This is a genomic window from Rhizobium sp. BK399 (assembly GCF_014194695.1).
GTDB lineage: Bacteria > Pseudomonadota > Alphaproteobacteria > Rhizobiales > Rhizobiaceae > Rhizobium.
In genome coordinates this window covers 1-56,049 of sequence record NZ_JACIAH010000013.1, presented here as the reverse complement: position 1 = coordinate 56,049, position 56,049 = coordinate 1, and the positions used below count along the sequence as shown (strand labels likewise).

Here is a 56,049-nt window from a genome sequence, read left to right as displayed (position 1 = left end):
GCTCGATCCCGGATGTCCCCTTCCTCTGCGGGTCCCCATTTCACAAATTCGCGATGACCGTTGGAGAAATTGTCGAAAACGACCGGTTTGAAGCCCTTGTTCGCAAGATCGAGACACGTGTGCGAGCCAATATACCCAGCGCCGCCCACGACCAGAACCGTTTCACCTGCCATGCACCACCTTTAATTCTCGTTTCGATGGAGAGGAGACTTAGGACAGGTCGATGGCAAGAAAAAGAAAGAAACGACCGGCGAGCGGCGAGGGCATCATTTTGTCAGCGATGGCATTAGCAAATTGATTGATCGAAGCTTTTCGGCCGGATTGACTGTCCGCCGGCTTAGTGGCGGCGCGGATTTCTCAATAGTTCTCTGCATCAAAACTTCAGATGCTTAAGCAACCTGATGCATCTCTAAAGACATATGCCGCTCCAGCTTAAATAGAATTGACTTATGTTCCTTTCTTCTGCGAAACATTGTCTCTCTCGGGGGGGCTGTTGATGCATCGGAAGGCGCGGTGCCATGAATTCATCGGTCAGAAAATTCATATTCCATGATCTTCAAGCGATTGAAGGATACATTGATCCGCCGGACGCGCTGGTCTTTCTTGCTATTTTGCGCTCCCAGCAATCAGCTTCCCTGCAAGGCGGCTTGGCCGAGATAGGTGTTTACTACGGCCGATCCTACTTCCTCCTGCGAAAGATCTGCGGAGACAGAGAGAAGATCGTGGCTATCGATCCGTTCGACATCGTCAAACCGGATCATAGTCTTACGCAGTATGAACGTTTTGCGGCGGGTGGCCGCCAACTCGGGCTTTCCGTAGATGAAGAGCGTGTCATCAAGAGCGATAGCACGCTGCTTCGGCCTGCGGACGTGATCGAGCGGGCCGGCCTGATTCGCTTCTTCAGCATCGATGGTGGCCACATGCTGCCCCATGTCGAGGCTGATAGCCGCCTGGCCGCCGCGTCGCTTGCCGAGCATGGCATCATCGTTTTCGACGACACGTTCAATCCGGCCTGGCCCGAGGTTACTGCTGGCGTGACCGACTTCCTGCGTGAAGAGGCCGGTCGCTATTCCGTCTTCTGCCTGACGAAATACAAGACTTACGTTTGCCGTCGGCCGTTCCATGAATTTTACGCGCAGACGATCAAGACTTCGCCCGAGCTAAAGACGTTCGATCACATTGAAACCGAGTTTCTGGGTTCTACGGCAATCCGACTGCACAATCCGATGCGCCGCCGCATCGCCTACGAAGTGATGGTGGGGCTCGGTATGCGAGCGTGGTCTGAGCGCGCGTACCGATGAACCGACTTAGGCCGGCGGCGGATCGGCTTCTTTCAACCTGTATCCGACACCGGTTTCCGTCGTGATGTATTGTGGCTGATCAGGGCTCTGTTCGATCTTCTGGCGCAGCTGGCGAACGTAGACGCGCAGATACTGGACATCGGCGGCGGGCCCCCAGATCTGCTTCAGCAGGAACTGGTGCGTCAGGACCTTTCCGGCATGCTGGGCAAGGACCCTCAGGATGTCGTATTCCTTCGGCGAGAGTTTGATTTCCCGGCCGTCGATCTTGACGATGCGCTTGACGAGATCGATGGACAGGCCGCCGGCCTGGAAGATCGCCCGCTCACCCTGCTGTTGTAGACGGTGGCGCAAGGCGACGCGTAGCCGGGCGCCGAGTTCGTTCATGCCAAACGGCTTCGTCAGATAATCATCTGCACCCGCTTCGAGGGCATTGACGATGCCGGTTTCATCTGTGCGGCTGGAAAGGATGACGATTGGCAGGGTGAGGCCCGCGTCTCGCCATTCCTGCAATAGTTCGTGGCCCGATTTGTCTGGCAGACCAAGGTCGAGCACAATCAGATCCGGCGGATCGTCTTTTGCCGATTGCAGGGCCGTCGCGCCGTTCGGCGCCTCGTTCACTTCGTAACCCTGTGCGGTTAAACCGACGCGAAGCAGCTTGCGGATCGGGGGTTCGTCGTCGACGACGAGAATTTTTACGGCTGAACCGGTCATTTGAGCTCATCCAATTTCGGAATTTCAGTTGGTCTCGGAAGACGGATTGTGAAGACGGCGCCAGAGCGATCGTTCCGGTTTCCGGCCGTTATCGTGCCGCCCATGGCCTCGACAAAACCTCGACAGATGGACAAGCCGAGGCCGGTTCCGGCGCGAACCTGGTCGCCTTTGCGCACGCGATAGAAAGTATCGAAGACCCGATCCACGTCTGCCGGCGGAATACCCGGCCCCTCGTCCAAGACCTGAATCATGACACTGTATGCGTCGGCCCAGGCTTCAATGCGGATCGATGACCCTTCCGGGGCATATTTGGCAGCATTGTCGAACAGGTTGAAAAGTACCTGCTCGAACAGCACGGGATCAACGCGGACCATAGGCAGGTCGGCGGGTATTCTTATCGCCGTCTGGTGGTGTGCGAGAATTTTCTCGGCACGGCGCAGGGCGCTTCCGGCAATGTCGCCGGGATAGTGCAGCGCGTAGTTCGGTTCCATTGCGCCGGATTCGATTTTCGTCATGTCGAGGAGGTTGGCGATAAAGCGGTTCAGCCGTTCCGATTCATCGATGACGGTCGACAGAAGATCGACACGATCTTCCGGAGGCATGGAATCGAGATAATCACGCAACGTGCCTGCCGCGCCAAGGATCGCGGCCAGCGGTGTCTTCAGGTCGTGTGAGATCGACGTCAGGAGGGCCGAGCGCAAGCGATCGGCTTCGGCGGCGAGTTTTGCGCGATCAACGTCTGCCACGAGTTGAATGCGTTCAATCGCAAGAGCGGCCTGGTCCGCCAGCGCGTCGAGAAGACGCTGTTGCTCAGGTGTCAGCAACGGCCCGTCTCGCCGGTCATTGTCCAGGCCGATCACGCCGACGGCCGCGCGTCCGGTTCGCAGCGGCACGTAGAGACGCTTGGCACCGGGCAGAGTGTCTGCACCGCGGCCGGCGGCGTGGTTGTGCTCCCACGCCCACCGGGCGGCGGCAATATCTGCCTCATCGAGGGTGTCGTCCGGCGGGTAGCCGGCTTTGACGGCAATGGTGCCTCCTTCCGGCAGCAGCAGAACGACTCGGACCTTGAGCATCGAGGCGAGCTGGAATGCCGTGGCCCAGAGAACGTCGTCCAGTGTGCCGGTGCCGGCCAGCTTCTTCGAGAAGAGGTAGAGGTCTTCCGTCGTTCTGGCGCGCTGTCGGGCAGCCGCGGCCTGGCGTTGAACCGTTGCCGTCAGATTGCTCGCGATAACGGCAACGCCCAGGAAGAAGAACAACGCCAGCACGCTTTCCGGATCATTGATCGTCAGCGTATAACGGGGCGGCAGGAAGAAGAAATTGAAGGATAGCGCGCTGAGGACGCAGGTGTAGAGCGCCGGACGTAGCCCGTGAATGACGGCCGCGGTGAGGACTGCCATCAGGAACACGAGGGCAAGGTTGCGGACGTCAAGAACCTGATCAAGCACAACGCCTGCGATGAGCGCGATCGCCACATAGGCTGTGGCGGAGACGTATGGCTGGATATTGAAGGCAGGGGACGACGGAGCGGCTTTCACACCGCGTGCAGACGTTCCATCCTTCTCGCTGCCGGAAATGACGTGGACGCTGATGTTGCCCGATGTTCGGATCAGATCGTCGGCAATGGAGCGGTGAAGCCAGTCCCGCCAGGTCGGCTTGCTTGGAGCGCCGATGACGATGTGAGTCACATTGTTGGCGGCGGCGTGACGGACCAGCTCTTCCGACACCTCGCGACCGGGAATGGTGAGGGCCTCGCCGCCGAGCTGTTCGGCTAGGCGCAGCGTTGCCGCAATCGTGTCGCGGTCGGCCTCGGTCAGGCTGATCGATTGATTGGTCTCGATATAGACGGCCGCCCACGGTGCGCGCAGCCGGGAGGCCATTCGGGACGCGTAGCGTACCAGCGAAGCTGAGCGCGCATGCTGATCGATGGATACAAGCACCCTTTCGCCGGCGGCCCAAGGGCCAGCGATGGCGTGTGCCTGCATGTGGGTCAGAAGCTGGTCGTCCACGCGCTGTGCGGTTTTGCGCAACGCGAGTTCGCGGAGCGCGGTGAGGTTTCCGGCGGTGAAATAATTCGTGAGGGCTTTTTCGGCGGTCTTTGGGACATAGACCTTGCCGTCGTGCAGCCGCTTGATCAGGTCTTCCGGCGTGAGATCGATGATCTCGACGTCATCGGCCATATCGATGACAGAGTCTGGCACTGTCTCGCGTACGCGGATGCGCGTGATCTGCGAGACGACGTCATTCAGGCTTTCAACGTGTTGGATGTTCAGCGTCGTATAGACGTCGATGCCGCGATCGAGCAGCTCCTTGACGTCGAGATAGCGTTTCGGATGCCGACTGCCTTCGGCGTTGGTATGGGCGAGTTCGTCGACCAGAACAAGAGAGGGTCTGCGCGCAAGAATAGCATCGATATCCATTTCCTCGAGAGGACGCCCCTTGTAGTCAATCTTGACGCGGGGAATGACTTCGAAGCCGTTGACGAGCGCCTGCGTTTCCTTGCGTCCGTGAGTCTCGACGATGCCGATGACCACGTCGACGCCATCGGACATCTTGGCGCGGCCCGATTCCAGCATCTCATAAGTCTTGCCTACGCCGGGCGCGGCGCCGAGGAAGATCTTCAGTCGGCCGCGGGTCTCCTGACGCGCTTTCTCGAGCAGCGCATCGGGCGAGGGCCTTCCAACCGTGTCGCGGTTGTCTTCCGGCATGCGTTTTATCTTTCCTTGACGAGCAAGCCCCGGGTGCACATAGGCGCCCGGGGCTTTTGACCTTACTCAGACATAGAAGCATCAAGGGACTGGTTCAATGCCAGCACATTGACGGTCGCTTCGCCGAGAATCCCTAGTTCAGGGTGCTCGACGGCGGCATCGACAATCGTCTTGAGCTTGCTCTCATCGATCCCACGTGCCTTGGCGACGCGTGGTATCTGGAAGTAGGCGGCTTCCGGCGAGATGTGCGGATCGAGGCCGCTGCCGGAGGCGGTCACGAGATCGATCGGAACCTCCGCATTCGGGTTGGTCGCTTTTGCCGCCTCGTAGTCAGTCTTTACGCGATCAAGCAGCTTCTGGCTCGTCGGGCCAAGGTTCGAGCCCGAAGACGCGGCGGCGTTGTATCCATCGCCTGCGGCCGAGGGACGGCCGTGGAAATATTTGTCGCTGGTGAACGCCTGGCCGATCAGTGTTGATCCGATCACCTTGCCGTCCTTTTCGATCAGGCTGCCATTTGCTTGCGCCGGGAAGAGTGCCTGCGCGGCGCCGGTCATGGCGAGCGGGTAAAGCAGGCCAGTGATTGCTGTGGTGGCAATGATCATGACGATTGCCGGACGAAGTTCTTTCAACATGATGTCAACTCCTTAGGCGAGACCGATGGCCGTAATGACCATGTCGATCGCCTTGATGCCGATGAAGGGGACGATGATGCCGCCGACACCGTAGATAAGCAGGTTGCGGGACAACAGCGCGCCGGCGCCGATCGCGCGATATTTCACGCCTTTGAGCGAGAGCGGGATCAGCGCGACGATGATCAGCGCGTTGAAGATGATCGCCGACAGGATGGCGCTTTGCGGCGTGGCGAGGCCCATGATGTTCAGCACACCAAGCTGCGGGTAGAAGGCCAGGAACATCGCCGGAATGATTGCGAAGTACTTGGCGATGTCGTTGGCGATGGAGAAGGTCGTCAGCGCACCGCGCGTCATCAGCAGCTGTTTGCCGATTTCGACGATTTCGATGAGCTTGGTCGGATCGCTGTCGAGGTCGACCATGTTGCCGGCTTCGCGGGCCGCGACCGTGCCGGTGTTCATGGCAACGCCGACGTCGGCCTGGGCAAGGGCAGGGGCATCGTTCGTGCCATCGCCGCACATTGCGACCAGCTTGCCCTTGGCCTGCTCCTCGCGGATCAGCGACAGCTTGTTCTCAGGCGTGGCTTGGGCAAGGAAGTCGTCGACGCCTGCCTCCGCGGCAATAGCGGCAGCAGTCATGGGATTGTCACCGGTGATCATCACCGTGCGGATGCCCATCCGCCGCAATTCGGTGAAGCGCTCGCGAATCCCGCCCTTGACGATGTCCTTCAGCTGGACGATGCCGAGAAGGCGTCCGTCGCGAGCAACAGCCAGCGGGGTGCCGCCTTGCTTGGCGATCTCATCGGCGATTGCCTGCAGTTCCCGCACGACCTCGGGGTTGCTGCGAATGGCGACGGCCGCATTGCCGGAAACCGGCGCTGGTGCGGCGCCCACGTAGGCAAGCACGGCATCCACCGCGCCTTTGCGGATGGACGAGCCCTCGACATCGACGCCGCTCATGCGCGTCTGGGCAGTAAAGGGCACGAAGGTCGCCTTCAGGCTCGTCATATCGCGACCGCGGATACCGTACTTTTCCTTGGCGAGCACGACGATCGAGCGGCCTTCCGGTGTTTCGTCGGCCAGCGAAGCAAGCTGCGCCGCATCGGCGAGGTCCTGTTCGGTGACGCCGCGGACCGGGCGGAATGTTGTCGCCTGGCGGTTGCCGAGAGTGATCGTTCCGGTCTTGTCAAGCAGCAGTGTGTCGACGTCACCGGCTGCTTCGACGGCACGGCCGGACATGGCAAGTACGTTGAAGCGCACGAGACGGTCCATGCCGGCAATGCCGATCGCCGAGAGAAGGGCGCCGATTGTGGTCGGGATCAGGGTCACGAAGAGAGCGACGAGGATGATGATCGGAATAGAGCCGCCAGCGTAGCTTGCAAAGCTCGGGATCGTGGCGGTGGCCAGAACGAAGATCAGCGTCATGCCCGCGAGCAAAATGTTGAGCGCGATCTCATTGGGGGTTTTCTGACGTTCCGCGCCTTCGACGAGCGAAATCATGCGATCGAGGAAGGTATGGCCCGCCGCAGCGCTGATACGGACACGAATCCAATCCGACAACACCTGTGTGCCACCGGTAACGGCCGAACGGTCGCCGCCGGACTCGCGAATGACCGGAGCCGATTCGCCGGTGATGGCAGCTTCGTTGACGGATGCGACACCCTCGATGACTTCGCCATCAGAGGGAATGATATCGCCAGCCTCGACGAGGACGAGGTCGCCCACCTTCAGGCTCGTGCCCGGGACCAGGCGATAGCCGGTGCCGTTATTGGCCGTCAGGAGCTTTGCCTGGGTTTCGGTGCGGGCCTTGCGCAGAGAGTCCGCCTGTGCCTTACCGCGGCCCTCGGCGACGGCTTCGGCGAAGTTGGCAAAAAGCACGGTGAACCAGAGCCAGAGGTTGATCTGGAACGAGAAGCCGAGATTTCCGCCGCCGCTGACGAGATCGCGGACGAACAGGATCGTCGTTAGCGCCGAAACCGTCGCCACGACGAACATCACGGGATTTTTGGCAAGGGTGCGTGGGTTCAGCTTCTTGAAGGCGGCGCCCACGGCCGGAATGAGAATGCGAGAATCCATGATGCTCGCTGATTTTGCCTGGCTCATAAGAGACTCCAGCTTGAAAGAGTAAGGCGACCGTTGTGGCGATCAGCCGTGTAGGATCCGAAAAACCGCGACGATGACGAGGAGCCCGGCGAGCATCACCAGAATGATGTCGGAGGCGCGGGTCATGCGCTGGCTGTCACGTCCCGGCGAACCGGGACGTGCGTTGAAGGATTTGCGAAGCTTGTGACGAAGGATCATTGCGTCCACCTCAGAAGGTCTGGCCGGCGATCATGACCAGGTGCTCGACGACCGGGCCAAGCGCCAGCGCCGGGAAGAAGGTCAGGCCGCCGACGATCAGGATCGTGCCGGTCAGAAGGCCCACGAAGAGCAAGCCATCTGTCGGAAACGTGCCTGCCGAGGCGGGGACGGTCTTCTTGGCGACCAGGGAGCCGGCGATTGCGAGCGCCGGGACGATTACAAGGAAGCGGCCCATCAGCATGCCGAGGCCGAGCGTGATGTTGTACCAAGGTGTGTTGCCGGTCAGCCCGCCGAAGGCCGAGCCGTTGTTGGCGGCGGCCGAGGTATAGGCATACAGAATCTCCGAGAAGCCGTGCGGACCTGCCGTGCCGATCGAGGCAACGGCCGACGGCAAAACGCTCGATATCGCGGTGAAGACAAGCATGGCGAGCGGCAGGCAAAGGATGGCAAGCACCGCCATCTTCATCTCCTTGGCTTCGATCTTCTTGCCAAGATATTCCGGCGTACGGCCGACCATCAGGCCAGCCACGAAGATCGCGATGATGATGAAGAGCAGGATGCCGTAGAAGCCAGCCCCAACGCCGCCGACGATGACTTCGCCAAGCTGCATGTTGATGAGCGGGATCAAGCCGCCGAGCGCAGTGAAGCTGCCGTGCATCGCGTTAACCGCACCGCATGAGGCAGCCGTCGTTATGACCGCGAAGAGCGAGGATATGGCGACGCCGAAGCGAACTTCCTTGCCTTCCATGTTGCCGCCTTGCAGGCCAAAGGCATGCATCAGCGGATTGCCGGCGGCTTCTGCCCAGTAGGTAACAGCCACGCCGGCGATGAACAGGATGCCCATGGTGGCGAGGATCGCCCAGCCCTGGCGCTGGTTGCCGACCATGCGGCCGAAGACGTTGGTGAAGGCGGCGCCGATTGCGAAGATCGATACCATCTGGATCATGTTCGAGATGTTGTCGGGGTTCTCGAACGGATGCGCCGAGTTGACGTTGAAGAAGCCGCCGCCGTTGGTGCCGAGCATCTTGATGGCAAGCTGCGAGGCGACAGGGCCGAGAGCGATCGTCTGCTTGGCGCCCTCGAGGGTCATCGCGTCGACATAGGGACCGAGGGTTTGCGGCACGCCAAGATAGACATAGACCAGCGTCAGCACGATGCAGATCGGCAGGAGGACGTAGAGTGTGCTACGTACCATGTCGACCCAGAAATTGCCGATTACCTTGCCGGATGCGCGCGAAAATGCGCGGATCAGGCCGATGGCGATCGCCATGCCGGTGGCCGCAGATACGAAGTTCTGCACGGTCAGGCCCGCCATTTGCGTGAGATAGGACATCGTGCTTTCGCCGCCGTAGTTCTGCCAGTTGGTATTGGCGACGAAGCTTGTTGCAGTGTTGAAAGAGAGTTCGGGGCCGACGGCAGCCATTCCAGCTGGATTCAGCGGCAAGACGTCCTGCATGCGCAGCAGCGCATAGAGGACGAGCGTGCCGAGCAGGTTGAACATCAGCATGGCGAAGGCGTACGACGTCCAATGCTGTTCTTCGCGTTCGCTGGTGCCGGCCAGCGCGTAAAGTCCCCGCTCTATTGGAACGAGGACCGGTGAGAGAAACGTGCGTTCGCCATTGAAGACGCGCGTCATGTAACCGCCGAGCGGTTTGACGAGCACGATGAGGATTCCGCAGAACAGCAGAATCTGAAGCCATCCGTTGAGGGTCATGGGAGGTAACTTTCAATACCCGATTGGTTCCACCTGTTGCGCGCTGGGAGAGGCACGCGATGCTAGAAGCGTTCGGGGCGAATGAGAGCGTAGGTGAGGTATACCGTGAGGAACACGGTGACGGCACCGCTGAGAATATAGTCGAGGATCATGGCGCTTCCTCCGGTCAGAGCCGGTCGCAGGCTTTGGTGTAGGCAAAGCACAGAGCGAAAAATACGATTGCTGTGGCGAGTAGAACTATGTCCATCATCGATCTTGACTCCTGTTGTTCTTCTGGAGTCAGACAAGACAAAGGGCGCCACCCACCGGATGGCACCTTTCATGCTTTCTGGCGTGGAGATGATCCCTTGGATCTCTCGGACATTAATATGCGGCTGAAGCGCATAAGCGTTCGAGATTGGCGGCGGGCCGCGGATATAAAAATCTTATAAATACGGGAAAGAAAAATGCCTCGCCGAAGCGAGGCTAGTCCTAGGCCGCTTCGGGGAAAAGAAGAAGCGGCGCCGTTGTTCTATTGCCCGGCCGCACGGCTGCAAAGCGCACTTTCCGGCTTTTCGGTACGCTTGAAGACGAATGAGCAGATCTCATCAGCGACCAGCCTTCAGGCTTCGAACGATATTTCTGCCTCGCCGCAATGCTGTGAAGGCGGCGCCGATCGCGATCAGCCAGAGGCCTGCCTGCAAGACTTGATTGTGCCCGTTCCACAGCGGCTCGAGGATAGAGAGAACCGCCGCGGCCGTAATCGTCGCCATTCGGTGCTGCTTTGCCATCGGGCCTGAGAAGTCGCTCGGCGTCCCCGTTGCTCGTCCGAGCTCGCGAACATAGGCGGTCAACACCGCAAAGGCGGCTGCTGCCCAACCGAGGCCAGGGGATCCAACGCCATACCCCACGCCGACCAGGATCATGATATCGGCGATGCGGTCCGGGAATTCGTTCCAGAATGGTCCGTCAGAAGCGCCTTTGCCGCCTTCGACGGCAACCATGCCATCGAAGAGGTTGCACAGCAGCCGTAATTGGCAGAAGGCGGCCGCGAGAACGAGGACGACGACCCGGATCCATCCGATCTCAAATCCGGCAAGGCAAAAGGAGCCGCCGGCCAGCGCCGCCGCGATCATGCTCGCCTGCGAAATCTGGTTCGGCATGATCGACCGTGACGCTAGCCACTGCGCAATGCGCTTTGCCCATTGCGTGTCTCTGCTTGCCAGCGGCCGCCGATCGCCCGTTTCCGTCATGCCCCAATCCCCTTTTGGTAGAGAAAGTAGTTGTAGATGGCCGCATAGCTCGTCGAAACGGCCAGTGGCACCGCTATGGTCTTCAGGATTTCCGGCGTGCCGCTCAAGGCATGGATCGAGATCAGCACGCCAGTCGAGGCGAGGCATGCAATCAATGGCGGCGCCCAGAGCCTGGCGCGCCCCTTAAACTGCTTCGAGAGCCACTCGATCACGGTCTTGAGAAACAAGGTAAGACAGGCTGAGAGTCCGCCTTGTACAAAGCCGGCCAGCAGGGCCTGTTGCAGCGGATGGTTACCGTTGGCGAGGACCGCCCAGCCGCCCATGGCGACGAATGCGAAGAGTACGTGAGTCACACTGCTTTGGGCCAGGCGACGTGCCAACGCCATCATGTGGTCGACCACCAGTAGCGAACGATGTGAAAGAAGATCGGTGCGGAAAAGACCACGGAGTCGAGCCGGTCGATCAATCCGCCATGACCTTCGATCAGGTGGCCCCAATCCTTGACGCCGCGATCTCGCTTGATGGCTGACATGACGAGGCCGCCGAAGAACCCCATCATCGTGATAACGAAAGCCATGACCCCGGCTTGAAATGGCGTAAATGGCGTAATCCACCACAAGGCAGCACCGATCAATGTGGCGCTGGCCACGCCGCCGACAAAGCCTTCCACGGTCTTCGAAGGGGACAGGCTTGGCGCGATCTTCGTTCGGCCGAACAGCTTGCCCCAGACATATTGCAGGACATCGCTGAGCTGCACGATGATCACCAGGAAGGCGATCAGAAGAACGTTGCGCCCTTCGTAGCCCGGGATCGTCAAGGTCAGCAGCGCCGGAACGTGGGAGGCGCAGAAAACGCAGATCATCAACGCCCATTGAACTTCGGCGATGCGGATGAGGAAGCGTTCGGTATCGCCACGCAGGACGGAGATGATCGGCATCAAAAGGAATGCGTAGACCGGGATGAAGATCGAGAAGATGCCGTATTGTCTCTCCCACAACAGCCAATACTGAAGCGGTAGGACGATGAAGAAAGCGGCCGCGAGGGCCCAGTGGTCGGCGCGCTTGGTGTCGGTCAGGGTGATGAACTCGCGTAGCGCCGCGAAAGAGCAAAAGCCAAACAGCAGCAGCACGCCAATCCTACCGGCAAGAAAGGCGAGGCCTATCAGGATGACCATGATCCACCACGCCTTGATGCGTGCATTCAGATTCTCGATCGCGGCATTCGACTGACCGGCCGGCAGTCGCCGCTGCAACAGGTAGCCGATGGTCGAGGAAACGATGAGGAGCGTGAAAATGCCGAGGACGAGCGTCCACAGATCGGAGTTCGCTGCGTTCATTCTTTGCCGCCTGGGTGCGTTGGTGACAGATCGAGCAGTGCCGTACGCGCCCTGCCCAGGAAGGTCTCTTTATTCTCGCCGGCTTCAAGTTGTATGGCGTTGCCGAAGGTCACCGTGCAGATCAAGGGGATCGGGACAATCTCACCCTTGGGCATGACGCGATTGAGATTGTTGATCCAGACCGGCACGAGCTGAATGTCCGGTCGGGCCGAGGCAAGATGGAAAAGACCGCTTTTGAACGGCAATAGCTGCGCATCCGTCTGGTTGCGTGTGCCTTCGGGAAAGAGAATCAACGACGCGCCGGAATCAATGACCTCCGCCATGACTTCAATCGGATCACGTGTGCGCCTCTCGCGATCCCGCTCGATAAGCACAGCGTCAAAGACATCGCGGCCGATGAAGCGGTTGAACGACGACTTTAGCCAATACTCCGCGCCGGCAACGGGGCGTGTTCGCCGCCGCAAGCTTGGCGGCAGGACGGTCCAGACAAGAATGAAATCGCCATGACTGGAGTGGTTGGCGAAATAAACACACTGTCCGTCGGGAATACCGTCATTCGACCAGATGGCGCGTACGGCCGTTATTGCACGCGCGAATACCACGATGGCCGCCGCGACAGGCTTCGCGATTATCCTCCTCACCGATTTCCAGCCCCCCGCTGCACCGACAAAGCAGTCTGCAAAACCTAGCGACATTTTTGGCTATCCGGAAGTCCTGCCTATGGCGGAAGTGATTGGGGGCTTAATACTCCCATATCCACCCTTCAACTGGAGCTGGCATGATGTGCGACGAACCGAACGGGTGACTTTGTCGAGTATGAAAAGGAAAGCGTTAACCATGGTCAGCTAGGAATGAGTCGGACGCAACGGAATGAGTCGATGACAGTACAGTCAAACAAAACTCTGCAAGCAATGACGACGAGCGAGATCGTGCTTTTCCCGGTCGCTTCGCGCGCCGGTGACATCGAACGGTGCGCGGCCGAACTGGATCGCCGCCATGGCGAGGAAGCAGTCACCTTCTGGAAGACCGAGTGCCGCCGGCTCGCCGCTGAGCTGACGTCGTTTGGCTGCTCCGACGACGAGGTCCGTAACCAGGTCATGACATTCCAAGCCGAGGTCCAGGCTGAGCTGGTTCGCCGGCATCAAGTGCGGGCAATTGCCGAAAGCCGCAGTGGCCGCGCCATCAAGCGCTGACCGCATCACGATCGGTTCCAGCCGCATTTGGGCTGCCGCTTTGTCGGACAACCCTTGCGGTTGAACGCGTCGTCCCGACGACAAAATCTTTCCAAATTATGCGCGAGATGAACCGTCTTGGTTCAGAAATTCCGCGCGCCCGGTGCTAGCATCCCTTCGTTCTCGCGCGAATCTGTACAGATCCTGCGCGTATTCAGGTCGTTGCCTATCTCGGGAGGAAGGGCATATGCCGGCGGCAGATCTATCGGATATTCGCGGGAGCAAGCTGGCGGTCAGAATTGTCTGGCCGATCGGAAATGCTTGCCATTTTTGCGTTCTTCAACGAAATTTATAGGGCCGACCGGCAGTGGAGGAGCTGCCGACCAGATACGCGCGTGAAAACAATGACGGGAAAATAACGACACACGCATGCCGGACGCTGCGGTAACCGCGCGCCGGACTTGGGAGGGAAGGCATGTATTCCGGTGGTTTGAGATTTGGTCTGGCGGACGAGATCGAGGCGCTCCGCGACAGCGTTCGGCGTTTCGCGACGGAGCGCATCGCGCCGCTGGCAGCCGAGACTGACAGCAGCAACAGTTTCCCAGCGCCGCTCTGGCGCGAGATGGGCAACATGGGACTGCTTGGGATTACGGCCGAAGAGGCTTATGGCGGCGCCGGCTTAGGATACTTGGCCCATTGCGTTGCGATGGAGGAAATCAGCCGCGCTTCAGCTTCGGTTGGGCTCAGCTACGGCGCGCACTCCAATCTCTGCGTTAACCAGATCAGCCGCAATGGAACGGAAGCGCAGAAGTCAAACTATCTGCCGAAGCTTATTTCCGGCGAGCATGTCGGTGCGCTTGCCATGTCGGAGCCGGGTGCCGGGTCGGACGTCGTTTCGATGAAGCTTCGAGCGGAGAAGCGCGGCGACAGCTACGTTCTCAATGGCAACAAGATGTGGATCACCAACGGCCCGGATGCGGATGTGCTGGTTGTCTATGCGAAGACAGACCCCGATGCGGGACCGCGCGGCATCACCGCTTTCCTCGTCGAGAAGGCCTTCAAGGGCTTTTCAACCGGCCCGAAGCTCGACAAGCTCGGCATGCGCGGTTCCAATACCTGCGAATTGATCTTCGAGGAGTGTGAGGTTCCCGAGGCAAATGTCCTTGGTGCTCTCGGTGGCGGGGCACGCGTTCTGATGTCGGGGCTCGACTATGAGCGCGTCGTCCTTTCCGCTGGGCCGATCGGCATCATGGCGGCGTGCATGGATGTCGTCGTGCCCTATCTTCATGAGCGAAAGCAATTCGGCCAGGCGATCGGCGAATTCCAGCTGATGCAGGGCAAGCTCGCCGACATGTACGTCACCATGAACACGGCACGCGCCTATGTCTATGCGGTGGCGTCCGCTTGCGATCGCGGCGAGACGACACGCAAGGATGCTGCCGGCTGCATCCTCTATGCCGCGGAGAAGGCAACGCTTCTGGCCCTCGAAACGATCCAGGCACTTGGCGGCAATGGCTATACGAACGACTATCCTGCCGCCCGCCTGCTTCGCGATGCCAAACTCTATGAGATCGGTGCCGGAACCTCTGAAATCAGACGCATGCTGATCGGCCGCGAGCTCTTTGCCGAAACAGCCTGATCCGAACGTTCATCCGACAACCATGCTGGTGACCAATGACGGTTTTGAAGTCGCAGATTTCGACGAATTCGGAGAGCTTCAGGACAAATCGCGCGGCAATGGCCGAAGCGATCCGCGCTATCGAAGAGGCGGCCGTGAGCGCCGCAAATGGCGGCGGACCTGCAGCGCGCGAGCGCCATGTCGCCCGCGGCAAGATGCTACCGCGCGATCGGATCGCAGCCCTGCTCGATCCGGCTACACCGTTTCTCGAGATCGGGTTGACCGCAGCGCACGGCATGTACGGCAACGAGGCTCCCGGTGCCGGCCTGATTACCGGCATCGGCCGGGTTTCAGGGCGCGATTGCATGATCGTCTGCAACGATGCGACGGTCAAAGGCGGCACCTACTTTCCGATGACGGTGAAGAAGCACCTGCGTGCGCAGGAAGTTGCAGCTCAGAACAATCTGCCTTGCATCTACCTGGTGGATTCCGGCGGCGCGAACCTGCCGAACCAGGACGAGGTGTTCCCTGATCGCGATCATTTCGGCCGGATATTCTACAATCAGGCCAATATGTCGGCGGCAGGAGTTCCGCAGATTGCCGTCGTCATGGGCTCGTGTACGGCAGGCGGTGCCTATGTACCGGCCATGTCCGACGAGGCGATCATCGTCGAGGGGCAGGGAACGATTTTTCTTGCCGGCCCGCCACTGGTCAAGGCAGCAACCGGTGAAGTCGTCTCGGCCGAGGATCTCGGTGGCGGCGATGTGCACACAAGGCTCTCCGGTGTAGCGGACCATCTTGCGCGCGATGACGGACATGCGCTGGCGCTGGCGAGGCGTGCTGTCTCCAACCTCAATCGATCCAAGGCGGGTGGCGTCGAGCGCCAAGCGGTCGAGGCGCCATTGTTCGATCCCGCGGAAATCGCAGGGATCGTTCCGGCCGACTTGCGCGTGCCCTATGACGTGCGCGAGGTCATTGCCCGTATCGTCGACGGCTCGCGCTTCGATGAATTCAAGGCACGTTATGGGACGACGTTGGTCTGCGGCTTCGCCCATGTCCACGGTATCCCGGTGGGCATTGTCGCCAATAACGGGGTGCTGTTTTCGGAATCGGCCCTGAAGGGCGCTCATTTCGTTGAACTCTGCTCGCAGCGCAGGATACCGCTGGTCTTCCTGCAGAACATCACGGGCTTCATGGTGGGCCGCAAATACGAAACCGAAGGCATTGCGAAGAATGGCGCGAAGCTCGTTACCGCCGTCGCAACAACAGGTGTGCCGAAGGTAACGATGCTGGTTGGCGGTTCCTTTGGGGCGGGCAATTACGGCATGGCGGGTCGCGCCTTCTCGCCGCGCTTTCTCTGGACATGGCCGAACAGCCGCATCTCGGTCATGGGTGGAGAGCAGGCGGCAGGCGTGCTCGCGACTGTGCGGGGAGAGGCGCTTTCCCGCGCCGGCACGCCCTGGTCGCCAGAGGAGGAGAGCAGTTTCAAGCAGCCGGTGCTCGATCTCTTCGAACGGCAGAGCCATCCGCTCTACGCGTCGGCGCGGCTCTGGGACGACGGGGTGATCGATCCGGCAAAGAGCCGCGATGTGCTCGGTCTCTCGCTGTCTGCGGCGCTGAATGCGCCGATTGAAGAGACGCGCTTCGGCCTGTTCCGGATGTGAGGTAGCGATGTTCCAGAAAATTCTCATCGCAAACCGTGGCGAGATTGCCTGCCGGGTGATCCGGACCGCCAGACGCATGGGGATCGCCACCGTGGCGGTCTATTCGGATGCCGATGTTGGGGCACTGCATGTCGAGATGGCGGACGAGGCGGTTCGCCTTGGGCCGGCCAGTGCACAGGAAAGCTATCTCTCGATCGAACGGATCCTTTCCGCAGCGGAGCGGACCGGCGCCGAAGCCATTCACCCCGGTTATGGGTTTCTGTCCGAGAATGCCGACTTTGCGGCAGCCGTGGAGGCCGCGGGGATGGTCTTCATTGGACCGCAGCCGTCCTCCATCCGTGCCATGGGACTGAAGGACGCGGCAAAGGCGCTGATGGACCAGTCCGGCGTGCCCGTGGTTCCCGGCTATCATGGCGAGGAGCAGAATGACGGCTTTCTGGCCGATCAGGCGACCCTGATCGGTTACCCCGTGCTCATCAAGGCCCGGGCCGGCGGTGGCGGCAAGGGCATGCGCCGCGTCGATAGTGAAGAGGATTTTCCCGAGGCACTCGCGGCCGCACGGCGGGAGGCGAAATCAGCCTTCGGCGACGATGCCGTATTGATCGAGCGGTATCTCATTCGCCCACGCCACATCGAAGTTCAGATCTTCGGCGATCGTCATGGAAACGTCGTGCATCTTTTCGAGCGCGATTGCTCGCTACAGCGTCGCCACCAGAAGGTGATCGAAGAAGCGCCGGCACCGGGGATGACGCCGGAGATGCGGCGCGCGATGGGCGACGCCGCCGTACGTGCGGCGCGTGCCATTTCCTACCGTGGGGCCGGCACCGTGGAATTCATCGCGGACGTATCGAACGGCCTCTGGCCGGATCGCTTCTACTTCATGGAGATGAATACCCGCCTTCAGGTCGAGCATGCTGTCACCGAAGCGATCACCGGCGTCGACCTGGTCGAGTGGCAATTGCATGTCGCTGCCGGCGAGCCCCTACCGAAGAAGCAGTCGGAGCTTGAGATCTACGGTTGGGCCTTCGAGGCCCGGATCTACGCAGAGGATGCCGCCAAGGGGTTCCTGCCCGCGACGGGAACGATCAGGCATTTGGACTTTCCGGATGTTACGGCGCGGATCGATGCCGGAGTCCGTCCGGGCGATACGGTCTCCGCCCATTACGATCCGCTGATCGCCAAGATGATTGTGCATGGACCAAACCGCAATGTCGCTCTGTCGCGGTTAACCCATGCGTTACAGAGTTCACATGTCGTTGGCGTCACCACCAATTTGGACTTTCTGGCCAGGTTGAGTGCGCAGGCGGAATTCGTCGCCGGCCATCCCGATACCGGCCTGATCGATCGCGATCTTCAATTGCTGACGGCAATCGAGTCGCCTGCAGACACGGTTGTTGCTCTTGCAGCGGTGCTGTCGCTGGGTGCGCTTAGGCAATCATCGGATGGCGATCCATGGCTGACGCTTGGGCACTGGCAGCTTTGGAGCGAAATGCAGCGCATCGTCGCGCTGACCTACGAAGGGGGGCATTCAACGCTACGGGTTGCCGCAAAGGGGTTTGATTTCTTTGCGGTACACGACGGCCGGCGCGTCATTCCGGTGAAAATCGTCAGTCGGCAGGAGGACGGATGCCGGGCTGAGATCGACGGCCGGCAAGTCCAGGTCAAGGCGAGCCTGGCGGCGCATCACTTGGTGGTCAGCGTCGATCACAGAACCCATATGTTCCACCTCGGAAACCCGCTCGATTTCAGTGCGAGCGATGTGGCGGATGGCAACAGGCTGATCGCCCCGATGCCGGGCTTTGTGAAAATCGTGCGCACGAGTTCGGGAGCCGCGGTCTCCAAGGGCGATGCGCTTGTCGTCATGGAAGCGATGAAAATGGAACTCACACTCGTTGCGGCCCGCGACGGAACGGTGGAAGCAGTCGAGGTGAGTGAAGGCCAGCAGGTCGATGAAGGCGCGGTGCTTCTGACGCTTCGGGTAGAGGAGACGTGATTGTGCAGCCCGGAGAATCGTCATTGCTGCCGCGGGATGTCTCGATCGTCGAGATGGCACCACGCGATGGGTTGCAGAACGAGAAGGATTTAATCCCGACCGCCACGAAAATTGCTCTGATCGACATGATCTCGGAATGTGGTTTCGAGCGGATCGAGGCGACAAGCTTCGTCAGCCCGAAGTGGGTGCCGCAACTTGCTGATGCGGCCGAAGTCATGGCCGGCATTAAGCGGAGACCAGGTGTTCGCTACGCAGTTCTGACGCCGAATATGAAAGGGTTCGACGCGGCAATCGCGGCGGGCGCGGACGAGGTCGCGATCTTCGCGTCCGCCTCGGAAAGCTTCTCGCAAAAGAACATCAACTGTTCCATCGCCGAGAGCATCGAGCGCTTCAAGCCGGTTGCCGAAGCAAGCCATGCGCGCGGCGTCCCGATGCGCGGCTATGTCAGCTGCGTCGTCGAGTGTCCCTATGAGGGTACGGTTTCGCCCGATGCGGCGGCGCGCGTCGTCGAGAGCCTGCATTCTTTAGGCTGCTACGAGATCAGCCTCGGTGATACGATCGGCAGAGGACGGCCGGAAGAGGTCGATCAGATGCTGGTCACGGTCCTCTCGTCTGCACCGGCGACGATGCTTGCCGGTCATTTCCACGACACCGATGGCTGGGCCCTCGACAATATCGAGGTTTCGTTGAAGCACGGGCTGCGGGTTTTCGACGCCTCAGTCGGCGGCTTGGGCGGTTGCCCCTACGCACCGGGCGCAAAGGGCAATGTCGATACATTGGAAGTCGCCCAGTTCCTTGCTCGCAAGGGTTATCGAACCGGGCTCTCGCCGCAAAAGCTGGAAGAGGCTGCGCGCTTTGCCCAGAGCCTCAGGAGTGCAGGGTAATGCCGGAAACGCTGATGATTTCGATCGACGAACACGGTGTTGCTCGGCTTACGCTGGCCCGCGAAGACAAACATAATGCCATGTCCGCCGGAATGATCGACGAACTGACGGAAGCGGCAAACGCTCTCGGATCGGATAGGAATGTACGCGTCATCGTACTTGCAGGGGCGGGTAAGAGCTTCTGTGCAGGCGGTGATCTGGAGTGGATGAGTGCCCAGTTCCAAGCAAGCCGGGCGGAGAGAATCGCCGAAGCCCGGCGGCTAGCGATGATGTTCAAGGTGCTGAACGAGGTTCCGAAGCCACTCGTTGGCTGCGTCCACGGGAGTGCCTTTGGCGGCGGGATCGGATTGATCAGCGTCTGCGATGCCGTGGTTGCTTCAGAAACCGCTCGTTTTGGCCTGACGGAAGTTCGGCTTGGCCTGATTCCAGCAACGATCAGCCCCTATGTCGTGGCGCGAATTGGCAGTTCTGCGGCGCGGTCCCTCTTTGCTTCCGGCCGAACGTTCGACGCGTCCCATGCCAAATCGATCGGTCTTGTTGCCTCCGTCGTGCCGCCAGGTGATCTCGAATGGGCCATCAATCAGGAAGTCGTCGAATTCCTCGCAGCTTCGCCGCAGGCCGCAGCGCGCGCCAAGGCCCTTGCACGTTCGCTTGCCACGCCAATCACAGACGAGATCATCGACAACGTGATTACCCAACTTGCCGACACGTGGGAAACAGAAGAGGCGCAAGCCGGCATTGCCGCCTTCTTCGAAAAACGCCGATAGAATTCCAGCGGGCGTCGACTGCCGGGGAAGACTGACTCAAGCCGGGTGTGGGATTTATGGCGGAGAGGGTGGGATTTGAACCCACGATACCCTTGCAGGTATGCCGCATTTCGAGTGCGGTGCATTCGACCACTCTGCCACCTCTCCGCGGTTTGGTCGGCGCTCGTTCGGCGCGGTGGGCTACATAGCGAGAGAATGACGGGCTGGCAAGACGAAATCTCAAAGCTTTTCATCCTTTTGCCTTGACAGTGTTTTTGGCCTCGCGTATCTCGGCTTCGCAATAGGTGTGGATAAGTCTGCGCCTTACCAGTCTCGCGTTCGCGCGGGGTGGATCACCGGCAGCGAGAGTTCTGGGCTAAGGCCTCTGAAATCCCTGCTTAACCTCGACTGATAAAAAGACGGCCACCTGCTTGTTGGGCGGGTATGAGCCGGAACGAACATGAAAGGATAAAAAATGTTCGCAGTCATCAAGACCGGCGGTAAGCAGTACCGTGTGGCGGCAAACGACGTGCTGACCATCGAGAAGCTTGAAGCAACCGCTGGCGACGCAATTGAATTCACCGAAGTCCTCGTAATCGGCGAAGGCGCCGACGCTGCGATTGGTGCTCCCTTCGTTAAGGGCGCTTCCGTCAAGGCCGAAGTGGTCGAGCACAACCGCGGCAAGAAGGTCATCGCCTTCAAGAAGCGCCGTCGTCAGAACTCGAAGCGTTCGCGCGGCCATCGCCAGCATCACACCGTTGTCCGCATCACGGACATCGTGGCTGCCAAGTAAGATCACGGGACTTAAGGTTTAAAGGAGAACACCAATGGCACACAAAAAAGCTGGCGGTTCATCGCGCAACGGTCGTGATTCCGAATCCAAGCGCCTTGGCGTGAAGAAGTTCGGTGGCGAAACCGTCATCGCAGGCAACATCATCGTGCGTCAGCGCGGTACGCAGTGGCATCCGGGCGCCAATGTCGGCCTCGGCAAGGACCACACCATTTTTGCGCTTACGGCCGGCAATGTGAACTACCGTACGAAGGCCAATGGCCGCGTGTACGTGTCTGTAATGCCGAAAGCGGAAGCAGCGGAATAAGCCGGTAGCGCTCTAAAACAGCCGGCGTCTCATCGACCCGGCTGAGCGTATCAGGTTCAGTCCAGAAAACAGGGGAGATGGGGCGCCATCTCCCCTTTTTTCTTGTCCAACGAAGGAGGACTGAACATGCAAGGCGAATTGTTGAGGGAAGGCCAATCGCGGTCTTTCAGGGAAGGCCAGCGGTCTCCCAAGGAACGGCTGAGGCCGGAGCCGTTAAGGACCGATTGCCCTGTCTTACTGTCGGAGCGGCTCGTCATGCGCGCGCCGCACGAAGAAGACATCGACGCCCTTGCCCATCTTGCCAACAACGCCAAAGTCGCCACCATGGTGTCGCGTATGCCGCACCCGTATACGGCCAATGATGCCGCCGACTTCGTGCGACGCACGAAAAACGGCGAGATTGGCAAGTGCGTCTATGCGATCACGAAAGCCGAAAATGGCGCCTTCATGGGGTGCTGCGGAGTTGAGCCGCATCTTGACGGGCGGACCGTCGAGATCGGTTACTGGCTAGGAGAACCTTACTGGAATCAAGGCTTTATGACTGAGGCGTGCCACGCCCTGGTCGATATGGTCTTTCGTACGAGGCAGGATGTCGATCAGATCGATGCTCGTTGCCGGGTGATGAACGTCGCTTCGCGGCGGGTCATCCAGAAGTGCGGCTTCCAGTTCCAGGGATCGGGCCTTGCGGCATCGCTGGCGCTCGGCAGTAACGTGCCGGTCGAGTGGTACAGGCTTGACCGCAAGACCTGGATGTCGCTGAGAAGCTGGGGGAGCGTCTTATGAACGCGATCAGTCTTCAAAGGCCCAGGAGCCAGTCGATGGCGCCCGGCTCGATGCCTGTCATTGCGACCGACCGGCTGGTTCTCCGGCCGCACCGGCTGAGCGATGCCGATGCGATCGCGGACACGTTGTCCGACTTCGCGGTGACCCGCATGCTCGCGCGTGTTCCTGCTCCTTACGACAAGCAGGACGCGCTCGACTGGCTGGTACCGGTGATGGCTGGCGGTATGCCCGACTGGCAGTTTGCGATCACGACTGGCGACGACGCCCATATCGGCGTCGTCGCGATCGAGCTTCGCCATGGTCTATGGCACCTCGGTTACTGGCTGAACCGTTTCTACTGGCGGCGCGGCTACATGAGCGAGGCGGTATCAGCTGTGTTGGAGCGTTTTTCGCGCCGCATGCCCGAGACCACGCTTCATTCCGGCGTGTTCGCCGACAACCCGGCCTCGCTGAAGCTGCAGGAGAAGCTCGGCTTCCGCATGACCGGTTGCAGCGAGATCTACAGCTTCGCACGCAACACCATGGTCACGCACGTCGAGACGATGCTGAAGCCGGGCGCGTTGCAACAGGCGAGGATTGCTTGAAGAAAGGAGAGGCGTCCCGAGGTGTTCGGGACGCCTGCCTATTCACCGTCGATCTCGACCCAGACGGGGAAGTGGTCGGAGCCGACCGAGTCGGTATCGATCTTTGCCGATTTCAAGCGGCCCACGAGGCCGCAGCTGACAAAGATGTAATCGAGATGCATGCGTTTGCCATGATCCTTGGGATCCATCCAGCTATAGCTGCCGGGCGGGTAAGCCTCCAACGTCGCAAGCGCGTCGACAGGCGTGCCGATGCGCGGGACGCGGCCGTAGTAGCCGTCCTTGGCGCCGGCAAGAATGCAGTATTCCGGCGACTCCGGCGTCATGTTGAAGTCGCCCATGATGAGGTAGTCCTCGGGCAACGGCGGATCATCGACGTCGACCTCTGCAGCGCCAGTGACGGAGCCGCCCTCGGAAACGAAGGCGTTGATGCGTTCGTTGAGGTGGGCGAGCTGGCGACTGCGCTCGTCGATGGAGACGTGATCGAGATGCACGGAGTAGACACGCAGCGCCCCCGCCGGCGTTTCGATCACGGCTTCAGTTGCGCCGCGCTGGAGATTGACCTTGGAGATCGTTCGGCTGCGCGGCAGAAGCAGCGTTCGGGTCGCGAGGATCGGCCAGCGCGAGAGTACCATGTTGCCGAATTGGAAGCGCGTTCCGCGTGGCGGCCAGCCATCGGAACCCTCTTCGATATGCAGGTCACAAGCCGGTCCATAGACCCAGAAATGGTTGGGAAAAAGCTCTGCAAGGTCGGCAACCATGTCGGCATAGTCGTTCCTGGCGAAGCCGCGAGTGACCTCCTGGAGCGCGATGATGTCAGCACCCTCGAGGCTCGCGGCGATTCGGTCGAGGTCGTAGATGCCATCAAGACCGAAGCCGTACTGTATGTTATAGCTCGCAAACTTCACGATAATCCTTTGACCTCCGATTGAACCGCCTATATCGAAAGCGGCAAGAGGGGCGATGAACAGCCACCGGACATGGAAGTAAAATGAAATTTCTCGACGAAGCAAAGGTCTATATCAAGTCTGGAGACGGCGGCGCGGGCAGCGTCTCGTTCCGACGCGAGAAATTCCTCGAATTCGGCGGCCCGGATGGCGGTGACGGCGGACGCGGCGGCGACGTCTGGGTCGAGGCAGTAAATGGCCTCAACACGCTGATCGATTTCCGCTACCAACAGCACTTCAAGGCCAAGGTCGGCACGCACGGGATGGGCAGGGACCGCACCGGCGCCAATGGCGACCACGTGACGCTGAAGGTGCCAGTCGGTACGCAGGTTTTCGAGGAAGACCAGGAAACACTGATCTGCGACCTCACCGAGGAAGGCCAACGCTTCCGGCTCGCTACCGGCGGCAACGGGGGCTTCGGAAACGCGCACTTCAAATCCTCGGTCAACCAGGCACCGGACTGGGCCAATCCCGGTCTTCCCGGTGAGGAAAAGACGATCTGGCTGCATCTGAAACTGATTGCAGATGCCGGTCTCGTCGGATTGCCGAATGCCGGCAAGTCTACGTTCCTTGCGGCTGTCACTCGCGCCCGGCCGAAGATCGCTAATTATCCCTTCACGACATTGCACCCGAACCTCGGCGTAGCGACGGTTGATGGCCAGGAGTTCATCCTTGCCGACATTCCGGGGTTGATTGAAGGCGCGCATGAAGGCGTCGGGATTGGGGACCGGTTCCTTGGTCACGTCGAGCGTACGCGTGTGCTGCTGCATCTTGTCTCCTCGCAGGAGGAGAAGGTTGGCAAGGCGTACACGACCGTGCGCCGTGAACTCGAGGCATACGGCGGTGATCTTGGCGACAAGCTGGAGATCGTTGCGCTTTCGCAGATCGATGTGCTTGATGATGCTACGCTGAAGAAGAAGACCAAGGAACTTGCCAAGGCCTGCGGCAGGACGCCGTTCCAGATTTCCGCAGCCACAGGCACGGGCATGACGGAAGTGCTGCGCGCCTTGCGGGACATCATCGTCGAGGCGAATGCCGGTACGGCCGAAAAACTCGCCAAGGCACCGAAGCTCCGCCACCGCGATATGGTGTCGGACGATGAAGGCGAGGCCAATGACGACGCGTAAGTCGCTCGAGCGCTATCGCCGCGCCGTCATCAAGATCGGCTCGGCCCTCCTCGTCGATCGCAAGACGGGCCTGAAGAAGGCGTGGCTCGACGCGATGTGCCGCGATATCGCAGCGCTGAAGGCCAAGGGCGTTGATGTCCTCGTCGTTTCCTCCGGTGCTATTGCACTCGGTCGCTCCGTCCTCGACCTGCCTTCGGGCGCCTTGAAGCTGGAGGAAAGCCAGGCGTCGGCGGCCGTCGGCCAGATCGCCTTGGCCCGCGCCTGGTCGGAAAGCCTGTCGCGGGACGAGATCGTTGCCGGTCAGATTCTTCTGACGCTCGGCGATACCGAAGAGCGCCGCCGCTATCTCAACGCGCGCGCCACTATCAACCAGCTTCTGAAGATTGGCGCGGTGCCGATCATCAATGAGAACGATACTGTTGCCACCAGCGAAATCCGCTACGGCGACAATGATCGCCTGGCCGCGCGTGTCGCGACGATGACCGGCGCTGATCTGCTCATTTTGCTGTCCGATATCGACGGGCTCTACACGGCACCGCCGCACCTTGATCCGCAGGCCGAGTTTCTCGCTACGATCGCTGAGATCACGCCTGAGATCGAAGCCATGGCTGGGGGCGCGGCATCCGAACTGTCGCGCGGCGGGATGCGCACCAAGATCGATGCCGGCAAGATCGCGACGACGGCTGGCTGTGCCATGATCATTGCGTCAGGCAAGACGGACAGCCCGCTTTCGGCAATCGAGAACGGGGCGCGGTCCTCTTGGTTTGCGCCCTCTGGGACGCCCGTAACAGCGCGAAAGACCTGGATTGCTGGTCAATTGCAGCCGGCGGGCGAACTTCACGTCGACGAGGGCGCCGTTGCGGCGCTCGGCGCCGGCAAGAGCCTGCTGCCAGCCGGCGTGCGCAAAGTGGTCGGGCTTTTCAGCCGCGGCGATACGGTGGCAATCGTTGGCCCGCACGGGCGCGAGATCGCGCGCGGGCTTGCCGGCTACGATGCCGAAGAGGCGCGGCAGATAACCGGTCGTAAGTCGGCGGAGATCGAGGCAATTCTCGGCTACGCGGGGCGAGCGGCAATGATCCATCGCGACGACATGGTGATGACGTCGCAGATCAGTTCGAAATCGGAAAGGCAGAAGAAGGACACAAGCTATGCTTGATACCGTTGCGCAGAGCCCTGACATTGACGCGCTGATGAATGACATCGGCCGCAAAGCCAAGGCCGCCGCGCGACCGTTGGGCTTTGCGTCCACTGAAGCCAAAAACAAGGCGCTGAACGCCATGGCGGATGCGATCCTCGCCAACAAGGATCATATCCTCGCCGAGAATGCCAAGGATCTGAAGGATGTCGCCGGTACGGATATGCTGGCCTCATTCGTTGACCGCCTGACGTTGACCGACAAGCGCATTGCCGAAATGGCCGACGGGATCCGCGCGATTGCGGCCCTCAAGGATCCGGTCGGCGAAGTGATCGCGGCCTGGGATCGGCCGAATGGTCTGAAGATCGAGCGCGTCCGCACGCCGCTCGGCGTCATCGGCGTGATTTTCGAGAGCCGCCCGAATGTGACTGCGGATGCTGGCGCCCTGTGCCTGAAGGCCGGCAACGCTGTCATTTTGCGGTGTGGTTCTGATTCCCGGCGTTCCTCGCAGGCAATCCATAGCTGCCTTGTGCAAGGCCTGAAGGTCGCAGGGCTTCCGGAGCATGCAATTCAGCTTGTGCCGGTAAGCGACCGGGCTGCCGTCGGCGCGATGTTACGCGGACTGGGTGGCGCGATCGACGTGATCGTTCCGCGCGGCGGCAAGAGCCTTGTTGCACGCGTTCAGAACGAGGCGAGAGTGCCGGTCTTCGCGCACCTTGAAGGGCTTTGCCATATCTACGTGGATGCCTCGGCCGACCTCGGCATGGCGAAGGAGATCGTCGTCAACGCAAAAATGCGGCGCACGGGTATTTGCGGTGCGGTGGAAACGATCCTCGTCGACAGCGCTGCGGCCAGTACCCATCTCCGCCCGCTGTTGGAGGCCCTCGCAGGCGCCACTTGCGAGATTCGCGGTTCTACTGCCGTCGTTCAAGCGATGCCCGGTGTGAGGGCCGCCACCGAGGAAGATTGGTCGACGGAATATCTGGATGCCATCGTTTCGGTTGCCGTTGTCGACGGCATCTCCGGTGCGATCCAGCATATCCAGACCTACTCCTCCAATCACACCGAGGCTGTTATTGCCGAGGATCCGGATGTGGTTGAGCGATTCTTCACCGAGGTTGATTCCGCAATCCTGCTGCACAATGCATCCACCCAGTTTGCCGATGGCGGCGAGTTCGGGATGGGGGCAGAGATCGGAATCGCCACGGGCAAGATGCATGCCCGCGGCCCCGTCGGCGTCGAGCAATTGACATCCTTCAAGTATCGGGTGCGCGGCACCGGACAAACCCGGCGCTGACGTGATCAACGACGAAATCGACCGACCTTATCTTCGCATGCCGCATACGGAGCGCGGCATGGTCGTCGGTCTTTTCGGCGGCTCCTTCAATCCGCCGCATGACGGCCATGCGCTGGTTGCCGAAATCGCGATCAAGCGGCTCGGCCTCGATCAGTTGTGGTGGATCGTTACACCGGGCAATCCCCTCAAGGACCGGCGCCAGTTGCTGCCGCTTTCCGAGCGGATTGCTTTGAGTGAGCGGCTTGCTCGGCATCCTTCGATCAAGATCACCGCATTCGAGCGTGATTTCGCGACGAGCTTCACGGCCAACACGTTGGCGCGCGTCAAGGCGCGAAATCCGCATGTCCATTTCATCTGGATCATGGGGGCTGATAGCCTGAAGACGTTCCATCTGTGGCAGCGCTGGCAGGACATCGTCAACACGTTTCCAATTGCCGTCATCGACCGGCCGGGTTCCACGCTGTCGTTCCTCTCGTCGAAGATGGCGCGGACGTTCGATTTCGCTCGTATTGACGAGGACGATTCTCAAGCCCTCTGGAAACGGCGCGCACCTGCCTGGACCTTCATACACGGTCCGCGCTCGGGCCTCAGCTCGACCGCTATCCGCGACGCCTTGAAATAGTTGGTTTTTTCGGGATCGAACAAACGAAAAGCCCGACGGGGGAGGAGATCCGTCGGGCTTCGTAAACTTGATCGACAACTGGGAGGAGGAGTGTTGCCGATCCATATCAAACGACTTTGGGAGGAGGAGGTCGTCGTTTGATGAGTGTGTTGTACCACATTTTCCGTGTTTTTAAAGCTAGTGTATTGCATTGCAGCAATGCGTAGAAGGCATATCTCTCGATCGAAGCCGCTTCTGTGATGCTCATTTCTTTTGCATTCTCAAGGATTTCGGCCAAGCCTCCGCGTTTTTGGCGCGCCCTCATGCGGAATTCCAGCTCTTTTAGTGGACGGTGGTGCCCAGCCATGCACTTCACGAATGTGTGAAGTGCTGCGATCAAGCAGAATGGTTATGCCCTGGAAAATATAACGGTAGCCAAGGCGCGGGCGACGTTATATTTCTCCGGATATTGCGAAACTCGGGGAGAGATCATGTACAGTCGCCGCCAATGGATCAACGTTGCCGCCGCTGCCATTTCGGCAGTTCTTTTGGGTGTTGCAGCAACGCCGGCAATCGCCGCGGAAAAGGTTACCGTTTTCGCGGCAGCCAGCCTGAAGAACGCCCTTGATGCGGCGAATGCCGCCTGGGCGAAGGAAGGCGGCAAGGAAGCGGTTGCGTCCTATGCTGCGAGTTCGGCGCTTGCCAAGCAGATTGAAGGCGGTGCGCCTGCCGACATCTTCATGTCGGCAGATCTGGACTGGATGGACTATCTCGCAAAGAAGAACCTGATCAAGGCTGACACTCGGTCAAATCTCCTCGGCAACAAGATTGTACTCGTCGCACCCAAGGACCATGCCAAACCGGTCGACATCAAGAAGGGCTTCGACCTTTCTGCTCTGCTCGGTGATGGCAAGCTCGCGATGGGCGAGGTCAAGTCCGTGCCTGCCGGCAAATACGGCAAAGCGGCGCTTGAGGCGCTCGGCGTGTGGCCTTCCGTTGAAGGCAAGGTAGCCGGGGCCGAGAGTGTTCGGGCGGCACTTGCTCTGGTCTCGCGCGGTGAGGCACCGTACGGCATTGTCTATCAGACCGACGCATCTGCGGATCCGGGCGTTGCGGTTGTTGGAACCTTCCCGGCGGATTCGCACCCGCCGATCATCTATCCGGTTGCTGTTCTCTCCGAGAGCAAGAACCCGGATGCCGCTGCTTACCTGGAATTCCTGAAGTCGGAAAAGGCAGCTCATTTCTTTACCGATCAAGGTTTCACCATCTTGAAATGATTGCGAATTTTCGCACGAGGACTTAGCGTGAGAAGGCCCGCCGAACGGGCCTTCTGTTTTTGGAGAAATGGCTTGAACGCACTCGGCCTGAGCGACGACGAATGGACGGCAATCTTGCTCAGCCTGCGCGTGTCAGTGGTCGCGATGCTGGCGAGCCTGCCATTCGGCATCGGAGTGGCCCTGTTGCTCGCGCGCGGGCGGTTCTGGGGCAAATCTGTTCTCAACGGTGTCGTTCATCTGCCGCTGATCCTGCCGCCGGTGGTCACGGGTTTCATCCTGCTGATCCTCTTCGGGCGACGCGGACCGATTGGCAGCGTCCTCGATCAATATTTCGGCATCGTCTTTTCGTTTCGTTGGACGGGTGCGGCACTTGCCTGCGCAGTCATGGCCTTTCCCCTGATGGTGCGCAGCATCCGGCTTTCTATCGAAGCGGTGGATCGAAAGCTGGAGGAGGCGGCCGGCACACTGGGCGCCAGCCCGTTCTGGGTCTTTTTGACCATAACGTTGCCGTTAACGCTGCCCGGAATCATTGCCGGAATGATCCTTTCCTTTGCCAAGGCAATGGGGGAATTCGGGGCAACAATCACCTTCGTTTCCAATATCCCGGGGGAAACACAGACGCTTTCAGCTGCGATCTATTCCTTCACGCAGGTTCCTGGCGGTGATGTCGGTGCTCTACGGCTGACACTTGTCGCAGTCGCCATCTCCATGGTCGCTTTGCTCGCGTCGGAGTTTCTATCGCGTATCGCCGGTCGGAGGATCGATCCGGAATGACGCTCGTTGTCAACGCAAAGCAGCGTCTTGGCACCTTTTCGCTCGATGCCGCTTTTACCTCGGAACGCGGGATCACCGCGCTGTTCGGCCGGTCCGGTTCCGGCAAGACGTCGATGATCCGCATCATCGCCGGGTTGGCACGGCCCGACAGAGGACAGGTCATCCTCGACGGGCAGACGATGACGGACACCGACCGGCGGATCTTCGTGGCGAAGCACCGCCGAAGGTTCGGGTATGTCTTTCAGGAAGCACGACTGTTTCCGCATCTCAATGTTCGTCACAATTTATCCTATGGCAAATGGTTCGCCCAAGCTGCCGGCTCGCCGGAGGACCTGGACCGCATTGTTGCGTTGCTCGGTATCGAAAGCCTGCTCGATCGCCGACCCGAAAAGCTTTCAGGTGGCGAAAAGCAGCGCGTGGCGATTGGCCGGGCTCTGCTCTCGGCTCCCCGTTTGCTGTTGATGGACGAGCCGCTGGCGGCGTTGGATGATGCCCGAAAGGCTGAGGTGATGCCCTATCTCGAGCGGTTGCGCGACGAGATGGACATTCCGATCGTCTATGTCAGCCATTCGATCGCCGAGGTAGCACGCCTCGCCAACCAGGTCGTGGTCATGCGGGACGGCAAGGTCGAGGCGGTCGGCTCAGCGGCAGATGTCCTTAGCCATCCGCCGGCCTCGTTCGAGCGGCGTGAGGCGGGTGCGCTTCTTGAGGGAAAGGTGGAGAGCGTTGACGAACGGCATCGCATTGCGACGATTGCCCTGAAATCGGCAAGACTTCACATCCCTGGAGCAATGCTGGTGCCGGGCAAGACCGTTCGGGTGCGAATCCCCGCGCGCGATGTGATGCTCGCAATGAAAAGGCCCGAAGCCTTGAGCGCGCTCAACGTGCTTGAAGGTCACGTTCAGGCCATGACCCAAGCCGACGACGCGACAATCGACGTGCTCGTTGATTGCGGCGGAGATCCCATCCTTTCCCGGATTACCAGCTTTTCGGCAGAGCGGCTGGGCCTGCGTGTCGGGGCGCCGGTTTTCGCTGTCATAAAGACGGTTGCTCTAGAGCCGTGATCAGCGGCTGTTTTGGGTGGATCGGTTGGCCTCCAGCCATGCCAGGTCATCCGCGAGGGTCGCCTTCATGACTTGTTCCATCTTTCGAAAGCGGGCAAGCAGTTCATCGCCAAATGGTGTCAGCGCCGCCCCGCCTCCCTTTTGCCCTCCCCTTTGCGATTCGACCACGGGCTCGAGGAACATCCTGTTCATGTCGCTCACCAATAGCCAGGCGCGACGATAAGACATGTCCATCGCCCTGCCGGCTGCGGAAATCGATCCTGTTTCCCTGATGTGCTCGAGCAATTCCATTTTGCCGCGCCCGAGCCGGTCTTCGTGGGGAAAGCTGATACGGAGGACTGGAGTAAGCGTGTTTATTGCGGAGCTTTTCATGGCAAGGGTCTTTGCGATCGGAAACGGACTTACTTTACGTATGGTCGGAAGCACTGTACACAGCCGGCCATATACAGTCTTCCATCCAAGGATGAGTTGTCGCGCCAAAGCGGATATTCACGCTTTGTGATTGTGCGCGTCTTGAAACATTAATGGTTTGGTGCCTATCTTAACTATGATTTGGTTGTCCAAATCAGTGATGTGCATGTTTTGTCATTCCGAGAAAGGGAAAGCACTGACAACAGTACACGCCAAGGGAAAAACGCTTGCCGTTGTCCCGAAGAGCCCGGAACGTGGCGCCGATGCTGCCGCCCGCGCCCTACACGCCGTCCTCACAAGCCTTGAGGACTCTAAAGCTGAAGATATCGTCACCATCGACATCGCTGGAAAATCGGCACTGGGAGACTTCATGGTCGTCGTCTCCGGGCGCTCGAGCAGGCATGTCATGGCGATCTCCGACCACTTGCTGACCGATCTGAAAGACGAGGGCCTTGGAAGCGCCCGCGTCGAGGGTCAGGAAGGCGGTGATTGGATCCTGATCGACACCGGCGATGTCATCGTCCATGTCTTCCGTCCAGAGATACGCGAGTTCTACAACATCGAAAAGATGTGGGCCGCGCCCGACATGGACGAAGAAACGGTGCACTAACAGGCTGCCTGGACGCTGCGTCTGGTGCCGGATAGACGGCAAGCAATTTAGGCCGGATGATTGGATCCGGCCAGGTGGCATATGTGCGCCGCCCTTTGCCGAATTGCAGGAGCGGATAATGCGTGTTGGTCTTTTTGCAGTGGGGCGGCTGAAGTCCGGCCCCGAGAAGGATCTTGCGGCCCGCTATTTCGATCGTTTTGCCAAGGCCGGTCCTGCTGTCGGCCTCGAATTCTCCCGCGTCGCCGAAGTTGCTGAAAGCCGCGCGTCGAATGCCGATACGCGCAAGCGTGACGAAGCGGCAATGCTGCAGAAGTCGCTGGCGGATGGGAGTATCCTCATCCTGTTGGACGAGCGGGGCAAGGCGCTGGACAGCGAAGGCTTTGCCAATCTCCTTGGAAACTATCGCGACCGGGGCAAACGTGACCTGATGATCGCCATCGGCGGTGCTGACGGTCTCGATCCGTCGCTGTATGATCTTGCCGATGCCACGCTTTGCCTCGGCAAGATGACCTGGCCGCATCAGCTGGTTCGTACTCTGATTGCTGAGCAGTTATATCGAGCCGTCACGATCCTTTCCGGCCATCCCTATCATCGCGTTTGATGGGTTCCGTTGCTCACGCGAGCGTGTCCATCCTGGGGCGCGCAAACCCTCAATCGATCTGGCAAAGAATGTCAAATCAGCTTAATCTCCGCGCGATTTGAAAGGGATCTCGAAGTTCATATGCCGACGCGTGTGTTCAAGCCAAAATACGTCATTTTGTCGGCCCTGGCCGCAGGCTTGAGCATGTCTCTGGCGGCAGTTGTAAGCCGCCCTTTCGCCGCCAGCGCCTTCGCACAAGATGCGCCGGAAGTTGCAGGGATGTCGCCGGGCGAGGCGCCTACTGTGGCAGGTGCAGCCGTTGCCCAGCCGCCACCGGATCCGGCGGCCGACCTCGCGAAGAAACGAGACGAGACGCGAGCCGAGCTTGATGCCTTGTCGAAGACGATAGGCCTCTCATCCGGCAAGGTTGCCGAGTTGGAGAAGAGCATCGCGGATCTGGACAAGAGCAGCGGCAGTGTTCGTCAGGCGCTGATCGATTCAGCGACGCGGCGCAAGGCGCTCGAGAAGCAGATTTTGGAGAGTGAGAAGAAGCTTGCCGATCTGGGCTTGAAGGAAGATACGGTTCGGCGTTCCCTGTATGAACGACGCGGCTTGCTGGCGGAGGTGCTAGGGGCCTTGCAGCGGATGGGTCGCAATCCGCCACCTGCCCTGCTCGTCACACCCGACGACGCGCTCGCCTCAGTGCGCAGCGCGATCCTGCTCGGCGCCGTGGTTCCCGGAATTCGAAAGGAGACAGACAAGCTCGCTGGCGATCTTGCTAACCTTTCTGCATTGCAAGCAGCAAGTGCTGCGGAAAAGTCAGCGCTCACCACGACGATGACGAACAACATCGAAGAAGAGCGCCGCATGGATCTGCTTCTTGCCGAAAACGAGAAGCTGAGCCGCAGCAGCGCCGCAGAACTGAACGCGGAGAAGAAGCACTCGGAAGATCTTGCCAGCAAGGCGACAAGCTTGGAGGGTCTGGTGGCGTCGATGGAAACCGAGATTGCATCGGTTCGGGAAGCGGCGGCTGCAGCTCGCCAGGCCGAGGAGAACCGCAAGCTCTTGACCGAGGAGCAGCGTGCCCAAGCCAAGGCGCTCGCGGAGAGCGGTGTGCCTGATAAAAACCGCATTGCGCCCGCATATCCCTTCGGAGAATTGAAGGCGAAGCTGGAATTGCCTGTGGCAGGCGATGCGCTCCGCCAGTTCGGCGATGCCGACGGAACCGGCCATGAGGCATTGGGAGTGACGCTTGCCACCAATCCGGAAACGGTGGTTACCGCTCCCGCAGATGGCCTTGTTGTCTATGCGGGCGCATTTCGCAGCTACGGCCAAATGATCATCCTAGACGTCGGCGACGGCTACCATCTCGTCCTCTCCGGCATGGAGACGATCAGCACGCGCCAGGGCAAATTCGTCTTCGCTGGCGAACCGCTTGCCGCAATGGGTGCAAAAAGAGTGGCGAGCGCGACTGCATTGGCGCTGGAAACCAACCGTCCAACGCTTTACATTGAATTTCGAAAAGATGGAAAACCGGTCGATTCCCGGCCTTGGTGGACCGCTAAAGACACTGGAAAGGCACGCAATGATTCGTAGGGCTTCTCTTGTTCTGGTCGGCGCATTGATGGGTGCGACCGCGATGAGCGTCATCTATTCGGCGGGCGTGCCTGCGGAAGCAGCTGGAGCCTCCACCTATAAGGAGCTTTCCGTTTTTGGTGACGTCTTTGAGCGCGTGCGCGCACAGTATGTGACGCCGCCGGCCGAGGACAAACTCATCGAAAATGCCATCAATGGCATGCTTTCCTCGCTGGATCCGCATTCGAGCTACATGAATGCCAAGGATGCGGCCGACATGCAGACCCAGACGAAGGGTGAATTCGGCGGCCTCGGCATCGAGGTCACGATGGAAGACGAGCTTGTCAAGGTCATCACCCCGATCGACGACACGCCTGCGGCAAAGGCCGGCGTTCTTGCTGGAGACTACATCTCCGAGATCGACGGTCAGTCGGTTCGTGGCCTGAAGCTGGAAGACGCTGTCGAAAAGATGCGCGGTCCGGTCAATACGCCGATCAAGCTGACGTTGATCCGCAAGGGTGCCGACAAGCCGATTGAACTGACGATCGTCCGAGACGTTGTCGCGGTTCAGGCCGTCAAGTCGCGCGTCGAGGATGATGTCGGTTATCTGCGCGTCATCTCCTTCACGGAAAAGACCTATCCCGACCTCGAGAAGGCTATCGAGAAGATCAAGAAGACGGTCCCGGCCGACAAGCTGAAGGGCTATGTGCTCGACCTTCGCCTGAACCCCGGCGGTCTGCTCGATCAGGCGATCCAGGTATCGGATGCGCTGCTGCAGCGTGGCGAGGTGGTGTCGACCCGCGGCCGCAATCCGGACGAAACCCGCCGCTTCAACGCTGGCCCGGGCGATCTGACGGACGGCAAGCCGGTGATCGTGCTCATCAACGGTGGTTCGGCGTCTGCTTCGGAAATCGTTGCGGGTGCGCTGCAGGACCTGCGTCGTGCGACGGTTCTCGGCACGCGTTCGTTCGGAAAGGGCTCGGTCCAGACGATCATCCCGCTCGGTGAAAACGGCGCGCTGCGCCTGACGACTGCGCTCTACTACACGCCGTCGGGCCGCTCCATCCAGGGCACCGGTATCACGCCTGATATCAAGGTCGAGGAGCCGCTGCCCGATGATCTGAAGGGCAAGATGGTCACCGAAGGCGAGTCCAGCCTGCGCGGGCACATCAAGGGTCAGAGCGAGACGGACGAAGGCTCCGGTTCGGTTGCCTATATTCCGCCGGATCCGAAGGACGACGTCCAGCTCAACTACGCGCTTGACCTGCTTCGCGGCAAGAAGACCGATCCGGCCTTCCCGCCGAATCCGGACAAGGCCGTCAGCGCCAAGTGATTGCAATTTGAGGCGTCAGGCTGGATGGTGTGTCCGGCCTGACGCCTTTTTGCTGTCCTGACTCTGAAGCGGAAAAGAAGTTTGAATACCGATCTGCACGCCCCTCTGGGACAGAACCGAAAGGCCAAGCGCCAGCGGCCGGGTATTCTGCGCACCGGGCGCGTTGTCGCCGGGATTTGTCTCGTGCTGATCGGGGCTTCATCGCTCTACACTGCGTTTCGCGGTGACGGATTGAAACGAGAAAAGCCGCCGGCGCAAAACCAGACGACTGCCCCACCTTCTGACACAGTTCAAAATCAGGTGCCGCCGCAGCCCCCATCCGCAGCCGCTCCTGGCATGGCGCCATCCGGCCCTAGGTCGGGCGCGAATGTGGAGCAGATGGTCACCGGCGACGGATCGGTGGTCACGAAATACTCCCCAAGACAACGCGATGGAAATGGTCCAGTGCTGGTCGATGCCTCGCAGATCGGACAGGATCCACGGGTGGCGGCCTTGCCGAACGACGCGCTTCTGGAGGAGACGCCATTTGGGCGACTGCCGATCGTTGGGCCGGACGGACGGCGCCCGATGGACCAGTATGCACGGCCATGGTCGGGCGCTCACGGAACACGCATCGCGATCGTTGTCAGCGGTCTCGGGCTTAGCCAGACGGGCACGCAGCGGGCCATTCAACAGTTGCCTGAGGAGGTCACGCTCGCCTTTGCCGCCAGCGGCAACAGCTTGCAGCGCTGGATGCAGGAGGCGCGCCGTGGTGGCCACGAAATCCTGTTGCAGGTTCCGTTCGAGCCTTTTGATTATCCGGCAAACGATCCTGGACCGGATACGCTCCTGACCTCGACATCGGCTGCGAAAAATATTGAAAACCTGCACCGGGCGATGGGCGAGATCACCAACTATACCGGCGTCATGAACTATCAGGGCGGGCGCTTCCTTTCCGACCCCAATGCCATGGAGCCGGTTTTGCGGGACATCGAAAAGCGCGGGCTGTTGTTCCTTGATGACGGAACGTCAGCGCAGTCCAAGACCGCCGCGATCGCCAAAGGAACAGAAACGCCCTACGCCTTCGCAGATGTGCAGTTGGACAAGCAGCTTGACGTGAAAGCCATCATCCAGAAACTGGACGAGCTGGAGCGCGTTGCAAAGCGCAACGGCCAGGCGATCGGCGTCGCTGCCGCCTTCGATGAGAGCATTGACGCGATCGCGCAATGGACACAGGAAGCGGCGATGCGAGGCATTGAAGTCGTGGGTGTCGCAGCACTGACCAATGATCTCAAAAGACCTTGAATAGAGAGAGCCGATGAGCAAGCCGATCGTCAAAGCCGAGGACCTGCCGTACCGCCCCTGTGTCGGTGTCATGATCCTCAACCGTCAGGGCCTGGTGTGGGCGGGGCGACGGATTCCGGAAGAGAATTCCGAGTATGATGGATCGCCGCAGCTTTGGCAGATGCCGCAGGGCGGCATCGACAAGGGCGAGGATCCGCTTGAGGCGGCCTACCGCGAGCTTTACGAGGAAACAGGCATTCGTACCGTGACGCTGCTCGCGGAGGCGCGGAACTGGATCAATTATGACTTGCCGCCGCAGCTGATCGGCATCGGATTGAAAGGCAAGTTCCGCGGTCAGACGCAGCGCTGGTTCGCGTTCCGCTTCGATGGCGATGAGAGCGAGGTCGCAATCAATCCGCCGCCAGGCGGGCATGCGCCTGAGTTCGATGCCTGGGAGTGGAAGCCGATGGAGAGCCTGCCCGGTCTTATCGTACCCTTCAAGCGGGCTGTCTATGAGCAGGTCGTCGACGAGTTCAGGCACTTGGTTGGTCTAAGCGCCGCAGAGTGAATGACCGGCGGCCGGAGCTGCCGGTCACTACGAGGATTACTCGGCCTCGTTGGCAGAGTCGGCGTTGAGTTGGCCGTATTTCGATTCGCCGATCTTGCCGAGCAGATCAAGCTGCGTCTCGAGGAAGTCGATGTGGCCTTCCTCGTCCGCGAGGAGCTCTTCGAAAAGCTTCATCGAGACGTAGTCGCCGGCCTCATGACAGATGTCGCGTGATTTCTTGTAGGCCGTGCGCGCATCGTATTCGCCGGCAAGGTCGGCTTCCAGAACTTCCTTGACGTTCTGGCCGATGCGAAGAGGAGCGAGGGTCTGGAGATTGGGATGGCCTTCGAGGAAGATGATACGTGCAACCAGGCGATCGGCGTGGTGCATTTCCTCGATGGATTCCGCCCGCTCCTTCTTGGCTAGCTTGGTGTAGCCCCAATCTTCAAGAAGTCGGTAGTGGACCCAGTACTGGTTTACGGCGCCGAGTTCGAGAAAGAGGGCCTCGTTAAGCCGCTCGATGACTTTTTTGTCGCCTTTCAATGTCCGCTCTCCTGTTTTCTTCGTGGAATTCTCTGAGGCGGGACATGAAATCAAATATTTCGGCGTCCGTCGAGTCGTGACGGGCGTGATATTCTTCGGTTGTCTGGATGATGATATCGACCACATTCGGGAAGCAGCCGCAGCAGCGGCCCCGTTTTTCCATGGCGTGGTAGACCTTTGCTGGAACAATGAGCTGCCAACAGTCCTGATCGAGAAGCTCATTGATGACTTCCCGGATTTCGTGATCAGTTATGTAGTTGCAGCTGCAGACAAGCACGGCATCATTCCAAACATGACATTCACTATCCCCTTTTCTGCAAAAGAAGATGATATGTGTCAAGAAAAAATCGAGTCGCGGGGGGTAGTTCATTGGTCGCAGACCGTGTGGCGCTCGGAACAAGCTTTCAGGTGCATTGCGAATCCACCAGATCGCGATCTCAATGAAAATTGCGGCCCCTTGGCATAATGTTAGCTGTTTCTCTCGCTTCGGAATGGCTTGAAGTCAGCCTCTTCTCCATGGCAGCCTTTTCAAGTGAGTTTGCGAGTTTCCTTTGTCGCGGGTCCATCGTCGGATTGAGCGCTTCGTCCGAACGATCGCTCACGCCGAAGCGACGGGCTTCCTTCTGGAGGATGCCAAGCGCAGGGGTCATATCCTCGATATGGTCGACGACAGTGTGGATCACGCCGCTCTGGCTCTGAAGCTTGCCATATATTTTCACGAGCCGCGCACCCATGACGATCGGGCGATACTTCTCGAAGACCTTCTTCCAGACAATCGCATTGGCAACGCCCGTCTCGTCCTCGAGTGTCATGAAGATGACGCCCTTGGCTGAGCCGGGACGCTGACGCACCAAAACCAGGCCAGCGATCGTTACTCTTCTTCCGTTCGGGACGGTCAGAAGATCGACATTCCGCACCACCCCGGCCTTGCGGAACTCGTTACGAAGGAATGAGACGGGGTGGCCTTTCAAAGATAGCGAAAGGTAGCGATAGTCTTCAACCACCTGTTCACCAGCCAGCATTTCCGGCAGACGCGTCTCAGGCTCGAGCTGTAGATCGATGTGACTCACTTGGTCGAACAGAGGGAGTTTTTCAGCGGCGCTTTTCGCATCGAGCGCCCGCACGGCCCAGAGCGCTTCGCGTCGTGATAGTCTTATGGAATGAAAGGTATCCGCATCGGCGAGCCGTTCTATATCCGCTTTATGCAGGCCTGAGCGCAGCCAGAGATCGCGAATCGAGGAATAGCCCTTGCCTCTATTTGCGACGAGTTGCTGCATGCTCGCTTCCGAAAGGCCTTTTATCTGCCTGAAGCCAAGCCGAACGGCTCGCTTCGTCTGGATGATTTCCCGCATGGCGGCATGCCGGAAATCAACGGTCCGTCTGTTGAATTCGGCCTCCTCAAGCAAGCAATCCCAATTCGATTCATTGATGTCGACCGGCCGAATCTCAACGCCATGCTCCCGGGCGTCCCGGACGAGTTGAGCTGGGGCATAGAAGCCCATGGGCTGTGAATTCAGCATCGCTGCACAGAAGACGTCGGGGTAATAAGCCTTTACCCAGGACGAGGCATAGACCAGCAAAGCGAAAGAGGCGGCGTGGCTTTCCGGGAAACCATATTCGCCAAATCCCTTGATCTGGTTGAAACATTGCTGGGCAAAATCACGAGCGTAACCCTTCGCGACCATGCCTTCCATGAACCGCGTTTCGAAATTGCCGATGGTGCCTGTCCGCTTGAAGGTCGCCATGGCTCGCCTCAGTTGATCCGCTTCGGCTGGCCGAAAACCCGCTGCCGTGATGGCGATCTGCATGGCTTGCTCCTGAAAGAGTGGCACGCCAAGTGTTCGCTCCAAAACCCCCTTCAGTTCCTCGCTCGGGTAAGTCGCTGGGATGCCACGTGCCTCGGCTTCTCTGCGCTTCAGGTATGGGTGAACCATGTCACCCTGGATGGGGCCGGGTCTGACGATGGCGACCTCGATGACAAGGTCGTAGAACTCCTTCGGTTTCAGACGTGGCAACATGCTCATCTGCGCCCGACTCTCGATCTGGAAGACGCCAAGCGTGTCGGCTCGACACATCATCGCATAGACAGGCTTCTCGTCTTCATGCGTAGCGTTGCCGAGATCGGCAAGCGTCTTTTTGACGTCGTAGTGCAGGAGAAGCAGATCGAATGCCCGCTTCAATGCGGTCAGCATTCCGAGCGCCAGAATGTCGACCTTGAGGATTTTCAGATTGTCGAGATCATCCTTATCCCATTCGACCATATAGCGCCCGGGCATTGCCGTCTTCATGATCGGAACGACTTCATCCAGCCTGTCCCTTGTGATGACGAAACCTCCGACATGCTGGGTGAGGTGCCGGGGAAAACTGAGAAGCTCGGATGCATATTTCAGCACGTTCTTTGTCATGGGATCGGAGGTTTCGAGCCCGGCGGCCCTTGCTTCGCGCTCGGACAACTTCTCTTCCGACCAGCCCCAGACCAGGCTGCCGATTGCCGACTGGACGTCCTCCGAGAGGCCGAAAGCCTTAGAGACCTCGCGCCCGGCGAACCGGGTACGGTAGGTCGTTACCCCTGCCGTCAAGCCGGCATGTTCCTTGCCGTACGTCTGATAGATATACTGGATGACCTCCTCGCGCCTCTCGTGCTCGAAATCGACATCGATATCAGGCGGCTCGTCGCGGTCCATCGAGAGGAAGCGGTCGAAAAGCAGGGTGCTCTTCTCCGGATTGACCTCGGTTATCTCCAGGCAATAGCAAATCACCGAGTTTGCAGCGGAGCCGCGCCCCTGGCAGAGGATCCTCCTCTCGTGCCGGGCATACTGGATGATCCGATGGACCGTCAGGAAGTATGATTCATATTGCTTCCGGCGAACGAGATCCAACTCGTACTCAATGTTCTTCTGAACTTTCTCAGGTACGCCGTCGGGGAAGCGCTTTGCTGCACCTGAATTGGTCAGGCGTTCCAGTGTTTCATAAGGCGTTTCCCCCTCGTCATTCTCGGAGGGGTAATTGTGTTCCAGTTCGTCGAGCGAAAAGGAAAGGCTGCCAAAGAACTTCGCTGTGTTCGTGACTGCCTGCGGATAGTCTCTGAAGAGGCGCAGAATTTCGCTGCCACTCTTGAGATAGCGTTCGGCATTTGGAGCCAGGAGAAAGCCAGCCACGGGAATGGAAACGTGCTCCCGGATTGATGTCACGATATCGGCGAGAGGGCGGCGGGCGGTATCGTGGTAGAGCGGCTGGTTGGTTGCGATCAGCGGGATGCGGTTGCGGTCCGCCAGCATGGCGATGGTCGCAAACATGCGCTTATCGCGGCCGTCATAGGCGGGAGCGAGCGCCATGTGGATGTTTTTCCGGAAGCGTCTTCTGAACCGCTCCAGACAGGCTTCGAAAGCGGCGTGATTGTTATCATCGGCAATGGATGGATGCGGAATGATTGCAAGCATCATGCCGTCGCCCCATTCCATCAGATCCTCTTCCGACAGAATGCACTTACCCTTCTCGGCTCTCAGGTTTCCGTTGCTCAGCAACCGGCAAAGATGCGCCCAGCCTCGACGATTTCGGGGGTAGGCAAGAATGTCAGGCGTTCCGTCTGTAAAAACCAGACGGGCTCCCGGCTGGAAACGGATCGGATCGGGAATGATGTCCTTCTTCTCGCGCTCCTCCAGAAGCCCGGCTCTCATTCGTTCGAACTTTTTCCGGATCGCCTCTGCCTGGGCATGGGCCCGGACGACACCCGCAACTGAATTTCGGTCGGCAATGCCAAGGCCTCCAAGCTTCAGAACGGCAGCCTGAACGATCATCTCCTCGGGCTTGGAGGCGCCCTCCAGAAAGGAGAAATTGCTCCTTGCGCCGATTTCGAAGAAGGCGGACATCAGGCAATGATCCCATGCATGAACCAGCTCTGTGCGGTGTCCCGCTCATAATGGCCCTGGCGATAGATCCAGAAGCGACGTCCCTTATCGTCCTCGATCCGGAAATAGTCTCGATCCGCAGCTTCCGCACCATCTAGCCACCATTCCGTTGCCAGTCGCTCCGGTCCCTCGCTCTTCAAGACACGGTGCTGCATGCGTCGCCAATGAAAGCTCGCTGGTGCGCCATCGGGAATTTCGATGGCAAAGGCCTCCATCGGCTCCGCTTTCCGCAATAGCCGGATGGGCCGCTCGCTCCTGGCCGGCGGTGGATGTCCCTCCCGGGTTTTCGGGGCGGACAGATGATCGATCGCTGGCACTGTAACGGAGGCTCTTTCCGGTATGTGGCTCTCCCGCAATTGGAAGGTTTGCAGGCAGTCTTCTCCAAGGCGGGCGGAAACCCGATCCACGAAGGCAGCAAGAGAGGCATCCTTCTGCTGGCGGTGTTCGAAATCCCCCTGCGAGGTCACGAAGTCCTCGTGCAGGAGTACGTTGAGACGAAGGATCTCGAATCCGTAACCGGCATCGAAATCGTCGTGAATTGCCTGCAGGCGTTCGGCAAAGAGGGCGGCGATGCGGTTGGGCTCCCGCAAGGGCTGCGCGGTTCCGGCAGAAATCCGAAACACCTTGCCGTCGACACGGAACAGCACCAGTTCGAAGATGCGGCCGCCGGCGCCACGCGCTTCGAGCAAGGGCTTCAGGGAGACGGCAATCTGGTCGGTGAGCGCAAGGATATCGTCTTCGGCCGCGATCGGCTCAATCAGGCGACGTTCGACCGAGAGGCTTGCGACGGGCAGGCGTGGAGAAACCGGTTCCTCATCGGTTCCAAGCGCCTGATCGAGTCTCAAGAGCACCGTTCCGCCAAAGCGGCGGGTGAGCGGGGCGCGCGGCGCGGTCAGCAAATCGCCGACATATTTAAGGCCCATCTTGTTCAGGCCTCCTATCGTTTCTTCCTCTAGACGCAAGGCCGCGACGGGCAAGGGGGCCAGCGCCTGTTCGGCCTCTCCATACTCGATGATGCCGCCTTGGCCGAAACGGCTGATGGCCCAGGACAATCCAGGTGAGGAAGAGATCGCGCCGCGGGCGTCAATTCCCATCTGGAAGAGTCTTGCGAGAATATCCTTGAGAAGGGACGTCTCACCACCGAACAGATGGGCGCAGCCGGTTATGTCCAGAAACAGGCCATCCACGCCATCGAGAGCGACAAGCGGAGTGTAGCGATCGCACCAATCGGCAATCGCTTCCAGGAAGCGCCGGTTGGCGGCCGGGTCGTCCTCGATCACATCAAGCGTGGGGTGGATGGCGCGGGCTTCGGCGACGCCCATGTGCTTTCGGAGATTGAGGGTTTCGGCTGCCTCGTCCAGCGCTGTGAGCCGCATGGTATTGTTGAGACGGCTAGAACAGACGATCGGTGCGGCCTCAGGACGTCCGCGCGAACGCCAGGAGAGCCCCCATTTCTTTCTTGATATCCGGTCGGTTGGAAGATGTGGAAAGTGGAGTGCCAGAATGCGTTGCGCGTTCGTCTGGAAGGCGAGGGTCGACTGATCGGGAGACGGCGAAAAAACGGCGGTCATGAGGGTTCCACTCCAGTAGAAAGGAGAGGGGAGCCGGGTTGCGGCTCTTCTCCAGGGTGAGATGAAAAACCGGATTGCCGATGCTACCGCCCAGCATCGTGCCATCCGGCAAGGGTCGCGCCTGTGCCGGCGCGGGTGCCACAAGGAAGCGGAAGCAAGCGCTGCTGGCTTCTTCCTCTCCAGCTTGCCGCAACAGGAAAAGCGGGCGTTTAGATGCTTTCGCCCGCAAGCTCAAACGACGGCTTTCCGTCAGGCCGAAGGGCTTCGGATTGCCGCGAACCTCCAGAATCGTCGCAGGAAAGACGCCGCTTTCGACTGCGGCCTCGGCAAGCCAAAGGGCATCTTCAAGCTTGCGTGGGCTGGCATAGAAGAACTGGTCCGGTTTCAGGCCGAAATCGCGCAGGCCCACGGCGTAGGGGACGCCTGCTTCCATCGTGGAAACGATGTCTGCGATCCAGAGGATCGGCAACGAAGCACTGTGGCTCTCTTCCACTTGGCGCTGCAGCATGGCGGCAAGCGCCAGCATGAAGCCACTGCCAGCGCCGGCTTCGCGTAAGAGGTCGGAACGAACCTCGGTGATCCCGTCGAGCGGCAGGCCGCCATCAACTGCCTCGTCGAGCGCGGGGATTCCAAGAGGAAGACGCAGGCCACTGTCGTTGTTGGTGGAGAGGTCCCTTTCGGCCAAGGCTTCGCCTTGCGCTGCAGCCAAGGCCGGCGCGGGCTTTCCTTCAAGCTTTGCAATGGTTTCGCGGAGCGCAAAAAGCCGCTCGCGCGTCACGGCCGACTGTGCCATGACGTTCTCCAAGTCTCATATGTTCCTGTTATGTTCTTATGGATTCCAGAGGCGGGCGAAAGAGTCAACAGGCATTCGATGTGAATTTATTCCTGCCTTTGATTCCGCTCTCGAAAATCGTACGCAAAGGTTCTATATGGGCGGCAAAGGAAGGGAATTTTTATGGCCCGCATAGACCAGAGCGATAATTGGCAGGATCGCCACGCTCCGACGATCAGTACTTTCGAGTCGTTGGCAATGGAGGCGTACAGCCACCTGCCGGAAGAGTTTCGCTCACTGACCACCAATCTGACGATCGAGATCGAGGACTTCCCTGACGACGACGTGTTCGAGGACATGGCGCTGGAAACGCCGTTCGACCTTCTCGGCCTCTTTGAAGGCCGAGGCATCTCCGAGCGTTTCACAATGGAAACCGGCGAATTGCCGAACCGTATCCGCCTCTACCGGCGGCCGATCCTCGACTACTGGGCCGAGAACGATGAGACGCTGGGCGACATCATTACTCACGTCCTCATCCATGAGATCGGCCACCATTTCGGTCTTAGCGACGACGACATGGAACGGATCGAGGCGAGCGCCGAAGAGGCGGCCGAACGCTAAGCCTTCGCTTACTGTTCGGACAGCTTCATGTCCGGGTGGTAATCCTTGCCTTCGACTTCCTTGACGATCGCCTGAGCACAAATCACCTGGCCGGTCTGGGTGTTGAAGGTCAGCGACGGCGAGCCGTTCAACGACCAGCCCTTGTTGAGGGCGTCGGTTACGCGGTGACAGAAAGCGGCATCATCCTGGCCGGTCAGAAGGCGATAAAGCTTCATCTAAAGTCGTCTTTCACTTCGCCGTTTGGCGTTCTGCAATCAGGCGGGCTTTATGAACCAGACTTTCCGCCTGGACAAGGTGTAGCCGCTCGATCATCCGACCATTGGCATTGATGACATTCAGGCCATCTGCAGCGGGGTCGGCAAAGGCGGCGATGATCGCCTCCGCCTCGGCAATTGCCGCCTCATCCGGGCCGAAATGCCGGTTGGCGGCTTCGATCTGAGCCGGGTGAATCAGCATCTTACCGTCGAAGCCCATGGCGCGGGCGTGCGCGCATTCGGCATCGAAGGCATCGGCATCCTTGAAATCGTTGAAGACGCTGTCGATCGCGTCGAGGCCATAGGCGCGCACGGCAAGTACCACCTGCATCAACCAGGGCACGAGATAGGTACGGCCCGGCTGTGGCAGGACGCCGGTCTGCTTGCGCAGGTCGTTGAGGCCGACGACGAAACAATCGAGCCGTGAGCCAGGCGTGCGCCCAGCTTCGGCAATCGCGGCCGCGTTCAGAATGCCACGGGGTGTTTCGATCATCGCCCAGATGCGGAGGCTTTCCGGCGCGTCGGCATCGGCAAGCCGGTCGCTTATGGACATCACATCCTGAGGCTCGTCCACTTTCGGCAGGAGTACGGCATCCGGCTCCAGTGCCAATACCAGTTCGATGTCCGCATTTCCGAATGTGGAATCCAGCGCATTGATGCGGATGATCCGCTCCTTGTTCACAAGAGGAGCGCCCGAAAAAAAGGCCTTTAGATTCTCGCGGGCTTCCTCCTTCCGTTCCGGGGCCACGGAGTCCTCGAGATCGAAGATGACGGCGTCGCAATCGAGCGCATGAGTCTTTTCCAGGGCGCGCGCATTGATGGCAGGGACGCTCAGCACCGAGCGGCGCAGGTTCAAGGAACGAGTCGGAGAATTGCGGGTCATCACAAATGTGTGCCAAGCTTTATGACAGGTGGCAAGACAACAAAAAGCCATGCTCACCTTGCAGAGAAAGAAAAGAAGGACCACATTCCTTTCCGAAGAAAGGTCTAAAACCATGCAAAGCATTCGTTCCGTCTTCCTCCTGCTCGCAGGCATCACCGCCTTCGTTGCGCTGGCGTTCGTCACATTTTCCGTGACGCTGGCAGTCGGTGGTATCCTGACGGTGCTTATGGTTGGCCGCGCGCTTTCGCTGAAGATGAAGCCGGCACCGGTCCGCGCCACAGCCAAGGCAAAACCACATTCCGGCGAGAACATGCGCATCTGGAATGACGGGCGCGGCACGATCATCGACCTCTAATCTCAGGTCGCTTCCAGAAAAATTTTGCATCGCTGTCGGCTCGACTGATCTTCCCGCGTCTTTGAAAGGTCAGGGTTTTACCCGAACCAATCAAATCATGGAGGACAGTATGGATACTGCAACGGAAACCGGCACGATGAAGATGCCACCGGTCAAGAATGGCTTGCTGCCTTATGTCACGGTCGACGGCGCGCTGAAGGCCGCAGAATTCTACAAGCGTGCATTTGGTGCTGAGGAGGCGTTTGTCGTCCCGCCTGACGAAAACGGGCGGACGATGCATGTCCACCTCTACATCAACGGAAGCTCGTTGATGCTTTGTGATGCCTATCCCGAGCATGGTCATCCCTTTGAAAAGCATCAGGGCTTCACGCTTCAGCTTGTTATCGACGACATCGATTTCTGGTGGGACCGCGCCGTTGCCGCCGGCGCCGAGGTGATCCTACCCGTCCAGCTGATGTTCTGGGGTGATCGATACGGTCAGCTCCGCGACCCTTTCGGGGTTCTCTGGGCGATGAATGCGCCAGCGAACGCAAACTGATCTCATGACGACCATGGCGGCTGTGCGTCGAATCCGCGCGCAGCCGCATAGACGATATAAATTTTCCTTCATTTCGGTCGAAATCTGGACTAAACGCAGATTAACAAAACTACGTCTGCTGACATTGGAGCCAGGCCATGGACAAATTCGCAAAGCTGACGGGCGTTGCTGCCCCTCTGCCGGTTGTCAACATCGATACCGACATGATCATTCCGAAGGACTACCTGAAGACGATCAAGCGCACGGGTCTTGGCAAGGGTCTTTTCGCTGAAGCGCGTTACAATGAAGACGGCTCCTTGAACCAGGATTTCGTGCTGAACAAGCCCGCCTATCAGAATGCAAAGATCCTCGTTGCCGGCGACAACTTCGGTTGCGGCTCGTCGCGCGAGCATGCGCCGTGGGCGCTCCTCGACTTCGGCATCCGTTGCGTCATCTCGACCAGCTTTGCCGACATCTTCTACAACAACTGTTTCAAGAACGGCATTCTGCCGATCAAGGTCAGCCAGGAAAACCTCGACAAGCTGATGGATGACGCCTCGCGCGGCTCCAACGCGATCCTGACGGTCGATCTGGAAAACCTCGAGATCACCGGTCCGGACGGTGGCTCGATCAAGTTCGATCTCGACGAGTTCAAGCGTCACTGCCTACTGAACGGCCTCGACGATATCGGCCTGACGCTCGAGAAGGGCGAGGCGATCGACAGCTTCGAAGCCAAGAACACGGCATCGCGCCCCTGGGCAGCGTAGTCCTGGAAAACATACCAGTCGTCAAAGCCGGGCCTTTTGCCCGGCTTTTTCTTTGGTCGGCTTACAGCAACAGCTCTTTCCACGTTTTAAGCTTCTCCATGGAAACGCCGATGCCGCCGCAGACCTCGATCAGCGGATTTTTGAACCGCTCGAGGATATCGGCATGGACGTCGGCGACCGCGAGCGCTGCGCCACAAGCGGGTTCGACCAGGATGCGATAGGCATCGGCGAACTTGATGCAGGCGGCGACTGCCTGTGCGTCGGTCACCGTCACGCTCTCGATCGGGTGGTGTTTCGGCAGGTTGAAGACGTGTCGGGCCACCTGGCGCGCACCGAGCGAGCTGGCGATGGAAGTAATCGCCGGCAAGGTGATGCATTCGCCTGCGGCAAGGCTGGCATGAAGGGACGCGGCTCCTTCGGTTTCAACGGCAATGACGGGCACATCAGACAAGCCGTTTCGCTGAAGTCCGGCAACGATCCCCGCAAGTAAGCCGCCGCCGCCGACGCTCGTGATGACGCAATCAAAGTGAGCGCCCTTTGCGACAACCTCGTCGATCAATGTGCCGTGCCCTTCCCACAAAAGCGGATGGTCGAACGGGTGCACATAGGCTGCGTTTCTGGCATTCGCACGTTCGATTGCGTAGGCATTGGCTTCGTCGAACACCGATCCGTGCACCAGAACCGTCGCGCCGGTCGCCTCGATCGATTGGCGCACTTCCGGCGACGTCGTCTCGGGCACGACGATCGTCACCGGAATGCCGAGCGCTCGTCCGGCATAGGCGGCGGCGATCCCCGCATTGCCACCGGAGGCGCAGAAAATCTCACGGGCGCCATTTTCGATTTCATGCTGACAAAGCCTGCCGACTCCGCGGAGCTTGAAACTGCCGGATGGCTGCAGCGCATCAAGCTTCAGCCAGAGCGGCTTGTTGCTTGCGCTGTAATCGGCGGAGGTGCGGAAAAGCGGTGTGTCGAGGTGGAGCGGTGCAGATGGCATGGTGGTACCCGATGAGCTTGGCGATACAGGCTCTCCTTGTGGACCCGCTTGCGCGGGTCGGTCAACGAGGGATCTCGGCCGTAATTCCGCAACCGTACCGAATCGGCCTCGCACTCGCTTGAAATGCCGATTTTGCAGGTCTAAGAAACCGCAACTTGTTTTTCCGCGGAGGGTTTCATGACAGCGCGCAATCTTTTCCTGCTGCCGGGCGACGGCATCGGCCCCGAGGCCATGGGTGAGGTCCGCAAGATCATTGCCTATATGAACGAGGCGATGAATGCCGGCTTCGTCACCGACGAAGGCCTCGTCGGTGGCAGCGCCTATGACGCGCATGGTGCCGCGATCTCCGAAGGCGACATGCAGAAGGCGCTTGCCGCCGATGCCGTTCTCTTCGGCGCCGTCGGCGGCCCGAAGTGGGATGATGTTCCCTATGAAGTGCGCCCCGAAGCCGGCCTACTGCGCCTGCGCAAGGATCTGGAGCTGTTCGCCAACCTGCGTCCGGCCATCTGCTACCCGGCGCTCGCTTCCGCTTCCTCGCTGAAGCCGGAGTTGGTCGAAGGCCTCGATATCCTGATCATCCGCGAACTGACGGGCGGCGTCTATTTTGGCGAACCGAAGACCATTACCGATCTCGGCAACGGCCAGAAGCGCGCGATCGACACGCAGGTCTATGACACCTACGAGATCGAACGCATCTCGGCCGTGGCCTTCGAAATGGCCCGCACGCGCCAGAATCGCGTTTGCTCGATGGAAAAGCGCAACGTCATGAAGTCGGGCGTGTTGTGGAACCAGGTGGTCACCGCGACGCACAAGGACAAGTATTCGGACGTCAAGCTCGAGCACATGCTGGCGGATGCCGGCGGCATGCAGCTGGTGCGTGCGCCGAAGCAGTTCGACGTCATCGTCACCGACAACCTGTTCGGGGATATGCTCTCCGACGTTGCCGCCATGCTGACGGGCTCGCTCGGCATGTTGCCTTCGGCTTCGCTCGGCGCGCCGGATGCCAAGACCGGCAAGCGCAAGGCACTCTACGAGCCGGTGCACGGTTCGGCTCCTGACATCGCTGGCAAGGGCATTGCCAATCCGATCGCGATGATTGCGTCCTTCGCCATGTGCCTGCGCTATTCCTTCAACCTCGTGCAGGAAGCCGACAACCTCGAAAAGGCGATCGCCAACGTGCTCGATAAGGGTATCCGCACCGGCGACATCATGGCCGAAGGCTGCACGAAGGTCGGAACCGCTGAGATGGGCGACGCGATCCTCGCCGAATTCAAGGCGCTTTCTGCCTGATATTTCACGTGAAACACGCTTTTGGCCTTCCGCATCGCCCGGTGCGGAAGGCCTTTGCTTGAAGGCGGCCGATGCTGTTCCTATTTCCCTTCTGCGCTGAGCAAAGAGCGGGAGTAGAATGAACGAAGCCATCGATCGCAAGCCGAACTGCTGGAGCTATTTGCGAAAGCGCTACGCTGCGCGGCGCTCAATCCACCGTCGGGTTCCCTGGAAAGGCTTCGCGCTTTTTGCCATCAACGCTGTTGCCATTGCCTTCTTCGTCTTCGACCGCCCGTTGGGGCAGGCAGTCAAAAGCCTTTCGCCTCCGCTGGTGTCGATCGCCGGGGATGTCACTGACGTCGGCAGGCTTGTCTGGATCCTCGTCGGTCTTTTGACAATCCTGGCGACCGGCTATTTCGTTCGTCGACGACTATGGAAGGTACGCGGCCGTTTCCGGCTCGCCTATTTTGGGCAGATGACCGCATATGTCGGGTTCTCGGTTCTGTTCGCCAGCATCGTTTCCAATCTGCTGAAGTTCGCAATCGGGCGTGCTCGACCGCTGCTTTATGATCAGGAAGGCATTTTCAGCTTCGTCCCTTTCAGTACCGATTTTCTTCATCAGAGCTTTCCGTCGGGCCACTCCTCCAACGTCGGCGCTCTGTTCATGGCGCTGGCGCTTCTCTTTCCACGGTTCCGCCTAGGCTTCATCGGCATCGGTCTTTGGCTTGGAGCCACGCGCGTCATCATTGGCGTGCACTATCCCAGCGATGTGGCGGCCGGCCTCGCATTGGGCGCGTGGTTGGCTTTTGCGACATCCATTTTGTTTGCACGCTTCGGACTGGTCTTCTCGATCGGTCGTGATGGTTGGCCGACGCCGAGGCTCAGCCGCCTTCTCTAGGGTTGGCCAGACACGAAAAAGCCCGGCGTCTTGCGAGCGCCGGGCTTTCTTAGATTTCGGTTACCTGGATCAATCCATCGCGTGGATGTCGCGATCCTTCGTTTCCGGCAGGAAGATGAGACCGATGACCAGTGTGATTGTAGCGAACACGATCGGATACCAGAGACCGTAGTAGATGTCGCCGGTTGCCGCGCTCATTGCGAAGGCCGTTGCTGGCAAGAGGCCACCGAACCAACCATTGCCGATATGGTAGGGCAGGGACATGCCGGTGTAACGGATTCGGGTCGGGAAGAGTTCGACCAGAAGCGCCGCGATCGGGCCATAGACCATCGTAACGTAGATCACGAGCACGAAGAGAATGGCAATCGTACCGATCCAGTTGACGCGGGCCGGGTCGGCCGTCATGGCAAAGCTGCCGCCATTGGCGATGCTATAGACCGCCATATCGGTGGCGCCCTTCGCTTCATCAGCCGTTAGGAGCTTGTCGGCGACGAGCTTGTCTGCCGGCACGGTCTGCTTTTCACCGGCGCGGACTGCATCGGCGTTGAGAGCAAGCTCCGGGTTGGCTGCAATGAAGGCGTCCAGTTTTGCATCTGGAACCTTGATGGCACCGCGCTTCAGCGGATATCCGGCATCATGAAGGGCGATGTTGACGCCTTTTTCAAAGGCGCCGGTCATTGCCTTTGCCTTGTCGCCGGCGGCGACGGCATCGAAGCTGGCGATAGTTTCGTCACCGATTTTTACGGTTGCGGGCTGCCCCGCCGGGCCAGGCACGACGTCATAAGGCACCGAGTTCTTGGTCAGGAAAGCCGTTGCCACATCGCAGGAACTCGTAAACTTCGCGGTTCCGGTCGGATTGAACTGGAATTTGCAATCCGCCGGGTCGGCCGTGACCGTGGCCCGTATGGAAGCCTGTGCTTCGGCAAGCGCCGGATTGGCCGTCCAGGTCATGGCCTTGAACAGCGGATTATAGGTCACTGCTGCGATCAACAGGCCGGCCATGATGATCGGCTTGCGGCCGATCCTGTCGGACAGGCCGCCAAAGACGACGAAGAAGGGTGTGCCGAGGATGAGGGCAATCGCCACCATGATGTTTGCCGATTGCAAATCGACCTTGAGGACGTTCTGCAGGAAAAACAGCGCATAGAACTGACCGCCGTACCACACGACTGCCTGACCCATCGTTGCGCCGAGAAGCGCGATCAGGGCGATCTTTGCATTTTTCCATTGGCCGAAGGCTTCGGTCAGTGGCGCCTTGGACCCCTTGCCTTCCGCCTTCATGCGCTGGAATGCCGGCGACTCGTTCATCTTCAGGCGGATCCAGACGGAGACGCCGAGAAGCACGACCGAGAGCAGGAACGGGATACGCCAGCCCCATGCTGCAAAAGCTTCCTTGCCCATTAGGAACTGAACGCCGACGATGACGATCAGAGAAAGGAAGAGGCCGAGCGTTGCAGTGGTTTGGATCCACGAGGTGAAGTATCCGCGGCGCCCATTTGGCGCGTGTTCGGCCACATAGGTTGCCGCGCCGCCATACTCACCACCGAGCGCCAGGCCCTGCAGGAGGCGAAGGCCGATCAAAATGATGGGTGCTGCGATGCCGATCGATGCAGCACCGGGAAGAATACCGACGAGGAACGTCGAGAGACCCATGATGAGGATCGTGACCAAGAACGTATACTTGCGGCCGACGAGATCGCCGAGGCGCCCGAAAACCAGCGCGCCAAACGGGCGCACCAAGAAGCCGGCGGCGAAGGCCAGAAGCGTGAAGATGTTGCGCGTCGCTTCCGGATACTGGGTGAAGTAGGTCGCGCCGATATAGGTGGCGAGCGAACCATATAGATAGAAGTCGTACCATTCGAAAACCGTGCCGAGCGACGAGGCGAAGATAACCTTCTTCTCCTCGCCCGTCATCGGACCGGCTTTTGTGCCGTCGACGCTTGCGATATTTGCCATTTTCTGTCCTCCACAGAACGATGTGAAACGCGGCGCGCGACCTTGCTCTCCTCAAAGCATACCCCGGGTCGCGGTTCGCCTGATGAGAGTGTGACAGAAAAGCTCATCCATACAGAGAGCGGCTTTGGGATTATGACTTTAGTCTAACGCCTTTGCAGGGACGGCCGACGCCGTGCGACGGCGCCGGATCGGCTCGACTTTTGGTCTCATGGCCTGTGCGAAAGGATATTTACGACTGTCCCGAAGGGATCGCGCACATAGAAGCGACGACCCCCCCAAGCCTCGTCGGCCGGGCCGTAAATGACCTCGAAAGCTGAAGAGCTCATGGCCGCGAAGACTTCGTCGACATCGTCGACCTCGATCGAAAGACCCGGGACGGGCGTCCCGGAGCCGCCCTCGCTCGCGAAGCTTACCTGGACCGGCATTGACTGGTTTGAGCCAAAGGTGGCGATCCAGCCGTGATCCATGAGGATGTCTAGGCCAAGGATGTCCTGATAGAAGACCTTCGCGGCGAGAGGGTCGGCGGTCTCGATGTTTGCTACGATTCGCAGGACCTTCATGTCGCCTCCTCAGCCACGCCAGTTTTGCCTAAATTATGCGTGAACTCTCAAGCGGCAAGAAAAAAGCCGGGCGGCGAAGTGCCGTCCGGCTGTTGTTGGTACGATCTGCTCAGCCTTACGCGGCTTCGGTCGTGTGTGCCTTGCGAACTTCTTCATCCGTCAGGATGCCGCTAGCGCGCAACAGTGCCGCAAAGCGACCGTTGCTCTGGCTGAGCTCATCGAAGCTACCTTCTTCAACGACACGGCCGCCGTCCAGGAACAGCACCTTGTCAGCTTCACGAACCGTGGAAAGACGGTGCGCGATGATGAAGGTCGTGCGGTTCTGGCGCAGGTTGTCGATTGCGGCCTTCACGCGGTTTTCCGTTTCGACATCAAGTGCGCTTGTTGCCTCGTCGAGCACCAGGATCGGCGCATCCTTGAGGATGGCGCGGGCGATTGCCACACGCTGACGTTCACCGCCCGAGAGCTTGTTGCCGCGCTCACCGACGTGGGTGTTGTACTGGTCCTCACGTGTCTCGATGAAGTCGGCTGCTGCGGCAGCTTCGGCTGCACGGCGCATGTCTTCATCCGAAGCTCCTTCCCGGCCGAGGCGAATGTTGTCGCTGATCGAACGGTTGAGCAAGCCGGCATCCTGGAACACGGTTGCGATGTAGCGGCGAAGCGACTTGCGGGTGATCTTCGTCGTATCATGACCATCGACCAAGATGTGGCCGCTGTCCGGATCGTAGACGCGCTGCAGAAGGTTGATCATCGTCGTCTTGCCGGAGCCGGTCGGGCCGACGATCGCAACCGTCTGGCCAGCCTTGGCGGTGAACGAGACGTTGTGCAGACCCTGAGCCGTGTTGCCGAAGCGGAACGACACGTTGCGGAACTCGACCTCGCCCTTGACGTCGGTGATATCGGCATTGCCGGCCGGCTCTTCGCGGTCGCGGACGGAGTCTTCCAGCGAATAGAAGTCTTCGAGCTTCGAACGGGCTTCGAAGATCTGCGTCGCGAACTGGCGCATCTGGTCGAGGCGCGAGATCAGCAGGTTCGCAAAACCGATGAAGGCAATGACGTCACCGATGCGCAGTTCGCCGGACTGAACCATCAGCGTACCGATCACCAGGATGATCATCATGGCGATGGTCGATGCCATGCGGTTCATGGCGCCGGCCAGAGCCCACCAGTCGAGAACCGGATACTGAGCCTGCAGCAGACGGTCGGCAAAGGACCTCAGCGCCTTGGTTTCCGCCTCGATGCGGTTGTAGCTGTGCAGGACCGATACGTTGCTGATCGAATCGCTGACGTGCGAGAAAACCGTGTGGTAGTGGTTTTCGACCGAAGCCTGTCCGTCCTTGGTGCGGCTCATGACGAGACGACCGATAAGCCAGTAGGCAATGCCGAGCACAACCAGCACGCCCGAAAGACGCAGGTCCATGGACATCGCAGTCGGCACCAGAAGCGCGATGGCTACGACCGTCGCCAGGTGATTGCGCATGAACTCCAGCCACAGGCCGAAAAGCGTTTCACAGGCGCGAAGCAGCGTATGCAGCGCATTCGACGTGCCGCGCTGGTGATGCCAGGAGAGCGGCATGGAGATAATGCGGCCGAACGCTTCCGTCAGCAGCGTGGCGCGACGGCCATGAGCCAGCCGGTCGGCCTCACGAGCGACAAGAACGAACGCTATGGTGTTGAAGACGGCAAAGCCGGCCCACATGAAAAGAATGGGTTTGACTTCACCCTTGCCTGAAATCGCGTCGATGATGCGACCGAACAAAATCGGTTCAGCGATCGTGATCGCGGCAAGCACGATGTTCGCAATAACGACTAGGGATACGCGGAGCTTGTAAGCGCCAAGATAGCGCAAAGCTCGAGCATAGACCTTGAATAGCGACACGGCGATACCTCTTGTGCATGTGCGAAATAAGGGACGCTGCAACGCTACAAAAAGATACCTGAACCAGCGATTAACAGAGCGTTCAGGCAGGCGGCAATGGCCAGATTCTTTTGCATGAGCGGCGATCTCACAGTCGGTTATTTCCACTGGGCTTCTGAAATTTTTTGGGGCACATCGCAATTTTCGCAATTTTCGCTTGCGCCCCGGGGTCGGGCTGGCACACCATAGATTGACGCTTGTTTTGCGTCGAAGGGCCCCAGGCAAGCACGTCCCACTGGTTCGTGACATTCGGCGCGGAGCCCAATTGGGGTAGGGGCATTTCCGTGAGTATTCATTCTTTAATTCAATTGCTTGTCGTTTTGGAAGAGTGTCGCAGACCTGAAGGAGTTGTCGCCGAACTGGAGCATGTCATCCATGCCTACGGGTTCCAGTACTACGGCCTTTTGCGACATCTGAAAGCGACGGAAGATCCAATCAGTCTGATGTTTGCTGGTCATTGGCCGGAGAAATGGCCGCAGATCTATATTTCGAAGAAATACGTTCTGACTGACCCGACGGTTCGCTATCTCGCATATGCGCAAAGACCGTTCCGTTGGAGAGACAGCCTGGCCGCCTTCCGCAAGGATCCGCACTATCGCCGGATGGAACAGATGATGGCCGACGCACATAGCCATGGGCTTAGGGACGGCTACATTTTTCCTATCCACGGTCGAAACGGGATCCTCGGTACCATGAGCGTCGGCGGAACGCAGGTCGATCTGTCTCCTGTCGAAATCTCACTGTTTGATGCCATAGCGCGAAAAGCGTTCTGGCGACTGCTCGAGCTCAAGGGTGAGATGCACACGCTCGAAGAAGTTTCCGGCATCGACACGCGGTTGACGCGCCGCGAGATGGAGATACTGCAATATCTTGCAGAGGGCATGACCTCCGTTGAGATCGGAAAACGCCTCAAGATTTCCAATCACACCGTCGACTGGTACATGAACGGCCTGCAAGACAAGCTGCAGGCAAGAAACAGACAGCACGCCGTTGCTGTCGCCTTCCGTCACGGACTCCTCACCTAATCTGAGAAATTCTATCTGAGTCGTTTCTGGAAATTGAACTTTCCGTGACAGCACGTTAAGACTTCTCTTCGCGGGTGCAGCAATTGCCCGTTTCGATGCCGTGAGGAGACAGCATTGCCCATTTCCAAGATACTTGTTGCCAACCGTTCGGAAATTGCCATCCGCGTGTTTCGCGCGGCCAACGAGCTCGGGATAAAAACGGTCGCGATATGGGCGGAAGAAGATAAACT

At 59.5% G+C, this 56,049-nt stretch carries 57 protein-coding genes and 1 tRNA gene (1 of these 58 only partly in view); 32 read left to right on the top strand and 26 right to left on the bottom strand.

Translation table 11 applies throughout. The features are described from left to right. Positions 1-173: the 5' end (the start) of a UDP-glucose 4-epimerase GalE gene (galE, locus tag FHT97_RS22860; RefSeq protein ID WP_016556808.1), read on the bottom strand. Its footprint begins 811 nt before the window's first position; 173 of the gene's 984 nt are visible here — the first part of the coding sequence; the start codon lies at positions 171-173; its stop codon lies beyond the left edge, outside the window. A gap of 345 nt (positions 174-518) precedes the next feature. Here galE and FHT97_RS22855 point away from each other — a divergent pair, with 345 nt between their 5' ends. After that, entirely contained in the window at positions 519-1,301 is a 783-nt protein-coding gene (locus FHT97_RS22855; RefSeq protein WP_183754961.1) for a class I SAM-dependent methyltransferase, read from the top strand. A 6-nt stretch (positions 1,302-1,307) separates the two neighbouring features. Here FHT97_RS22855 and FHT97_RS22850 read toward each other — a convergent pair whose 3' ends face one another. The 11 genes from FHT97_RS22850 to FHT97_RS22800 all read right to left on the bottom strand — a co-directional run bounded on the left by FHT97_RS22850 (position 1,308) and on the right by FHT97_RS22800 (position 12,570). Further along, entirely contained in the window at positions 1,308-2,012 is a 705-nt protein-coding gene (locus tag FHT97_RS22850) for a response regulator transcription factor (RefSeq protein WP_183864364.1), read from the bottom strand. Next, the gene (locus FHT97_RS22845; RefSeq protein WP_183864363.1) at positions 2,009-4,717 is read right to left on the bottom strand and encodes a sensor histidine kinase KdpD; all 2,709 of its coding nucleotides are present in this window, start codon (positions 4,715-4,717) and stop codon (positions 2,009-2,011) included. Before FHT97_RS22845 ends, FHT97_RS22850 begins: the two co-directional genes overlap by 4 nt. Positions 4,718-4,779: 62 nt before the next feature. Beyond that, on the bottom strand, positions 4,780-5,349 hold the full coding sequence (gene kdpC / locus FHT97_RS22840) for a potassium-transporting ATPase subunit KdpC (RefSeq protein ID WP_183864362.1): 570 nt from the start codon (positions 5,347-5,349) through the stop codon (positions 4,780-4,782). Between the two features lie 12 nt (positions 5,350-5,361). After that, positions 5,362-7,449 (bottom strand): potassium-transporting ATPase subunit KdpB, encoded by a 2,088-nt coding sequence (kdpB, locus tag FHT97_RS22835; RefSeq protein ID WP_183864361.1) that lies wholly within the window; start codon positions 7,447-7,449, stop codon positions 5,362-5,364. A 42-nt stretch (positions 7,450-7,491) separates the two neighbouring features. After that, on the bottom strand, positions 7,492-7,647 hold the full coding sequence (locus FHT97_RS22830; protein WP_183754971.1) for a hypothetical protein: 156 nt from the start codon (positions 7,645-7,647) through the stop codon (positions 7,492-7,494). Between the two features lie 10 nt (positions 7,648-7,657). Then, on the bottom strand, positions 7,658-9,361 hold the full coding sequence (gene kdpA, locus FHT97_RS22825) for a potassium-transporting ATPase subunit KdpA (protein WP_183864360.1): 1,704 nt from the start codon (positions 9,359-9,361) through the stop codon (positions 7,658-7,660). Between the two features lie 62 nt (positions 9,362-9,423). Continuing rightward, a complete protein-coding gene (locus FHT97_RS22820; RefSeq protein WP_183754975.1) occupies positions 9,424-9,513 on the bottom strand; it encodes a K(+)-transporting ATPase subunit F in 90 nt (29 codons plus the stop codon). A 435-nt stretch (positions 9,514-9,948) separates the two neighbouring features. After that, positions 9,949-10,593 carry a CDP-alcohol phosphatidyltransferase family protein gene (locus FHT97_RS22815; RefSeq protein ID WP_183864359.1) on the bottom strand — a complete coding sequence of 215 codons (645 nt, stop codon included), beginning with the start codon at positions 10,591-10,593 and terminating at the stop codon, positions 9,949-9,951. Next, positions 10,590-10,982 carry a hypothetical protein gene (locus FHT97_RS22810; protein WP_183864358.1) on the bottom strand — a complete coding sequence of 131 codons (393 nt, stop codon included), beginning with the start codon at positions 10,980-10,982 and terminating at the stop codon, positions 10,590-10,592. Before FHT97_RS22810 ends, FHT97_RS22815 begins: the two co-directional genes overlap by 4 nt. Continuing rightward, a complete protein-coding gene (locus tag FHT97_RS22805; RefSeq protein WP_183864357.1) occupies positions 10,979-11,929 on the bottom strand; it encodes a phosphatidate cytidylyltransferase in 951 nt (316 codons plus the stop codon). Before FHT97_RS22805 ends, FHT97_RS22810 begins: the two co-directional genes overlap by 4 nt. Beyond that, positions 11,926-12,570, bottom strand: coding sequence for a lysophospholipid acyltransferase family protein (locus FHT97_RS22800; protein WP_183864429.1), 645 nt, complete (start codon positions 12,568-12,570; stop codon positions 11,926-11,928). The genes FHT97_RS22805 and FHT97_RS22800 overlap by 4 nt, the downstream gene beginning before the upstream one ends. Positions 12,571-12,807: 237 nt before the next feature. Here FHT97_RS22800 and FHT97_RS22795 point away from each other — a divergent pair, with 237 nt between their 5' ends. The 6 genes from FHT97_RS22795 to FHT97_RS22770 all read left to right on the top strand — a co-directional run bounded on the left by FHT97_RS22795 (position 12,808) and on the right by FHT97_RS22770 (position 20,027). After that, positions 12,808-13,122, top strand: a complete 315-nt coding sequence (locus FHT97_RS22795; RefSeq protein ID WP_183754983.1) for a DUF6074 family protein — start codon at positions 12,808-12,810, stop codon at positions 13,120-13,122. 454 nt (positions 13,123-13,576) lie between these two features. After that, entirely contained in the window at positions 13,577-14,740 is a 1,164-nt protein-coding gene (locus FHT97_RS22790) for an isovaleryl-CoA dehydrogenase (RefSeq protein ID WP_183864356.1), read from the top strand. 35 nt (positions 14,741-14,775) lie between these two features. Beyond that, positions 14,776-16,383 carry a carboxyl transferase domain-containing protein gene (locus FHT97_RS22785; protein WP_183864355.1) on the top strand — a complete coding sequence of 536 codons (1,608 nt, stop codon included), beginning with the start codon at positions 14,776-14,778 and terminating at the stop codon, positions 16,381-16,383. Between the two features lie 7 nt (positions 16,384-16,390). Further along, positions 16,391-18,376 (top strand): acetyl/propionyl/methylcrotonyl-CoA carboxylase subunit alpha, encoded by a 1,986-nt coding sequence (locus tag FHT97_RS22780; RefSeq protein ID WP_183864354.1) that lies wholly within the window; start codon positions 16,391-16,393, stop codon positions 18,374-18,376. Beyond that, entirely contained in the window at positions 18,373-19,260 is an 888-nt protein-coding gene (locus tag FHT97_RS22775) for a hydroxymethylglutaryl-CoA lyase (protein WP_183754991.1), read from the top strand. The genes FHT97_RS22780 and FHT97_RS22775 overlap by 4 nt, the downstream gene beginning before the upstream one ends. Next, positions 19,260-20,027 carry a crotonase/enoyl-CoA hydratase family protein gene (locus FHT97_RS22770; protein WP_183864353.1) on the top strand — a complete coding sequence of 256 codons (768 nt, stop codon included), beginning with the start codon at positions 19,260-19,262 and terminating at the stop codon, positions 20,025-20,027. Before FHT97_RS22775 ends, FHT97_RS22770 begins: the two co-directional genes overlap by 1 nt. Before the next feature lie 57 nt (positions 20,028-20,084). On the opposite strand, the gene FHT97_RS22765 is transcribed toward FHT97_RS22770, so the two are convergent. Then, a tRNA-Ser gene (locus FHT97_RS22765) sits at positions 20,085-20,174 on the bottom strand. Positions 20,175-20,481: 307 nt separating this feature from the next. Here FHT97_RS22765 and rplU point away from each other — a divergent pair. The 4 genes from rplU (at position 20,482) to FHT97_RS22745 (ending at position 22,470) form a co-directional block, all read left to right on the top strand. Beyond that, positions 20,482-20,799 carry a 50S ribosomal protein L21 gene (gene rplU, locus FHT97_RS22760; protein WP_007528566.1) on the top strand — a complete coding sequence of 106 codons (318 nt, stop codon included), beginning with the start codon at positions 20,482-20,484 and terminating at the stop codon, positions 20,797-20,799. Positions 20,800-20,833: 34 nt separating this feature from the next. Then, positions 20,834-21,103, top strand: a complete 270-nt coding sequence (rpmA, locus tag FHT97_RS22755) for a 50S ribosomal protein L27 (protein ID WP_018855954.1) — start codon at positions 20,834-20,836, stop codon at positions 21,101-21,103. A gap of 126 nt (positions 21,104-21,229) precedes the next feature. Continuing rightward, positions 21,230-21,886, top strand: a complete 657-nt coding sequence (locus FHT97_RS22750) for a GNAT family protein (RefSeq protein ID WP_183864352.1) — start codon at positions 21,230-21,232, stop codon at positions 21,884-21,886. Beyond that, positions 21,883-22,470 (top strand): GNAT family N-acetyltransferase, encoded by a 588-nt coding sequence (locus FHT97_RS22745; protein WP_183864351.1) that lies wholly within the window; start codon positions 21,883-21,885, stop codon positions 22,468-22,470. The genes FHT97_RS22750 and FHT97_RS22745 overlap by 4 nt, the downstream gene beginning before the upstream one ends. A 38-nt stretch (positions 22,471-22,508) precedes the next feature. Here FHT97_RS22745 and FHT97_RS22740 read toward each other — a convergent pair whose 3' ends face one another. Beyond that, positions 22,509-23,375 carry an endonuclease/exonuclease/phosphatase family protein gene (locus FHT97_RS22740; RefSeq protein WP_183864350.1) on the bottom strand — a complete coding sequence of 289 codons (867 nt, stop codon included), beginning with the start codon at positions 23,373-23,375 and terminating at the stop codon, positions 22,509-22,511. Positions 23,376-23,458: 83 nt separating this feature from the next. Here FHT97_RS22740 and obgE point away from each other — a divergent pair, with 83 nt between their 5' ends. The 7 genes from obgE (at position 23,459) to modC (ending at position 30,689) form a co-directional block, all read left to right on the top strand. Next, the gene (gene obgE / locus FHT97_RS22735) at positions 23,459-24,541 is read left to right on the top strand and encodes a GTPase ObgE (RefSeq protein WP_183864349.1); all 1,083 of its coding nucleotides are present in this window, start codon (positions 23,459-23,461) and stop codon (positions 24,539-24,541) included. Then, entirely contained in the window at positions 24,528-25,697 is a 1,170-nt protein-coding gene (gene proB, locus FHT97_RS22730) for a glutamate 5-kinase (RefSeq protein ID WP_183864348.1), read from the top strand. Before obgE ends, proB begins: the two co-directional genes overlap by 14 nt. Beyond that, a complete protein-coding gene (locus FHT97_RS22725; RefSeq protein WP_183864347.1) occupies positions 25,690-26,973 on the top strand; it encodes a glutamate-5-semialdehyde dehydrogenase in 1,284 nt (427 codons plus the stop codon). The genes proB and FHT97_RS22725 overlap by 8 nt, the downstream gene beginning before the upstream one ends. A 37-nt stretch (positions 26,974-27,010) precedes the next feature. After that, positions 27,011-27,595: a nicotinate-nucleotide adenylyltransferase gene (locus tag FHT97_RS22720; protein ID WP_210296766.1), complete on the top strand. Its 585-nt coding sequence runs from the start codon at positions 27,011-27,013 to the stop codon at positions 27,593-27,595. 470 nt (positions 27,596-28,065) lie between these two features. Beyond that, positions 28,066-28,851, top strand: coding sequence for a molybdate ABC transporter substrate-binding protein (modA, locus tag FHT97_RS22715; protein ID WP_183864345.1), 786 nt, complete (start codon positions 28,066-28,068; stop codon positions 28,849-28,851). Between the two features lie 72 nt (positions 28,852-28,923). Continuing rightward, a complete protein-coding gene (modB, locus tag FHT97_RS22710; protein ID WP_183864344.1) occupies positions 28,924-29,625 on the top strand; it encodes a molybdate ABC transporter permease subunit in 702 nt (233 codons plus the stop codon). Further along, positions 29,622-30,689, top strand: coding sequence for a molybdenum ABC transporter ATP-binding protein (modC, locus tag FHT97_RS22705; protein ID WP_183864343.1), 1,068 nt, complete (start codon positions 29,622-29,624; stop codon positions 30,687-30,689). The genes modB and modC overlap by 4 nt, the downstream gene beginning before the upstream one ends. On the opposite strand, the gene FHT97_RS22700 is transcribed toward modC, so the two are convergent. Beyond that, on the bottom strand, positions 30,690-31,061 hold the full coding sequence (locus FHT97_RS22700) for a winged helix-turn-helix domain-containing protein (RefSeq protein WP_183755323.1): 372 nt from the start codon (positions 31,059-31,061) through the stop codon (positions 30,690-30,692). A 205-nt stretch (positions 31,062-31,266) separates the two neighbouring features. On the opposite strand from FHT97_RS22700, the gene rsfS reads away from it, so the two are divergent. The 6 genes from rsfS (at position 31,267) to FHT97_RS22670 (ending at position 37,029) form a co-directional block, all read left to right on the top strand. Further along, positions 31,267-31,710 carry a ribosome silencing factor gene (gene rsfS / locus FHT97_RS22695; RefSeq protein ID WP_016556777.1) on the top strand — a complete coding sequence of 148 codons (444 nt, stop codon included), beginning with the start codon at positions 31,267-31,269 and terminating at the stop codon, positions 31,708-31,710. Positions 31,711-31,828: 118 nt separating this feature from the next. Continuing rightward, entirely contained in the window at positions 31,829-32,311 is a 483-nt protein-coding gene (rlmH, locus tag FHT97_RS22690; RefSeq protein WP_183864342.1) for a 23S rRNA (pseudouridine(1915)-N(3))-methyltransferase RlmH, read from the top strand. A 120-nt stretch (positions 32,312-32,431) separates the two neighbouring features. Beyond that, positions 32,432-33,886 (top strand): murein hydrolase activator EnvC, encoded by a 1,455-nt coding sequence (locus FHT97_RS22685; RefSeq protein WP_183864341.1) that lies wholly within the window; start codon positions 32,432-32,434, stop codon positions 33,884-33,886. After that, positions 33,876-35,198: a S41 family peptidase gene (locus FHT97_RS22680; RefSeq protein WP_183755017.1), complete on the top strand. Its 1,323-nt coding sequence runs from the start codon at positions 33,876-33,878 to the stop codon at positions 35,196-35,198. Before FHT97_RS22685 ends, FHT97_RS22680 begins: the two co-directional genes overlap by 11 nt. An 81-nt stretch (positions 35,199-35,279) precedes the next feature. After that, the gene (locus tag FHT97_RS22675; protein ID WP_183864340.1) at positions 35,280-36,482 is read left to right on the top strand and encodes a divergent polysaccharide deacetylase family protein; all 1,203 of its coding nucleotides are present in this window, start codon (positions 35,280-35,282) and stop codon (positions 36,480-36,482) included. A 13-nt stretch (positions 36,483-36,495) separates the two neighbouring features. Continuing rightward, a complete protein-coding gene (locus tag FHT97_RS22670; protein ID WP_183864339.1) occupies positions 36,496-37,029 on the top strand; it encodes an RNA pyrophosphohydrolase in 534 nt (177 codons plus the stop codon). Between the two features lie 36 nt (positions 37,030-37,065). On the opposite strand, the gene bfr is transcribed toward FHT97_RS22670, so the two are convergent. The 5 genes from bfr to FHT97_RS31040 form a co-directional block, all read right to left on the bottom strand. Further along, entirely contained in the window at positions 37,066-37,551 is a 486-nt protein-coding gene (gene bfr / locus FHT97_RS22665; RefSeq protein WP_028827993.1) for a bacterioferritin, read from the bottom strand. After that, on the bottom strand, positions 37,517-37,921 hold the full coding sequence (locus tag FHT97_RS31045) for a (2Fe-2S)-binding protein (protein WP_246712741.1): 405 nt from the start codon (positions 37,919-37,921) through the stop codon (positions 37,517-37,519). The genes bfr and FHT97_RS31045 overlap by 35 nt, the downstream gene beginning before the upstream one ends. A gap of 67 nt (positions 37,922-37,988) precedes the next feature. Further along, on the bottom strand, positions 37,989-41,420 hold the full coding sequence (locus FHT97_RS22655; RefSeq protein WP_183864337.1) for an error-prone DNA polymerase: 3,432 nt from the start codon (positions 41,418-41,420) through the stop codon (positions 37,989-37,991). After that, positions 41,420-42,865: a DNA polymerase Y family protein gene (locus tag FHT97_RS22650; RefSeq protein ID WP_259127006.1), complete on the bottom strand. Its 1,446-nt coding sequence runs from the start codon at positions 42,863-42,865 to the stop codon at positions 41,420-41,422. Before FHT97_RS22650 ends, FHT97_RS22655 begins: the two co-directional genes overlap by 1 nt. 10 nt (positions 42,866-42,875) lie before the next feature. Further along, positions 42,876-43,823 (bottom strand): hypothetical protein, encoded by a 948-nt coding sequence (locus tag FHT97_RS31040; RefSeq protein ID WP_246712740.1) that lies wholly within the window; start codon positions 43,821-43,823, stop codon positions 42,876-42,878. A 162-nt stretch (positions 43,824-43,985) separates the two neighbouring features. Between FHT97_RS31040 and FHT97_RS22645 the strand changes: the two genes are divergently transcribed. Further along, positions 43,986-44,423 carry a metallopeptidase family protein gene (locus tag FHT97_RS22645; protein WP_016556767.1) on the top strand — a complete coding sequence of 146 codons (438 nt, stop codon included), beginning with the start codon at positions 43,986-43,988 and terminating at the stop codon, positions 44,421-44,423. A gap of 8 nt (positions 44,424-44,431) precedes the next feature. Here FHT97_RS22645 and FHT97_RS22640 read toward each other — a convergent pair whose 3' ends face one another. Together FHT97_RS22640 and FHT97_RS22635 are read right to left on the bottom strand one after the other, a co-directional pair. Next, positions 44,432-44,638, bottom strand: a complete 207-nt coding sequence (locus tag FHT97_RS22640; protein ID WP_183755031.1) for a DUF1737 domain-containing protein — start codon at positions 44,636-44,638, stop codon at positions 44,432-44,434. Between the two features lie 13 nt (positions 44,639-44,651). Next, on the bottom strand, positions 44,652-45,560 hold the full coding sequence (locus FHT97_RS22635) for a CoA ester lyase (RefSeq protein ID WP_183864335.1): 909 nt from the start codon (positions 45,558-45,560) through the stop codon (positions 44,652-44,654). 112 nt (positions 45,561-45,672) lie between these two features. On the opposite strand from FHT97_RS22635, the gene FHT97_RS22630 reads away from it, so the two are divergent. The 3 genes from FHT97_RS22630 (at position 45,673) to leuD (ending at position 47,199) form a co-directional block, all read left to right on the top strand. Then, positions 45,673-45,915: a hypothetical protein gene (locus tag FHT97_RS22630; RefSeq protein WP_028827987.1), complete on the top strand. Its 243-nt coding sequence runs from the start codon at positions 45,673-45,675 to the stop codon at positions 45,913-45,915. Between the two features lie 109 nt (positions 45,916-46,024). Next, complete coding sequence (locus FHT97_RS22625; RefSeq protein ID WP_183864334.1) at positions 46,025-46,453, top strand: VOC family protein; 429 nt, start codon at positions 46,025-46,027, stop codon at positions 46,451-46,453. Positions 46,454-46,590: 137 nt separating this feature from the next. Further along, positions 46,591-47,199: a 3-isopropylmalate dehydratase small subunit gene (gene leuD, locus FHT97_RS22620; RefSeq protein ID WP_183864333.1), complete on the top strand. Its 609-nt coding sequence runs from the start codon at positions 46,591-46,593 to the stop codon at positions 47,197-47,199. A 61-nt stretch (positions 47,200-47,260) separates the two neighbouring features. Here the strand turns inward: leuD and FHT97_RS22615 are convergent, their stop codons facing one another. Beyond that, positions 47,261-48,193 carry a pyridoxal-phosphate dependent enzyme gene (locus tag FHT97_RS22615; RefSeq protein WP_183864332.1) on the bottom strand — a complete coding sequence of 311 codons (933 nt, stop codon included), beginning with the start codon at positions 48,191-48,193 and terminating at the stop codon, positions 47,261-47,263. Positions 48,194-48,370: 177 nt separating this feature from the next. On the opposite strand from FHT97_RS22615, the gene leuB reads away from it, so the two are divergent. Together leuB and FHT97_RS22605 are read left to right on the top strand one after the other, a co-directional pair. After that, complete coding sequence (gene leuB, locus FHT97_RS22610) at positions 48,371-49,483, top strand: 3-isopropylmalate dehydrogenase (protein WP_183864331.1); 1,113 nt, start codon at positions 48,371-48,373, stop codon at positions 49,481-49,483. A gap of 118 nt (positions 49,484-49,601) precedes the next feature. Next, positions 49,602-50,360 (top strand): phosphatase PAP2 family protein, encoded by a 759-nt coding sequence (locus FHT97_RS22605; RefSeq protein WP_183864330.1) that lies wholly within the window; start codon positions 49,602-49,604, stop codon positions 50,358-50,360. A 69-nt stretch (positions 50,361-50,429) separates the two neighbouring features. On the opposite strand, the gene FHT97_RS22600 is transcribed toward FHT97_RS22605, so the two are convergent. The 3 genes from FHT97_RS22600 to FHT97_RS22590 form a co-directional block, all read right to left on the bottom strand. Continuing rightward, positions 50,430-52,316 (bottom strand): MFS transporter, encoded by a 1,887-nt coding sequence (locus FHT97_RS22600; protein WP_183864329.1) that lies wholly within the window; start codon positions 52,314-52,316, stop codon positions 50,430-50,432. Positions 52,317-52,522: 206 nt separating this feature from the next. Continuing rightward, the gene (locus FHT97_RS22595) at positions 52,523-52,876 is read right to left on the bottom strand and encodes a VOC family protein (protein ID WP_183864328.1); all 354 of its coding nucleotides are present in this window, start codon (positions 52,874-52,876) and stop codon (positions 52,523-52,525) included. Between the two features lie 115 nt (positions 52,877-52,991). Beyond that, complete coding sequence (locus FHT97_RS22590) at positions 52,992-54,755, bottom strand: glucan ABC transporter ATP-binding protein/ permease (RefSeq protein ID WP_183864327.1); 1,764 nt, start codon at positions 54,753-54,755, stop codon at positions 52,992-52,994. 323 nt (positions 54,756-55,078) lie between these two features. On the opposite strand from FHT97_RS22590, the gene FHT97_RS22585 reads away from it, so the two are divergent. Both FHT97_RS22585 and FHT97_RS22580 read left to right on the top strand, forming a co-directional pair. Continuing rightward, entirely contained in the window at positions 55,079-55,819 is a 741-nt protein-coding gene (locus tag FHT97_RS22585; protein ID WP_183864326.1) for a LuxR family transcriptional regulator, read from the top strand. Positions 55,820-55,933: 114 nt separating this feature from the next. Continuing rightward, positions 55,934-56,049, top strand: a 116-nt coding sequence (locus FHT97_RS22580; RefSeq protein WP_210296789.1) for a biotin carboxylase N-terminal domain-containing protein, incomplete at its 3' end; no start/stop codon positions are given.

Excerpts from the sequence above, each read along its gene's own strand:
- FHT97_RS22855 (WP_183754961.1), top strand. The coding sequence starts at position 519 with ATGAATTCATCGGTCAGAAAATTCATATTCCATGATCTTCAAGCGATT.
- FHT97_RS22850 (WP_183864364.1), bottom strand. The coding sequence starts at position 2,012 with ATGACCGGTTCAGCCGTAAAAATTCTCGTCGTCGACGACGAACCCCCG.
- FHT97_RS22845 (WP_183864363.1), bottom strand. The coding sequence starts at position 4,717 with ATGCCGGAAGACAACCGCGACACGGTTGGAAGGCCCTCGCCCGATGCG.
- kdpC (WP_183864362.1), bottom strand. The coding sequence starts at position 5,349 with ATGTTGAAAGAACTTCGTCCGGCAATCGTCATGATCATTGCCACCACA.
- kdpB (WP_183864361.1), bottom strand. The coding sequence starts at position 7,449 with ATGAGCCAGGCAAAATCAGCGAGCATCATGGATTCTCGCATTCTCATT.
- FHT97_RS22830 (WP_183754971.1), bottom strand. The coding sequence starts at position 7,647 with ATGATCCTTCGTCACAAGCTTCGCAAATCCTTCAACGCACGTCCCGGT.
- kdpA (WP_183864360.1), bottom strand. The coding sequence starts at position 9,361 with ATGACCCTCAACGGATGGCTTCAGATTCTGCTGTTCTGCGGAATCCTC.
- FHT97_RS22820 (WP_183754975.1), bottom strand. The coding sequence starts at position 9,513 with ATGATCCTCGACTATATTCTCAGCGGTGCCGTCACCGTGTTCCTCACG.
- FHT97_RS22815 (WP_183864359.1), bottom strand. The coding sequence starts at position 10,593 with ATGACGGAAACGGGCGATCGGCGGCCGCTGGCAAGCAGAGACACGCAA.
- FHT97_RS22810 (WP_183864358.1), bottom strand. The coding sequence starts at position 10,982 with ATGATGGCGTTGGCACGTCGCCTGGCCCAAAGCAGTGTGACTCACGTA.
- FHT97_RS22805 (WP_183864357.1), bottom strand. The coding sequence starts at position 11,929 with ATGAACGCAGCGAACTCCGATCTGTGGACGCTCGTCCTCGGCATTTTC.
- FHT97_RS22795 (WP_183754983.1), top strand. The coding sequence starts at position 12,808 with ATGACAGTACAGTCAAACAAAACTCTGCAAGCAATGACGACGAGCGAG.
- FHT97_RS22790 (WP_183864356.1), top strand. The coding sequence starts at position 13,577 with ATGTATTCCGGTGGTTTGAGATTTGGTCTGGCGGACGAGATCGAGGCG.
- FHT97_RS22785 (WP_183864355.1), top strand. The coding sequence starts at position 14,776 with ATGACGGTTTTGAAGTCGCAGATTTCGACGAATTCGGAGAGCTTCAGG.
- FHT97_RS22780 (WP_183864354.1), top strand. The coding sequence starts at position 16,391 with ATGTTCCAGAAAATTCTCATCGCAAACCGTGGCGAGATTGCCTGCCGG.
- FHT97_RS22770 (WP_183864353.1), top strand. The coding sequence starts at position 19,260 with ATGCCGGAAACGCTGATGATTTCGATCGACGAACACGGTGTTGCTCGG.
- rplU (WP_007528566.1), top strand. The coding sequence starts at position 20,482 with ATGTTCGCAGTCATCAAGACCGGCGGTAAGCAGTACCGTGTGGCGGCA.
- rpmA (WP_018855954.1), top strand. The coding sequence starts at position 20,834 with ATGGCACACAAAAAAGCTGGCGGTTCATCGCGCAACGGTCGTGATTCC.
- FHT97_RS22750 (WP_183864352.1), top strand. The coding sequence starts at position 21,230 with ATGCAAGGCGAATTGTTGAGGGAAGGCCAATCGCGGTCTTTCAGGGAA.
- FHT97_RS22745 (WP_183864351.1), top strand. The coding sequence starts at position 21,883 with ATGAACGCGATCAGTCTTCAAAGGCCCAGGAGCCAGTCGATGGCGCCC.
- obgE (WP_183864349.1), top strand. The coding sequence starts at position 23,459 with ATGAAATTTCTCGACGAAGCAAAGGTCTATATCAAGTCTGGAGACGGC.
- proB (WP_183864348.1), top strand. The coding sequence starts at position 24,528 with ATGACGACGCGTAAGTCGCTCGAGCGCTATCGCCGCGCCGTCATCAAG.
- FHT97_RS22725 (WP_183864347.1), top strand. The coding sequence starts at position 25,690 with ATGCTTGATACCGTTGCGCAGAGCCCTGACATTGACGCGCTGATGAAT.
- FHT97_RS22720 (WP_210296766.1), top strand. The coding sequence starts at position 27,011 with ATGCCGCATACGGAGCGCGGCATGGTCGTCGGTCTTTTCGGCGGCTCC.
- modA (WP_183864345.1), top strand. The coding sequence starts at position 28,066 with ATGTACAGTCGCCGCCAATGGATCAACGTTGCCGCCGCTGCCATTTCG.
- modC (WP_183864343.1), top strand. The coding sequence starts at position 29,622 with ATGACGCTCGTTGTCAACGCAAAGCAGCGTCTTGGCACCTTTTCGCTC.
- FHT97_RS22700 (WP_183755323.1), bottom strand. The coding sequence starts at position 31,061 with ATGAAAAGCTCCGCAATAAACACGCTTACTCCAGTCCTCCGTATCAGC.
- rsfS (WP_016556777.1), top strand. The coding sequence starts at position 31,267 with ATGTTTTGTCATTCCGAGAAAGGGAAAGCACTGACAACAGTACACGCC.
- rlmH (WP_183864342.1), top strand. The coding sequence starts at position 31,829 with ATGCGTGTTGGTCTTTTTGCAGTGGGGCGGCTGAAGTCCGGCCCCGAG.
- FHT97_RS22685 (WP_183864341.1), top strand. The coding sequence starts at position 32,432 with ATGCCGACGCGTGTGTTCAAGCCAAAATACGTCATTTTGTCGGCCCTG.
- FHT97_RS22680 (WP_183755017.1), top strand. The coding sequence starts at position 33,876 with ATGATTCGTAGGGCTTCTCTTGTTCTGGTCGGCGCATTGATGGGTGCG.
- FHT97_RS22670 (WP_183864339.1), top strand. The coding sequence starts at position 36,496 with ATGAGCAAGCCGATCGTCAAAGCCGAGGACCTGCCGTACCGCCCCTGT.
- FHT97_RS31045 (WP_246712741.1), bottom strand. The coding sequence starts at position 37,921 with ATGAACTACCCCCCGCGACTCGATTTTTTCTTGACACATATCATCTTC.
- FHT97_RS22655 (WP_183864337.1), bottom strand. The coding sequence starts at position 41,420 with ATGTCCGCCTTCTTCGAAATCGGCGCAAGGAGCAATTTCTCCTTTCTG.
- FHT97_RS31040 (WP_246712740.1), bottom strand. The coding sequence starts at position 43,823 with ATGGCACAGTCGGCCGTGACGCGCGAGCGGCTTTTTGCGCTCCGCGAA.
- FHT97_RS22645 (WP_016556767.1), top strand. The coding sequence starts at position 43,986 with ATGGCCCGCATAGACCAGAGCGATAATTGGCAGGATCGCCACGCTCCG.
- FHT97_RS22640 (WP_183755031.1), bottom strand. The coding sequence starts at position 44,638 with ATGAAGCTTTATCGCCTTCTGACCGGCCAGGATGATGCCGCTTTCTGT.
- FHT97_RS22635 (WP_183864335.1), bottom strand. The coding sequence starts at position 45,560 with ATGACCCGCAATTCTCCGACTCGTTCCTTGAACCTGCGCCGCTCGGTG.
- FHT97_RS22630 (WP_028827987.1), top strand. The coding sequence starts at position 45,673 with ATGCAAAGCATTCGTTCCGTCTTCCTCCTGCTCGCAGGCATCACCGCC.
- FHT97_RS22625 (WP_183864334.1), top strand. The coding sequence starts at position 46,025 with ATGGATACTGCAACGGAAACCGGCACGATGAAGATGCCACCGGTCAAG.
- leuD (WP_183864333.1), top strand. The coding sequence starts at position 46,591 with ATGGACAAATTCGCAAAGCTGACGGGCGTTGCTGCCCCTCTGCCGGTT.
- FHT97_RS22615 (WP_183864332.1), bottom strand. The coding sequence starts at position 48,193 with ATGCCATCTGCACCGCTCCACCTCGACACACCGCTTTTCCGCACCTCC.
- leuB (WP_183864331.1), top strand. The coding sequence starts at position 48,371 with ATGACAGCGCGCAATCTTTTCCTGCTGCCGGGCGACGGCATCGGCCCC.
- FHT97_RS22605 (WP_183864330.1), top strand. The coding sequence starts at position 49,602 with ATGAACGAAGCCATCGATCGCAAGCCGAACTGCTGGAGCTATTTGCGA.
- FHT97_RS22600 (WP_183864329.1), bottom strand. The coding sequence starts at position 52,316 with ATGGCAAATATCGCAAGCGTCGACGGCACAAAAGCCGGTCCGATGACG.
- FHT97_RS22595 (WP_183864328.1), bottom strand. The coding sequence starts at position 52,876 with ATGAAGGTCCTGCGAATCGTAGCAAACATCGAGACCGCCGACCCTCTC.